We start from the raw sequence: 45,705 nt of genomic DNA, 5'->3' as shown, positions 1-45,705 counted from the left end.
ATAATTAAAGCAGGAACCTACTACAGCAGTAGAGGTAAAGAATTTTGGTACGTGACGAAAGACCAAGATTATTTAACTCTAGAACTCAAAGATGAATCTTGCCAACGAATTATTCTCACAATTGATGAAAATCAAGCTTGGCTGGAACGCATTCATCAGTCTATAGCAGGTAACTAAATATTAGAGGTGGGGAAAAAATAGAGAAGTATAAACTCTATCAATCACTATGACTTGAATCCATAATCTGAGCTAAAAGCCCATTTTTTCATTCAAGTCACAATCACTGACTTCAACTGAATAGCAGAATTAAAGGCATTTTCAACCAAAAAATGTAACTTAACGATCATATCTTGTATCGAAATATGACACATAATTACAAGTTTCAAGCATTACAGGTATTAAGTATTTTCGGGTTAATGACTACTACTAGTATCATGGCATCGACCTCAGCGTTAGCTCAAAGCTTTGACAAACCAAGTGCCAAAGTCAATGTAGAAAGGAAATCAGGAAATTGTCCAAATAACGTAGGTTTATGGTGGATGCCATTTGGTTTTGAAGGAGGAGCAGATCATATTGTGGTAGCTGACATTAAACCTATTGCTGATAATGCCAAAGTTATCAAATCTCATCAGAAATTAGTCGAGTACGAAGCCCCTTTACTACCTAAGTATGCCTCCTGTGTCGGTCAAGGTAGCTTGTATATGTATAGTTTTCAATTTCGCAATAGTAAAGTTTATTTTCGCGTTAATTTAGAGGGGAGAGATGGATATTTTAAAATCATTAATAAGCAATTAGCAGGTGGTAGACCTTATGTATTTTGGCAAGCAGCCGAGTAGAAATCATCTGCCACTATCAATTATGCTGGTATAAATTAATTGTTCCTGGTAATGAATATAAATACCCCTGATAAAATTATCTCATTTACCAGTTCAATATGGCATTGATTGACAGCACACATCTAAGAGGTAAGAAACATTATTTTCATACCTCTTAATCTATTCACTTTGTTTTATCTTCTGAATGTACAAATTATGAAATTATTTTGGACTCCTTTATCTGTGGTAACAATACTAATTGTTTACCCAGTAGCTTTGTTGGCGAATGATGTACTAACGCCAACATTAACTAACATATCCCACTATCATCAAAATTTTAAATCTTGGTCAAATGCTAAACTGATTCATACTTTAGATTTAAAACAGGTTTATCCTGATACTTCTTGCCCGATTTATACAAAGGTGATGGCAATTAGTCCTCATCGTCCAATTGTAGCCATTTCTAGTTACAGTTACGAGCGAGCTTGTGGCGGTACTGGCGACAGTAAGAATAGTAGTATAACTTTGTGGAATTTACAAACTGGCCAGCTAGTCACTACTTTATTTAAAGGGCTGGCTGGAGAAGCTTTTTCCTTTAAAGAGAACTTTGAACCATAAGCAGGTTCTTCATCTATGTCAGGTGATTTTGCCCACGCGATCGCCTGGAGTTATGATGATAAAACAATTGCCGCAGCTTTAGCAAATAAAACTATTAAACTGTGGGATGGGAACAATGGTAAGGAAATTCTCACCCTCAAGGGACATAAATATGCAGTCCGTACCCTCGCCTTTAGTCCTGATGGTAAAATCTTAGCTAGTGGTAGTTCAGATTACACAATCAAGTTATGGAATCTGCCAACAGGACAATTGAGAACTACGCTTTCAGGGCATAAGAGTATAGTGACATCGGTGCAAATTAGTCCGGATAACCAAACTCTAGCTAGCCAAACTGAAACCAAAAATATTAAGCTATGGAATTTGAAAACTGGAAAACTAATTACCACTCTTAACCCTGGTAATTATCCTGATAATCCATTACCAATTACTTATAGTCCAGATGGCAAAACTTTAGCGACAGTTGCTGATAACAGCGTAGTAAAAATTTGGAATAGTCACACAGGTAAATTAATTCGGCAATTAACTGGACATCAAGGTAAAGTGCGTTCTTTAGCTTTTAGTCCCAATGCTCAAGTATTAGCTAGTAGCAGCGATGATAATACAATTAAAATTTGGGATGTCGCGACAGGTAAAGCATATCGTACTTTAGCAAATGTGGGTGTAGCTAAATTTAACCAATCAGCGATCGCAGATGGTGTATTAAAGTTTAGTCCAGATGGCAAAACTTTAGCAACTAGCGCCTTATTAGCCTCAGATGATAATACATATCCTATTGCCAGTGTCAAGCTGTGGGATTTACAAACTGGCAAAGCAATTCAAAGTTTTCCAATTATTTCTCCTTTTAGTTTTAGTTCTGATGGCAACGCATTCATTGGTGTAGGTTCTGGCGGTATCAAAGTTTGGCAATGACTGTTTTGTTTTACCAGATTGGATGATTCACTCAGGTTCTCTAATTAGCTACATTCTGAATTTTTAGACTAAAATAAGGTTAGCAATATCAAGTTTTAACCTAGTATTACATAGAAAGTTTAAATGATTAAAAGTCACTCGATTTTGGATTTGCGATAGCGTAGCGTAAAGCCTTTGGCATAGCTTCGCTTAGAGCGACTGTGCGTAGCGTCTTTTGGATTAACTGCTCCTTATAAAGAAGAGGCTTAAATATTGAAAATTTTATTTTTCATTTCCGTAAACAGAGAGGCTTGAAACCTTTTTTAGATTCTAGATTTAGATTAAAATCTAAATCTAGAATCTAAAATTGTCTCGGTCAATTTATTTCTTTGCGAAAAATAACAGTCATTGCTCTGCTGCTGACTTTATTAATAGATAGTAGTCCATTAAAAAACTATTTCATTACCATAAACAGTGATAAATTATGGTAATGAAAAATCTAGATTTTAGCCTTGCTACGCTGACGATGAAATAAACAATATAAACTAAATATACCCAGTAATTCCGCAGGTAAAGTTGGTTCTGGTACTGATTTGGGTTGGGGAGTAAAATCAACCAATTTATCTGATACTCTATTTCTTAGCAAAGGTGCATCCACATTTTTTAGATATTTATTAAAGAATGCCAGAGTATAGCCATTAATGATTTCGTTATTAATATTTGGGTCAATTATGCCAATTTCATTAAACAAATAATCAGGAAACCCATATTGTGAAATTAGTAAAGATTTGTCAGAAAAATTTTGGTGATCAGCGTCTTTAATAACTAGATGATATTTGTCACCGTTGAGATTTTTATAAAATGTTTCCATTGTTGGATCTGAGTCATAAGAATTGCCACCATTCATCAACATAAACGGTTGATTTAAACCAGTATTAACTACATCAGTCCACAATGTACCATCCATATTGATGCCAGCTTTAAAGCGGTTATCAAGACGCATTGCTTCTGCCGCCGTAGCACCACCTTTTGAGTGTCCAAAAATGCCAACTTGCTCCAAATCTAACTTACCTGTGAGGAGATTATTGGGATCGTTGACATTAAGTTTATTTAATTCATTAAGTACAAACTGAGCATCAGCTGCCCGTACTTGAGTTGCTTGAACAGAAAGCTGCTGTTGGATATCAAAATTAACATCTGGATTACCAATCGCCGATAAAGGAGAGTTGTTTATGGTTGCGAATCTGCCATCTGGAAATACAGTAGCTAGCGCATCATAACTATGGGAAACAGTGGTAACAACATAACCATGACTAACTAGCTGCTCCGCGAAAGAGGTGTAAAACGCAGGTAGCTCACGTAAACCATGTGAAAACAACAAAACAGGATATTTAGATTGAGTAAGAGCCACACTGGCTTCGGGAATAGCGTTAATCTTGACTGATTTGAGTAATTCCCCTACACCAGGAATAGGAATGATTTCTTCTTCTAGCTTTTGCACAACATTATCTTCGATGTAAGGCGCAGATACTCCACTTGCAACGGTTTTGGTGGGATAAAAAACCTGCACCATCAATTCTCGATAGTCGTTTTTATCAGGTGTAAAAATTTCTTTACGGTTGTAATCAGTGAAGTGATAAGCAGTTCTACCCACGTTGTAAGTACCAGTCAAAGGCCTACCCAACACTACTGCGTGTGCTTTGTCTGCTATACTTAAAACTACAGTTGTAGCAAAGGCAACTGATATAGCAGTTTGACCAAATTTTTTCATGTGATTTGTTGACAGGATAGGAAATTAGTTAGGGTTCAACTAGTAATCTTGATGGCAGGCGATCGCTTCAATTAATACGACGATAAGTTGACAAAATATACAATCCCACGCTATTCAGTATTTAGGCGTGCTATTACACAAAATCTTAAGATTCTCTATATTAGATGTCGTTTATTGGTTTATATAGTCTATATTCGACTATATGCAATGTCTTTCCGCCCAAATTGGTTTTGTCATACTCTCCTGCAATTACCCCTCCCAAAGATTCAGGAATTTTTTGACTAGGGATATTGCGCTTGTCTACTGGATAGCGCAAGTATTCATAATCTAAGTTGTTCTCTGCCCATGCTTTGAGAGCAGATATTGCTTCTCTGCCATAATGATTACCATGAGCAGATTTCTTTGTCCAAATTCCAAGTTCTGGCGTATTTGTATTGAGATCATGTAAACCAATACAACCAATAAATTCTTTAGTTTCTTTTAGCAAAATCACTAATTCTAAATTAGTGCCATCTTTTAGTTCTTGGATTGATTGCTGAATAAAAACATCAGTTTTGGCAATATCTGGATCGGGAACGACATGGGTATAATCAGTTATTTCTTCTGTAAATTCTTGAAATACACTTTCTCTATATCTATGTGAAATTGGTACTAATAGTAAACGTTGGCTGTCAATTTGAATATTAGCAATATTATTCATGAGTTTTGCCTGATGTTAATGTGATATCACGATGGGTTACATATTTAAACAATAAGACAGTATCATATTTAATTGATTACCGCAGTCGATTCACCTGATTGGATGAATAATACTTTGTTAGGCAAAGCCAAGCATTATATATTGAATGATGAGCCAAATATTTAAGTTTGGCAGAACCGCTTGAACTCCCTTAATAAAGTCATTGGTGACGGTTGCAATATCAACCGTGATATCAAACAGCAAGTTTTAGACCAGTTTGAAAAATTGACTGTTGAGCAGTTCTATGCACCCAAACTACCAAAAATAGGTGGTTATTTATACAAAGGTATTGCCACTAAATGTGAGCGCTCGCTTCACTCAATCAATGAAGATGCAGAGATGATGGGGAGCAGAGGAGAAACCCCATAGATAAATTATATTTTTGTTTTTCTTTCTAGTTCAACCATATTTGTCCTGATATTATGTAAATCAATATACCGATAAATTCAGCTATCAAATAACTGTGCAGTTACAACAAATCATCAAAAATTTCAGTCAAGAACGTGATTTTGTTGCCACAATTCTTGATACGATTGCTGCTTTAATTATAATCCTTGATAAACAAGGGCGAATTGTCTGTTTTAATAGTGCTTGTGAGGCAATAACTCAATATTCATTTGCCGAAGTAGAAAATAAATTGTTCTGGGATATATTTTCACTTCCAAAAGAAATAGAGTTAGCTAAATTAGAATTTAATCAGATAAATACTGAACAACTTCCCAAAACATCCGAAAGATATTTATTAACTAAAGATGGAAAACAGCGATTAATTGCTTGGACAGTAAATACTCTTGTAGATGAGAGCGGAAAACTTAGTTATGTTATTGCTACTGGTCAAGATATAACAGAAAGTAGAAAAGCAGAAATCTCTCTCCAACATAGTGAAGAAAGATTTCGGATGATGGTTGAAGGTAGTGAACAAGTATTTTTTTATGTTCATGATAACAATCATATATTTGAATATATTTCTCCCTCAGTTCAGACAGTATTAGGATATACACCAGAAGAATTAGTCGGGAAAGAATGTGAATATTTTTTGATAGATGATGCTGCTAAAGCAGAAGCTATTGAATTAACTGATAAAGCTTTACTAACAGGGGAACGCAATAAACCATTTGTAGTAATTTCACGCCACAAAGATGGGAATTCCTTATTCACTGAAGTTGTAGAAACACCTGTGATAATTGATGGTAATGTTGTGGGGATGCAAGGATTCGTCCGTGACATTACCAAACGTAAAATTGCTGAAATCGAGTTATGTCAGCAAAGAGATTTTAATACTACAATCGTGCAAACTTCCCCGGCTTTTTTTGTAGCTATCAATCCAGATGGTACAGTGAGGATGATGAACCAAGCAATGCTGAATGCCCTGGATTATACTCTTGAGGAAGTTGTTGGTACTAATTATCTTGCTAATTTTGTCCCGACAGAGCAACAAGAAATGCTGGCGCAAGTTTTCCAGTCAGCAAATGTACAAGAATTATTACCCAACCAAGAAAACTATGTATTAACTAAAAGTGGTAATAAATTACTTATAGATTGGCACGGCAGAGCAGTTTTTAAAGAAAATGGGGAGCTTAACTTCTTCTTTGGGTTTGGAATTGATATTACTGAACGCAGACAAGGGGAAATTCAATTACGTGCAGCCACCCAACGAGAGCGATTAATTGCAGAAATTGCGCTGAGAGTTTTACAAAGTTTAAATTTAGAGGAGATTATCAACACTACAGTAACAGAAGTTCGTCAATTTCTTCAAGCCGACAGAGTATTTATTAGCAACTTTAATGATATTGTACAAAGTAAGATTTTCGCTGAATCTGTAGCTATAAATTGCCAAGCAATTTCAGAGGTATTTTTAAAAGATAATGATTATATTCAAGAAATAAAAAGTTTATTCTCTCAAGGAAATATACAAATAATTGAGGATGTTAACCAAATCCAACTTTCTCCCAAGCGTGCTTACTATTTCGCTAAATATCAAGTAAAAGCTTGTTTAGCAGTACCAATCATGGTGGGGGAAAAGTTTTTTGGTACATTGGTTGTTCATCAATGTTCGAGAGTGCGTCATTGGCAGCAGGTAGAAATTGACTTACTGCAACAATTAGCAACACAAGTAGCAATTGCTATTCAAAAAGCTCAACTCTTTCAACAAATCCAATCGCTCAATCTCGGTTTAGAACACAAAGTGCATGAAAGAACTGCTCAATTGCAGCAAAGAATGGTAGAAATACAAGATTTATATAAACGCCAAGATGAGTTTTTACACGCTGTCTCTCATGATTTACGCACACCCATTGCAGGGACTTTGATGTTATTAAAACACTGGCAACAATCACCTGTAGAAAATATCTCTTTATCTCGGAATATTTTAGATAGAATGATTGAGAGTGGTGAACGCCAACTGCATCTAATTAACTCATTGTTGGAAACACATATTAGTGAGATTCAAGGAATTTCATTACATTGTGAACCTGTAAAAATCAGTGAATTAGTGAAATCTATTACTGAAGATTTAGAATCATTATTTGTAAAAAATCGTGCAACTATTCATAATTTGTTTTTGGATGATTTGCCTCTTGTGAATGCAGATTCTTTGCAATTAAGGCGTGTATTTGAAAACTTAATCAGTAATGCACTAAATCATAACCTTCCAGGGTTACAAATTACTTTGCAAGCAAGCTTAGAAGGAGAAATGATCCGTTGTCTAGTGCAGGATAATGGTGTGGGTATGAACGAGGAACAATGCTCAGAAATATTTGAACGCTATTCTAGAGGCGATCGCCTCCGGGGGGGCGTAGCCCATCGCTCTCGTTCTACTGGTATTGGGTTAGGATTATACCTCTGTCGCCAAATTATCACAGCACATGGTGGAGAAATTGGAGTTCATAGTAGTCCGGGAAAAGGTGCAACTTTCTGGTTTACCTTACCTATCGCTTAAACGTGGATATGCACGTAACCCATAGCTCAAAAATGTAATCTTGCCTGTTTTATCCCGCAGGAAAGCAGCATTTCCTATCTGTGTGTTCCCTAAAAATACCCCAAATGTGTCTGGGCGGAGCGATCGCAATTCGAGATCCGGTTGTCCGGCAAATTTAGTCTTAAGCTTGCCTTGTTCTAGAACAATTGCCAGAGTACCTAGCTTCCCTGTAATTCCAGAAACAGCATAGTTTCCGGTATAGGCTTTGAGTGCGTTATCCTCTAACTTAATTGGAGGTGCAGGATTCGGTTTTGGCAGTTTCAGCAAAGATTGTGTAGCTGCTTCCAGAATTGGGGTAGAGTTAAAACCTACTTTATTAGCCAAAATTACAATACCAAATTTCTGGGATGGGATGGTCTGTAGTGCAGCACTATAACCATTAATTGAGCCGTCATGCCCAATATTTGTAATGTTGTCATTTTTCGGCTCGACAATTAACCCTAAGCCATAGCCCACATTCAATGAGGCAATGTTTAACACAGGCGTTTTCATTGCTTGCATAGAACTTGCACTCAATACGGTTTTGCCATTGAGTTTGCCATCTTGTAGGAGAAATAATACCAAGCGGCTAAGGTCTTTTACCGATGAAAAGACAAACCCTGCGGGGTATTCAGCGACGTTATCAGGATTAGGGCGCACAGTTTCCAGTCCTGCTTTGCCTGGTTGATAACCCACTGCTAGGGGATAGGTCAAAGCAACATTAGGTAATAAAGTTGTACGCGCCATTCCCAAAGCTGGAAAGACATTTTTGTCCATGTAATCAGCATAATTCATCCCGCTTACCCGTTCGATTAAGCGTCCGGCAACTGAGAAAGCCGGATTGGAGTAACTTAATACTGTTCCCGGTGGTGCAAACGCGCTTTTTGGTGTCAGGCTGGTAACGTAATCTTTGAGCGCAGCCGCATCGATACGTCCGTAAGGCTCACCCCCATCAGCAAGTCCTGAGCTATGGGAAATAATTTGTCGGACTGTAATTTTGGGATTTACTTTAAACTCTGGCACATAGTGAACAACTGGTTCATCAAGCTTGACTTTGCCAGCTTCTACTAATTGCATGATACCAATTACTGTTAATGGTTTGGTGGTTGAGCCAATTCGGAATAGGGTTGCAGGTATAACTGGGTCTTTAGTTTCAGTGTTGCGAACACCGAAACCTCTTTGAAAAGTCACCTTGCCATTTTGCACGATCGCTACAGCTAATCCAGGGACATCTTGCGCTTTCATCTGCGCTTCAATGGCTTTAATCAGGGGTTGAAATTTTGCATCAGTGCTTGGTTGAGAAATCCCAGGTGCGGCGATCGCCATTGTATGAATATTGAATAATCCCAAAATGGGAGTGCAGGCAAGCAATACGCCGAGCGAACGACGAATAGTGGACATTAAATCTTCCTCCATAGCGAATGGTAAATCAAAATAATTCGTAATTCGTAATGACGCTCCTGCGGACGCTCGTACCTCTCTACGAGACGCTCCGCGTAGCTTGGCTTGCTTCCCCGTAGGGGTACGCTACCGCTTCGCTATCGCTCTAAGCGCAGCTATGCCGCAGGCTCTACGTAATTCGTAATTCTTTTAATTACGAATTAGTAGTTATTTGGTCAATTGCTGATTTCATAATCGCTCTTTGAGTTGATTTTGCACTTCGCCTGATTGTGCCAACTTGCACCTCTGGCTGATTCACCCGATCAGATGAATCGATCTACTGAGACTCATCTGGGGAAGTTGCGATTTAATCACCGCTTTACTATGCAGTCAATGGTGAATTTAACAGGAGGCAGTGATGAATACACAATCGCAAGACTACAAAAAACCTGAACTTCTTGGTGATGAGGTTCCTGTTCCTCAATCCAACTTGCAAAAATTGACCCAGCAACTAAGACGATTCGGGCAATGGATTTGGAATGTACTCACCACCGAACCTGAGTTGAAAATTTGGCAACGCAAAGATCGTGCAGGGAATGTTTGGTATGAAGTTTACAATCCCAAAACAGGCCGCACCGCTTGTCTAGCTTCTGAAGAAGAAGTGCGGATGTGGATCGAGGAGTCTTTTTACCGCCGGAATATTTAGAGCGACGATGCTCCGCCCCGCCGGAGGAGATCGCCTGGGAAATGGTTTGGACTGGTATCAATAACAACGATTTTGGTGAACCAATCCCAACTGATCACAATACTTAAGAGATGTGTATTTATGAACCGTATTCCACTATCTACTCAATTCACTCGTAGATTGTTCAGTAAAGGTTTGACCATAACCGCGATCGCCATTTCTCTTCTAGCCAGTTATTCCCCAATGGCGCAAGCTAGATTTTGTCGAACGATTGCCAAGGACTGGGATGGCTATGTCGATGTGAGATCATCACCCAAAGTTCGCTTTAACAACATTAATACCATGCTTCCTAACGGCACAGTATTAGATGTTATCGGACAGCAAGGCAATTGGCTGGAAATTTATACACCGGATAACAAATTGGGCCCAAACTATGAAACCGGATGGGTAGCAGCAGAGCAAACCCGGCGGATCTGTTCTAGGGATGGCAGACCCCACCGATATAACCAAAATTACGACGATTACCGGGATTACGAGCCTCGGCGAAATTAGCTAGTAAGCGAGCGCTCATGTATCACTACCTTTGCGAAGTTCTACAACAGAGCGTGGATTTCATCTAAAAACTTTTCTCAGTATAAATAAGTGATTATTATTACAATTTTACTCTGAGGGACAAAAAAGGGGAGTAAGTAGGGATTAAATGGGGTAAAATTCCCACTCATTCCCCTTAAAAGTGGATAATTATCTCTACAAATAAAAATTATTATTTTTTCCAGCAAAAGAATTGTCCATATTTTTGGTAAGAACTGGGTGAGAACTGGGGGAAAGTAGGGGAAGAATGGGAGGAAGCGAACACCTGCCTCTAATTCCAGCCCTCGCGCTCAAACCCCCACTGTACAAGACTTCCCGTGTTTGCTATACTTTTCGTATACCGTAGTCGCATTTTGGGTAGCGAGCAATGGCGGCGTATTACATTTCTTCATATAAATCCTAGTTTTTCGCGCCGCCAAGCTCGCCAAAGTGGGTCTCACCCCCTTTGGAAACCCCCAAAACTCGATAATAAAACAGTTGATTTTATTACCGAACCGGCTCGCAATGAATGCCTCTGGCTTCTAGCAGTGGGGCTGCTTATCAATATTAAGCGTGATGATTATTAATTTCTGATAAGTTTATCAATTTATCGTAGATTCAAAGAATTCTTTAAAAAACCTCATTTATATAGATGAATAGTAAGACCACTACAGCCAAAAAAGTTTTTCAAGCTGGACGCAAGTCAAAACCCAAACCAAAACGCACTTCACTTGTCAGCCTCAGACTAACCGAATCAGAAAAAGAAGATTGGGAAGCCAAAGCCGAAGCTGCTGGTATGGGGAAGAATCTCTCCAAATTTATCCGCTACTGTGTTGAGCGAGATCGTATCTATATCACTCCCCCAGTACCCGCCATCAACGAAGCGACATACGTAGAACTGGGTCGAATTGGCAATAACATCAACCAAATTGCCTACGCCATCAACCGCGCCGTTAAGTTAGAAGAGGCGATCGCAGTTGACCCTCGCCCTGAAATTGAAGCCCTCAAACCATTACTGCTAGAAATAAAGCAGATATTACTGGGAATGCCGGAAAACCCTGAACTACCCGACTCAGAACAATCTGCACCTGTGGCTAACCAACCCGAACAACCGGAACAACCCGACCAAGTAGTTGCTTTCCCCCTGGAGAAGAAGTGATTGGCAACATCACCAAGGGAAATGGCTTTTACGGTTGTGTAGCCTACGTCCTCGGCAAAACTTCGGCGCGGCTGATCAATACTAATATGGCAGGAGAAACACCCGCCCAACTTGCTTGGGAGTTTCGCTCCTTTGCCAATAAAAACCCCAGAGTCCAAAAACCCGTACTGCACCTATCGTTTAGTCCGGCCCCTGGTGATAGAAGCCTGGACGAGTGGGAATTATGCCAAATAGCGGAAGATTTACGAGAGGGGTTGAAACTGTCGAACAACCAATTTATTTTGGTGCAGCATAACGATGCGGAATATGACGGGCAAGTTCGACCCCACGCACATATGGTAATTAACCGGGTATCCTACGATGGCGAGTGCAATGACGATTATTTAGACTATTACCGTACAGAAAAAATCTTACGTCAAATAGAAAAAAATTACGATTTAATTATTCAACCGTCCAGTTGGGAAGTCGATAAGAAAAAGGCTTACCCTAAACACGTACAACAAGCAGAAGAATCTGGAAACCAAAATATAGTTGAATGGTTGCAAAAGCAGATTGAACAAGCCGCAGTAGATAATCCTGCAATGCCAGTATTTGTGGCCCGATTGTTAAAAGAAAATATCCAAGTTGATTGCAAGTTTACCCGTACTGGTAAGCTCAAGGGGATAAGCTACTGCTTGGATGGACAGCCGTTTAAAGGTGGGGATTTGGGTAAATTATATACTCATGTTGGCATCCGGGAACATTTAAAAGTTAGCTATCAAGAAGAATATCGATATCCAACTGAGTCACTAATTGAGAGTTTTAAGCGAGGGCGAACAATTGACGATAAGCGGATTAATTATCTGGAAAGTTGGATTGAGTGGAATTTTAAACAAGATTCTTCATCCGATGGAGCATTAGAAAAAACAGCAATTATCGAAGTATTAAGTACACAAGATAATTCAACAGCAAACTTAGAGCCAGCACTTGAAGAAGTTCCCACAATAGCAAATGAACCGTTCGCTAAAAAACAAACTGTGGTAGTGTCGCCACCCTCATCCCCTACAACAGTTGAAACGATGCAAAACCAAGAATTTAATGAATTACCAGCACTTATAACTGTTACGGACGATAACAAAATTCTTCTTGGCGTTGCAGCAGAACCATCCGCACTATCACAGGAGAAACCAACTGAGCAACAGCCCGATATCGCAGAACAAATTGCTCGGATGCGAGAAATTGCCCCCATCGTTGCGGAATATCTCTTAGTACTTAATAGTACAGCATTTAAAGGTAATAGATACTCGGCGACAATTGAAAATAACCAACTAACTCTGATACGTAACAGTGATGGTATTCAGGTGATGAAAGCTTCCTATACCTCAGAAGAATGGCAACCCATAGAACCACCACAATTGGGTGATGAAGATATAACACAGTTACAAAAACTCATACCTGTAATTCAACAATTGAAAAATAAACATCAGGAAGTCTCTTTATCAGAGATATAGGAATCCTACTTGAATCTTGCTAAGTATTTTGAGAAATAAACCTTTGTATAGCAAGCTTACAGTCACCTTGAATTTTTTCAAATCAAATAGGAGTTTTCTAGAACTGGACTATATATTTAAACACTCCTGAATGCTAATTTTTTAATTAAAAAATAGAGCCAAAAATCACAATATAAATCCGCTATAATCTGTAAATTTTGTATTATTTATTTGCTTCAGTGGTATGCTTTTAAAATCAGTAGAATTGGTGCTATTTATTAAGAATGATTCCTGAGTTTGATGAAAACGGTAATCTACCACCAGGGGTACATTTTGGCGAGTGGCAGGAGTTTAAAGAGAGGTTTGGGTACACACCTAAAAGAGCCAAAATGATTTCAGGTTTAGAAGAGTTAATGAAACAACTAAAAGCAGCAGAATGCCGTACAATTTACATCAATGGCAGTTTTGTGACAAATAAAATAGACCCAGGAGATTTTGATTGTTGCTGGGACAGAGACGATGTAAATATAGATTACCTCAGACAAAATGCACCACTAATATTAAAATATTATGACAGTGCAGCACAGAAAGCTAAGTATAAAGGGGAAATTTATCCATCCGACCAACCCGTGGATGAGTCTACAATATCAATAGAGTTTTTTCAGCGCGATAGAAAACAAAATCGTAAGGGTATTGTAGCTATTAACTTATTGGAGTGGGAGCCATGATTAAAGATGATAAACAACTGGCATATTCCCAGGAATGGGCAGAAAAGTTTGCTGAAGCCAACCGGAAATTAAGGGCGAATGAAGAAAAGCGATTAAAAGACCCGGATGGCTGGCAGTTAATTCAAGATTCTAACGATGCGTTGCGGCAGAAACTTGTGGATGAAATTGTTGAGTATGAAATGTTAGCCGCCCATAATCCCAACGAACCTATCACTCTACAAGTGGAGTGCATGAATAAAATATCCGACTTATTAATTAAAGCCAGAATTGCTTTTAAAATCACGCCAAAAGAACTGGCAGCGTTATGCGGACACACGGAAGAACAAATTAAATTATTTGAAGATAAAGACTATCAAAATGCAACATTCTTGGATTTTTTAGCAGTTTCTGATGCCTTGGGTGTTGAAATTCTTGATGGTAAATTTATTGCCAAAATGGATGAATTTTACCTCAAACGTTTAGAGGGAATACGGCAAGCAGCAAGTATTAATGCTGAATTACAAACTGCATCTTAAATATTGAAGCAACTCTATACCTGCTACAAAGAAGATTTACCTAACCGTTTGTACATCCACTCAGTATCCGTATCACTCAATGCTGGTGGGGGTGGAGATTGGGTGTAGTCTATCGATAAATCATACCCAGCTTCGTCATAGATAGCATTCAGCACGGCTTGCAACTCCAGTACAGCATCGGGGTCGCCTTCGCGCAGGGGAACGGGTATCGTCGGGAGAGTATCTTGTAACGTCACAGGCCACAGATCAATTACTCCAGACCCAGCCCGCGTTAAGGTGATCAAGTAGGGAACATCTGGAAGGCGGGGGTGGTTAAATGGTCGATTTCCCCGGCGCAGCAAGTCTATTTCAATTAGATGGACGTTGGCATTATATAAACGCTGGCGTTTTTTACGGTAGTCGGCTAAACCGGGTTCGCGTTTGTTTACGGGGGAGAGAATTTCGATACAGCTTACTAGTACATTGTTGGCTGTATCCCGAATTTCGACTGTGGGGATGCGGACTTCGACTGGTTGGATAACTGGAAGCGTTAGTGGTGCGGGGGTTGTGGCAATATTCGATGTGGGGGTAGTCGGAGTTACGTCGCGGCGTTGTCTTATCTGCAATACCTCGACATCTGGGTACAAAATGCCAATTTCACTTGAAGGGGAAATATCTTCCACAACATATACTTCCAGTCGTGCGGCATATTTGGGACGCAGCTGTGGGACGAGGAAGGTACGAATTTTACTAGCAAGGGCATTGTGTACGTCACTCCACAGGTAGCCTTCAAGATATGGGTCCATACCGGGGAACGGGGAAGGCATTTTACAAGCTCGCTTGACTGCACTTTTATCTTAGATCACCAGAAGACTCCAAGTTCCGCTTCGCTACCTACTCTAAGGCTGTAGGAGTAGGCTTTTAGCACTCGCAATCGACTTTCGCTACGAGTTGCTAAACAATGGGGATGGGAAAGACTCAAAAATTATATATTAGAACTATCGGGCATAATGAACTATTTTTAATTGAGATAATGAGTCAAAATTTTTAACATGAATACAATTAAAAAGATTCTTTCAATATCTGTAATAGGAAGACAATTTATCTAATTAAGGTATGATTTATGAGTAGGAAAAGACCTTTAGCCGAAGTCATTCAACTAAACTCAAAACGTCAAACTCATTCCAAGCAAAATAAGTCAATTTACTATCGAGAAGGAATATTTGAGTTAAGCGACCATTGGGAAGCTTGGGTATTAGTCGATGCCAAAGAATCTGATGATGATTTTCTAGAAGAAGGAACATTGGATGAGTGCCTATTCGCACTCACTAATTTCATCAGTTTTGAAGTCACAAGTAAGTTTTTAAGACATAATCTAGGACCAGAGGAAATGAGTAGAAAACAACAGGAGCGGCGAGAAGAAATTAAGCAAGAATGCTACCGTCAGGGAAGATATGAAGGTATGGGATGGGTAATCGAATCCGTAGTAGATAAACTTACTCTCGAATCAATGATTAAGGAAGGGTTTTTTGAACCAATTCAATAAGTTTTTACATGAGGATGTTGTAAACGATTTTTGACACAACTATCACTCATTGGCAGGTTCTGCAAAAGCTGACTCTAAGCTAAACGGCAGACAACCTGGATTCACGGCTGCCCACGTTTCGGCTTCTGCTACCAGCACAGAGCATCCCGAATCGAGGTAAAATTGCATTTTGGCACGTTGCTCTAAGCGATCGCGTTCCTGAGTGCTGAGAATATGTCTCGTGATTACGCAGTATTGGCGCACCTTAGCCCTAGCTTGGGTTAAAGCCATTAGCCGTAGTTTTGTCACTCGCTTGAGTTCCTCGATGCGGTAGGAAACATCAGCAGTCTCGTCACCAACAGATACGGTCTGCAACCCGTTATTGGCACTTTGGAGTGATGATTCTGCTGTCACGCTAGCAGGTGTTGAATTACCCTCGGATGCATTCTGCAACCCGTTGTTAGCAATTTCCTGTGGTGGTTCTGGTGCAACCGCAGCAGGTATCGAAACTACACCCAGCCCGTTATCCTCCCTGATAGATAAGTTTTGATTATCAACTTTTGACAACGTGCCGGAGCTACAGGGGTATATAAAATCCTGATGAGAACTGAATTGATTTGATTGTAAAATATTTGTATGAACTGAATTCTCTAATTGATTGCTGGTTTTATTTGAATTAATTTCAGCAGTATTAGAAGAATTTATGAATTCAAGATTTTCCACAGGCTGGATTAGAGCTGACTCTTCCTGAGAAACATCGGGCTGTTCAACTACCTCTGCTGACTCCAGCCCTTGGGGGACTGTAGCAGCAGGAGGTAAACACACAACCTTCATATAGGGAGAATGCCCGTTGATGTCCATCTGGTAAGGATTTTGGGCATTTTGATTTTTTTCCGGGCTATATATTTTATCAAAATGCCCGTCTTTGCTTATCTGACAAGGGTTTGAGCTATTTTCTGCCCAAGGGTCAGTTATGTACCATTTGGGATGCCACAGGTGTAGATGTTTCCGCAAGGTATCTTGAGAGAGGGTTTTGTGAAAACGTTGCTTATATTCGTTGCTGATCGCTTTTGTACGGTCGGTTATGCCCTCTGGTAAGCCTGTACCCCATTCCAAGGCTTTTACTGCCCACCGAATCCTTCTTTGGGCTTCTAGGCTGCGTTGCTGGTTTAAAGCTTGGCGACGATCAAAGGGGATGATGTTGTCTTTGGGTTTGATTATGCCGTTTATGAGAGCGTAGCTTACTTCTTTGCCGGATATCGCTTCGGCAAAGGTGTTGGCAAATGTCCCCAACAGGCGTTCTGGATAGCTGGCATAGGGGGTATACCACTGGTGTCGAATTGTACATTCTATCCAATGCCGCACTCTGGCTTCGATTTCGTGTTGGTGTCGGCAATATTGCGTGTATCCAGGGGCGGCTGTGGCGGTCTCTACGGCGTATTTAACTAATGCTTCGCCCTTTAAGTCCAAAAAGACGATTCCGTAGCCTACAAGGATTTGTAGCAGGGTGTTTGTTTGTCCTTGTCCCGTCCAGCCTGTGGTGATGATTTCTTCCCAGTTGGCACGCCATTCCTCTACGTTGGCGGATGCTTTTTTGCGATACAGTTCTCGGTTGTGACGCTTTCTGGCTTTTTTGATGGCGCGTTTGAGTCGGGTTAAATCTTGACGGACTGCGGCGCGATCGCAATAATCCAAAAAGACACAAACCGAGTCACTCATTGGTTGCAAGTCATCATCTAGCAATAGCGCACCGCTACCCAGTTGCATGGGGCAACGGATGGCATTGTAGTTGATTATGCAGTTTTCGCCGTAGGGTTTGACGTTAGGGAAGATTTCTAAATGCCCTTTGCGGGGGATAAATCCTGCGTCTCTTAGGGTGTATTCTAGGGCGCAGGCTAGGTTGAAGGTGGGCTGGAGGGTGGTAAAGGTTATTATCAGGTGATAGCCACCGCTATGACTGGACTGGATGGGGATGATATCGACTATGCCGATGTCTTCGAGGGCGGACTTGATGCGGTTGATAGATTCTAGGTTATGGTAATCGCCGCCTGCATCGAGGTCGATTATGGCATAACGGGTATTGGAACCAAAACGAACGCCAACTAGCTGCTGGCTGTTTTGATGCAATTTCCACAACTGGGATGGCTGGAGGTAATAGTCGATGGTACGCCACGCTGGTTTGGAGACGAAGGCGGGTACGGAGGCGACTATCGCACCAAATGGATGCCAGAAATATTTTACGTAGCACTTGCCCACACTGTCGGCTGGCAGGTGGGGTTTGATTGTGGTTTTGGAAAAATGCGTCCGATTTGATTTAGCAAAATCGTCTGAGTTTTGTGGCAGATACATAAATGGCGTTCCCTCGATGTACCAATAAAGGTCATCGGGTAGCCGCTAATCGGCATCAAGCCTCTGTGTATGTAAAAAACTGCTGTTGGGCTTAAAAAAGCCTAATTTTTCTTTGTTTGCGGTTCTTGAAAAAGTTAGCTTTCTTCTCAAAATGAAAGTAGCACAAGGGTTTCAGACCCAAATTGCAGGTTTTTACATCTATCTCGGTTTAATGCCTAGTTGGTCAACAAGAGGCTTATAGCCTAGAATGAAATCAAATTTAAAAATCTAACTTTTTTTAGGTAGGAGTTGGATAGCTCCCCAGTGTGCTGAGATGATTACCAGTCATCTCGCGGTCTTCACTCTACTAGGCTTAGGCTATAAGTCTTTAGTTGAAACCAAGCACCTAGCGGACTACCCAGCTTTTTTTTGCAATTGACATAACTGTTGATTGAGTAAATCCGGCAATTTAATCTTTAAATCCATAGACAAAATTCCTTGGTAAATGCAGTCTTTTGCTTGTGACCATCTGACGCTGTAACCCACTCAAGCCAAACACGGAGCATTTGGCAAGTACCCAAAAAAGCACTTCTTTTGCGTGATTTACCCCCTCAGCAGACAGTCGTATAAGTACTATTGCAAGATCATGCCATATCCGCAAGAACAATGTTTGAAAACTGATCTATCTTCTCCGAAGAAAAAAACCCTTATTTAGCAAGGGTTATAGCGACAGTTCATCCGGGGATACTAGAGTTTTTATCCGGGGATACTAGAGTTTTTGTTCTAAAGCTCAAAGCTATACAGGGCAAAGCTTTGAAGCCATTTTTTTCAATTTTTTTCCCTAGAACTAAATTTTTTCTAGAACTAAACTAGAACAAAAACCACTAGAGTTTTTGTTCTAAAGCTCAAAGCTATACGGGACAAGGCTTAAAAGCAAATTTTTTCCTATAACTAAACTAGAACAAGAACCTGCCGCTTGAAGTTGATAGCCGACTGGTGTCAAGACCTTTTAAGTATTAATACTTAAATTTTGATATCTAAGAGGATGCGGACAAAGGCGGCTTGTTGTAGGCTGAGGGGGCGATCGCCTCGTTCAACTAGTGAGATAAACTTTTGGGATACACCAAGAACGCTAGCCAGCTTTGTCTGTGGCCACCCCTTGGCAATACGCGCTTCCCTCACTTGGCTGCCAGTCAATTTAATGTCTTCTGGCGTTGTATCCTTCGCTTTAGGCTGTAATTGTTGTACCTTTGGCTTAACTTTGGATGCTATTAGTTCAGGAATAGGATGTGGGGGTTTGATGGTCAGCTTGGCATCCAGTAGTTTTTTAAAGTAGCCTCTAGGCTTTTTCTGCGTGTATTCTGGTCTTAGCCATTCGGGGTATGTTTCTGGGTCAAACACAATTTGCCAGTCCAAATTAAGCAGATGCTTCAGAGCGTTATCCCAGCGCTGTTTTAGGTCGTAAGCTCTACGGAAGTCTGATAAAGCTTTATCTATTTCTGTTTTGGGCAATACAATTTCTATTAGCTCCTGTACCTTGTAGCTTCCATCAAGACGTACCCGACTATCCAATGTCAAATATATAGCCAACCTTAGCGTGAGTTCTTCATGATATGGGTCAATTTTTAAGACATTCTGGGCTAAGTAGCCAAACTGATATAAAGCTTCCCGCGATTCGGCTCCCGCTTTGTTTAAAAAGTATTTAGTCCAAGTACCAGGTTGAACAATTATTTGAACTTCATCAGGCTCTTCTATTTTTCCAGATGTATTTACCTGACCATATGGCACAATCGTGATGTTCCACATACGACCAACAGGGGTACTAGCATTTATACCACCTTTTCTATTTCTCCCTTCTATCCATACTGTTTTAACTAATAAACAATCCAATGCAAATGCGGTTTTTGCTATTTCTAAAAGCTTTTGACATTTAGGTAAATCAGTTCGCTTATCCCAACCAATTTTTTCTATCAAATCACTGCCTTTTACAGTAAATAAACTCTCCCAAGGTTTTTCCTGCTCCATTGTATAGGCAGCCAATATTAAATGCAGTTTGGCACTAGTAAACCCAAATTTATCGATAATCTGTTGGGCTTCATTCCAAGGAAGTAATGTTATATCACCAGGGGTACTAATATAATGCTCAATATAATTTTGGGGATTGCCTTTAGCTTTGTGTTGTGCAACTGCTATCCCTTCTTCATTTTTTTGCCACGACTCTTCTTTCTTGATTTGAGAGTTAATGCTTGAAAGCATAAGTGCTGCTGTAGGAATAGCCTCAAATGGCTGTGATTTAAATAATGAGTTTTGGTGGCTGTCTCTATAGCCTTGAAGATTGTTATTTACTATATTATAGGAATTTTGCAGATTATTTTCATCAATTTTATGTTTTCCTGAAACTATTGAAGAAATAGTTCTATGCAATACTTCATTAAAAATAGCTTCAAACAAGTCAGAATTATCTGTCGCCTCTGACGCTTCTGATGCAGATAATGTCTTTTCACCTTGTAAATGTTGCGGTAATTTATCGCTTATAACTTGTCTAACATTATCTTGTATTTCCAGCAAAATAGAGGGACTTAGTTCATCTATATCATTAGGATTAACGGATTCAAAGCTATTTTGATTCATGAGATTATCATTTACAAAAAAGTGGCGAACATTTCTACCCGTTGTTTGAGCGATAGTTGGCGCAATCGGGCAAACAGGTAGATATCAGCTTCGATGCTGGTGTCAGATGCTTGGGGGCGGTAGTTCGGTTTTGCGTTCGCCAGGATGCGCCGGAGGCATTTTTCATAGCGACAACTCCTAGAAAATAATAAACCCAAGCATATAATTGAGCTAGATGTTTTTATTTATTACCTAATATCAATTCTATGTGAGGCTGCGCTTTATTCACGTAGGGGTAATTCATGTAGCCGAAGGCTTCCCGTTCGCGCTAGCGTTGCGTAAAGCCTACGGCATAGCTACGCTTAGGGCGCAGCCTCTCGTAAAGAAGCAAAGGGTATTGCCCCAGAACCTATGTAGTTTTGGGTAAGTCCTATAGGCGCATCTTCACAAATAAATGGTATAACTTAAATCAAGTTCAAATTCTACTCAATTTATATACAAATTTTGTAGTAATTATACAAAGATGATTGTGAATTGAAAAATAATTAATAAGCCCTAGAGCAACAGTTGAGTTGAAAGTACATTTCCTTAGAGTTTGATTTGAGTGTCTCAATAACTCAACTTAGTGCTTTCATTTAATTCCTTTTCGCAGCCGTTGCTTCCAGTCAAAAAGCCTCACTACTCTTACGCCTTGTAAGTAGACGACCAGCCAAACAACTTACGCAACCGTTGGGAGGGATTAAATTTAAAAACCCAACTTTCTCGTTCTACTCTTACGTAAAAAGTTCCAAAGTTACGTAAGGAAACACTGTCTCCCTGTTTGAGCGATTCATAAATTTCTTCAAGCGTTGCATCAATAACTTCTTCCACAATGCCAGTTTCTTTGCACACTCGTTGGGACACGCGGCGTACCAGTTCTTTCTTGTCGATAGACATCTTTACACTAATTCACTTTTTACAATCACCAATAATGCTGATTAGATATTACAGCATAAGAACAAATTATCATTATTAGAGTTGTAAAAATAGATAAAATATTATTAATTATTTCCAATCAATTCCCAATAAATAAAATTGAATGACTCGATTTATTCATGACCAATTCGCCAAGGATTATCTGGAAGAATTACTAAAACCTTATGGAGAATTACAAGAGCAGGCAATTAATGAGTTAAAAGCACTACCATCAAATCATCCATTCCAGAAAGCGACGCTAGAATTAGTTTACAACCTGCGCCAGAATTTGAGAGTAAATCAAAATTTAGAAGAAGATGATAGGGAGTTAATCATGCGGCTAGAACCACTTTACCAGCAAGACCGGGAACAAGCCAAACTGGAAGGAGAACGCCTTGTAGTGGAAAACTTATTACAAGTTCGTTTTGGTTCATTAGATAACAATCTTCAAGCAATTATTGAACCATTATTAGCCTTACCACCACAAGAGTTTACTCCATTACTCATGCAGTTGTCACGAGAGGAATTAATTGCTAGGTTTGGTAGGCAATCTTGATATTTTATTTATCAGTTATATCCCATTGTCAATTCATAAAAATAGCCATATCGGGGATAATATTTCCGGCTTTTTATGCTAGAAATTAAAGGTTAATTCAACTCCAGCTACATGATGATTGGGAGTTAATTATGCGGCTATAACCACTGTATCAACAAGACCGAGAACAAGCCAAACAAGAAGGGATTCAACAAGGTGAACGTCTTGTAGTGGAAAACTTACTACAAGTTCGTTTTGGTTCATTAAATAAAGAATTAAGCGCAATTATTGAACCAGTATTAGCATTATCACCTGAAGAATTTACGCCATTACTCATGCAGTTGTCACGGGAGGAATTAATTGCTAGATTTGGTGGACAATCTTGATATTTATTCGCCGATATTTTCCAGAGCCGAGGCTTGGTGCATAATTTGCACTTTCAATGAATCTGCCGCAACTGCTGCTATAGTTTCCCAATCTTCTTGTGTCAGCATTACAAGAATTAGTTCGCGCAGCACCTGTCGGTTGGAAATAAACTCTTCGCCATAAAGTTCATCCCTCAGTAAAATAGCCTCGATGCGTTCTCGTACTTGAGGGGTGGGCATTCTCAACTTTTGGAGCAGGCGTTCCCGTGCTGTAGAAGTTGCAACAGAAGTCGCAGTTCCCAAATTCCAATCGTTGAGTAGCAAGCGCACTTCCCGGTTGAGCGAAACCCGTAAAGTAGTTAGGCGACTAAACAATCCGGGGTTAAGCATTAGTTGACCGATGGCAGAACCCCAGTCTAAACCAGCACTGATGTTACCTCCTACCGCATCCTCAGCTTCGATACCCAAAAGCAACGATTCTTCATCAAACAGCAAATCCATCGGACTGGCAAATTGTTCGCTCATGAACTTACTCTGCTATTGCGTTATCTTGACCTCGAATTAGCCGAACTTACAATCGCACTTTTTATTCCAACTAAGGCAATTTAATAAGTATTTATTAAAATAAAATACCTGGTTGATAAATTTCAACCAGGTTTAACATCATGTCACACGATTAGTTGAATACCTGTTGACTGATATCAACTCTATGCCGTAGCTTCCCCAAGGTTAATTTTGACGACTTTATTTTTTTCTTGCTCGGTTTTAGGTAGAGTCAAATTCAAAATACCGTCTTTATATTCTGCCTTGACGTTGGTATTTTGAATGCGAGCAGTCAGGGGAATTACTCGTTGGAACTTGCCGTAGTAAAATTCACTTCTTGTTTTACCATTATTGTCGGTTTTAGTTTCTTCTTTACGTTCGGCAACCACTTTCACTGCATTCTCGGTGACTTCGATATCTACATCCTTAGCCTCGATTCCAGGCAGTTCCAGCTTCAAGTGTACGGCTTCTTCGGTTTCGTGTAGTTCTGCTGCTATAGCTCTAGCCAAAGTGGGTGCTTGAAAATCTTCAAATAAGGAGTCGATTTGACGTTGCAGTGCGTTCAATTCTTGCCAGGGGTTGTAGCGTACTAATACCATAACTCTCTCCGATTTGTAATTTTTTATTTACTTACTTCAGGATTTATCATTGCTTTGATTATTAGAATATGGCGAAATACAATGACTGAAAATACGGTTAATCTCACTTATAAAATTCAGGATTACCGCACCTAAAATTTGACTAAATAAAAGGTAGTAACAATACGAATTTATTGGGTACGGCTTTCCCGAAAATGTCTAGCTTAAAAAGTGGGGTGATGCAGGCAGCGTGAAGCGCGATCGCCTAAAGACAACTGGTACGTTGTAGACTTAAATCCCACAAAGGTACGAAGATTTATCACAACTGTCGTCTACTCAATCTCCATATACCTCCAAATCTGAGACAATAACAGTACAATCCCGCAACTATGTCCAACAATTGAGAATCTTCTCAATCACTAGCTGGCAGTATTAATTATTTTGGATGAGTACAGGTAACGCCTAATGATTTCCATGACCGATTCTGAGGCTGATCACCAAAAACTACAAACGCAACTCACCCAAGCATACCGTCAGCTACCACCCCTAGAAGAAAAGATTGTCCAACTGTTCTCAGTAATTTACGAACCGATCAACAGAACTTCGTTCTTGGAATGTTTCAATTACATCGGTGCGCGCGATAAAAATTATAAGTATTTCACTAACCCTACATTAAAGCCCTATATCGATGGATTGCTAGCAGCAGGCTTGCTGGTTCAAGAACACGGTCAAGGGCCTCAATGCCATCCGTTATTGGTAGAGATTGCTACTCGCTCGGCAGTAAAAGCTGGATGTTTTGAAGTCATGGCAAAAACCGTGCATGACAAGTTAGGAGTAAAAGCTCGTTGGCAAGATGGGCCACTGTATTTCCAAAGGGAAAGCCAATTTATCAGGGAAGTCCGCATTGGTCTTTACAGCCACAACCTGAGTTTCATTAACAAACAGATTGAAGATTACAACAGATACAATAACAGCAAAGACAAGATATCTATAGAAAATATCTTCGAGCAGATTTGCACTAACCCATTCGATGCCGATTGGTTTCGCACCCTGCCATCAGAATTGTATGACAACTGCATATCGATCATCCTCATCAATGCCGCACTCTTATGTTCTCCCGCAGATGAAGCCTTTACCCTACTACAAGAAGAATGCGCTACAAGAGGTGAACATTCCTCAGATTACCTGCACCTGATTTTGACAGAACAACTGTTGCTGCGGGGTTGTATCCAAGAAGCACAACAGAGTTTGGATTGCATATCCGATGATTATCAAGATAATGCCTTTGTATACAAGGGTTGGTTGAGTTTTTTACGTGGCGATAATCAGCAAGCGATCGCTGATTACACTGCTGGTCTCAAAGCCATCAAAAAAGCCACAGGCAAGCGCCAGGTGTATTTTAGCACTATGGGCGGCTTGTTTTTTATTTTGGCACTAATCAAAGATGGTTCGCGCGACAGTCTCCAAGAAGCACTCGATTACACCAGTCTGCTTGCACGTCAATCAGACCATTGGCTGAGGTCGATTTATGCACAGTTGAAAATCTTGCTGCAAGTTCAATTAGGCGACATCGCTCAAAAAGAATTCATCATCAGCAACCGCATTCTATTCCCTGAAGAACACAACAGCCTAGAAACCCTGTTTTTCGCCCTCTGCCATTACTGGGTAGATGCCGACAGAGCCAAAAAGCACCTGCCCAGGTTGTTAGAGGAATTCTACCAACAAGCTGTAGCATCTGGTTATCACTGGTTGGCGATGGAGAGTGCAGAACTCTTGTCCCGACTCAAACCGAATAGTAGCTATGAAACCCAAGCAGAAATCCTGGGCGAAGATATCGGTATAGACAGCATCGTTGACGTGATGCAGCCACAAGAACCTTGGGAGATGTGCTTAAACGCACTGGCAAATCTCCAGAAGGAACCGCCAGCACCAGTAAAAGCTCAGACAGAACTGCGCTTGGCATGGTTTCTTACTTTCTATCCCAGCAAATGTATCTTGCAACCACGGGAGCAAAAAGTAAACGCCAAAGGTGAGTGGAGTAAAGGTCGCCCGATAGCCATCAAACGTTTAAGCGGGAATCTGGGTGAGTTTGATTATCTCACACCCCAGGATATGCGGGTATGTGGCTGCATTGAAACATTTACTTCCTACGACTACGGTTATCACGGCAAAACCGAGTACACGTTCAGCGCCAAGGCAATCTCTGCATTAATTGGACACCCCTTGGTATTTTGGGAAGATGCACCAACCACCCGCGTAGAAATTGTCAAGGGAGAACCAGAACTAATTGTTAAAAAAGGCAGACGAGATCGCCTATCTTTAGAATTTTCTCCCAAACTAGAGCCATCACAGAATATCCTCACTATTAAAGAAACCCCAACCCGCATTAAGGTAATTGAAATTACTGCCGAACACCGACGCATCGCTGAGATTATCGGCAAGGAAAATCGGCTCAACGTCCCCGCTACTGCCGAAAAGCAAGTCTTAGCCGCCATCAATGCCGTCTCTGGCATCGTCACCGTGCATTCTGACATCGGTGGTGGATTAGAAGGCGCAGAAGAAGTACCAGCCCAGACTATACCCCACATTCACCTATTACCTGCCAATACTGGATTGAAAGTATCCTTGCTGTCTCGCCCCTTTGCCCAAGGTGGCCCCTATTACCGTCCTGGCACAGGGGGTGAAACTGTAATTGCAGAAATAGAAGGTAAACGGCTGCAAACCAGACGTAATTTGCAGGAAGAAAAGCAACTTGCCAATGCCGCCATAAAAGCCTGTCCCACCTTAACTCGTGCTGAAGAACAAGATAGGGAATGGCTCATAGAAGACCCAGAAGACTGTTTAGAACTGCTACTAGAACTGCAAGCATTAGGGGATACTGTGGTGCTGGAATGGCCGGAAGGAGAAAAACTGCGTGTCAAGCACCAAGCAGATCTCAAAGATTTTCAGATGTCCATTCAACGCCAGCAAGATTGGTTTGCTGCTACTGGCGAGTTGAAACTGGATAAAGACCTCGTGCTGGATATGCAGCAACTTTTAGAACTCTTGGATAAAACCCCCAGTCGTTTTATCCCCCTGGGAGATGGTCAATTTTTGGCTTTAACCCAAGCCTTTCGCAAACGTCTTGATGAATTGCGATCGTTTTCAGAAAAGCACAGTAAAGGTATTCGCTTTCACCCCTTAGCAACATTAGGCTTAGAGGATTTTGTTGATGAGGTAGGCAAGGTAAAAGCAGATAAACACTGGAAGGCACATATCCAGCGGTTGAAGGAAGTACAAAGCCTGCAACCGGAACTCCCTTCTACCTTCCAAGCAGAACTGCGCGACTACCAAATGGAAGGATTCAATTGGCTGGCGCGGTTGGCACATTGGGGTGTGGGAGCCTGCTTGGCAGACCAAATGGGACTCGGTAAGACCGTGCAGGCGTTGGCTGTTATCTTGATGCGTGCCCATGAGGGGCCAACCCTAATTGTTGCCCCAACTTCCGTGTGCATGAATTGGGTGAGTGAAGCGCAGAAATTTGCTCCTACTCTGAATATTGTGCAATTTGCAGGCGCAAACCGCCAAAATCTCCTCTCTACCTTACAACCTTTTGATATGCTGGTGTGCAGCTATGGTCTGTTGCAGCAGGAAGAAGTATCCCAAATGCTCTCTCAGGTGCAGTGGCAAACGATTGTCCTGGATGAAGCCCAGGCAATCAAAAATATGACTACCAAACGTTCCCAGGCTGCAATGAATCTCAAAGGTAGTTTTAAACTAATTACCACTGGGACTCCGATTGAGAACCACCTTGGCGAATTGTGGAATTTATTCCGCTTTATCAATCCTGGGCTCCTGGGTTCCTTTGAAAGCTTCAATCAACGTTTTGCTATCCCCATTGAGAAATTTCAGGATAAACTTGTACGCAACAAACTCAAAAAACTAATTCAACCATTCCTGTTACGTCGCCTCAAAAATCAAGTGCTGGAAGAATTACCCTCCCGTACTGAAATTCTGTTACACGTAGAGTTGAGTCGGGAGGAAATGGCGTTCTATGAAGCGTTGCGCCGTGAGGCAATATCTAAACTGACCGAAACTGATGCAACTGCTGGTCAGAAACATCTGCAAGTGCTGGCAGAAATTATGAAACTGCGCCGCGCTTGTTGTAATCCCAGTCTCGTGATGCCTGACACTCAACTATCCAGCGCGAAATTGCAACTTTTTGCTGAGGTGCTGGGAGATTTACTGGAGAATCGTCATAAGGCTTTGGTGTTTAGTCAGTTTGTTGACCATTTGCAGATTATCCGCAATTATCTGGATAAGCAAGGTATTAATTATCAGTATTTAGATGGCAGTACCCCAGCCGCTGAAAGGAAAAAACGGGTGGATGCTTTTCAGGCTGGGTCAGGTGATGTATTTTTGATTAGCCTCAAGGCGGGGGGTACGGGACTTAATCTCACCGCTGCCGATTACGTCATCCACATGGACCCCTGGTGGAATCCCGCCGTAGAAGACCAAGCCTCAGACCGCGCCCATCGTATCGGTCAACAACGCCCGGTGACTATTTATCGCTTAGTCGCGAAAGATACTATTGAAGATAAGATTGTGGATTTGCATCATCACAAACGAGATTTAGCAGACAGTCTGCTAGAAGGTACTGATATCAGTGGCAAGATATCGACAGAGGCGTTACTAGAGTTGATTGGGGTATAATAGAGAGTTTGGTTATAGGAGAAGACAACAGATTATTCGATCAAGTGCGACGATGCTCCGCCTTGCCGGAGGCGATCGCATGAAGGCATGGGCGCGAGAGTGCGTAGACGCGTTCGCTAGTGCGTCTCGTAAAGCCTACGGCATAGCTACGCTTAGGGCGCAGCCTCTCGTTCGCTGAAAGCGTCTCGTAGAGAAGACATCGCTTCTTCCCCCTTCAAACCCAAAATTGACCCGATCGCCTGACTAAGATATGTCGATATGTAACAATATTACAACAGTTGGATATGATTAATACTCAGTAAATTCCGGTGACACGCCATAACTTTTAAAATCAGCTTGTCGATATCGAAATTGATATCAAATGGCTGAACAAAAGTCCCCACCCAGCGAGATGATCCGCGTGCCTGTCCCACTAATTGGGATAGTTCGGCAACTATCCAAGCTACATCGGCAAGGGCATACAATTGCCTTGCTGCAAGCCCTAGAGGAGTTAGTAGCAACATTTGATAGCAATATTGATATCGATGCTGTAGTAGGTAGCAAACAAGTTTTGCAATTGCAGGAGAAGCTGGAGGAATTGGAATCCTATCTTGCTGATAGAGATAAGTTGGTGGAAACCAAACTCGAAGCAATAACCAAAAAACTGGAGTTAATCGAACGGGCTATTTCATCAACTCGATACAACAGTCAACCTAAACAAAGAAGACAATCATACCCATACCAACAAACACAAGTTGAATTACAACCCAGGACAAACTCTAGTCTTGCCCCAAGACTTGGTGTTACCCCCCAAAGCTTAATTGCAGAAAGAGAAAACAAGAGCGCCAAAGAATTTTTGAGTTGGTCTCGTAACCGCGATCCAATGAGCGTGGGTTGGGAATGGAATCCTTCGGACGGACTATACCACCCCCAACGGTAGAGAATATATCTACTCAATAATTATAAAGAAATGCAAACAAACACTTGACTTTAAGTAGAAGCGATGGGTATTACGTGGGATGATTGTTTACTAGAAGTCTAGTTCTGATAAATTAATGCGTCCAGGGGTAGTCAAGACACTGGTTTTAACGGAGCCATTACCGCTGACTGCTCATCCAGCAGCGGTGTACTTGGATAGTCTTGCACCTGGGTCGAGACCAACTATGGAACAAGCCCTCAATGCGATCGCGGCTTTGTTGACTAACGACTCCGGTGATTACATGACTCTCAACTGGGCATCGCTGCGTTATCAACATACTGCTGCTGTCAGGTCTGCTTTGATGAAAAAACACGCCCCGGCAACGGCAAATAAGATGTTGTGTGCTTTAAGGAGGGTACTCACTGAAGCGTTTAAGTTAGATTTGATGGCTGCAACTGACTACCAGAAAGCAGTAGATTTACCGTCTATAAAGGCAAAAAAAAGACTTAAGGGTAGGGCGCTAAAACTTGATGAAATTACGACGCTAATGGGGATTTGTCAAGCTGACAAGTCGCCTGTGGGGGTAAGGGATGCGGCGTTAATTGCGATCCTGCGGTGTGGGTTGCGACGGGCTGAGGTAGTTGCCCTGCATTTGAAAGATGTAGATTTAGCTACCGGGGCGTTGGAGATTATTGGTAGTAAGAATGAAACCGACCGTACGGTGTATATGCCGGCCCGTGCTATTGCAGCGGTGGAAGAGTGGTTGAAACTCCGCACACGCAAACCGGGACCTCTGTTATTACCCATCCGCAAGGGGGGAGAGTTGCAATGGCGAAGGATGACTCCCCAGGCAATATTGATGATTGTGCGAAAACGGGCGGAGTCGGCTGGGGTTGAGAGGTTTAGCCCCCATGATTTTAGAAGGACGTTTTGTTCTGACTTGTTGGATGCGGGGGTTGATATCGTTACGGTGCAGAAATTAGCCGGACACGCTTCTCCTGTAACCACAGGGAAGTATGACCGACGGGGTGAGGAGACTAAGCGTAAGGCGATGGAGAAATTGGATATTGGTTACACGCAGCCGCGCTCTCCAGACTGAAAGTGGCATAGAGCCGAGATCCCGATACTGTTGGCGAATTCCCCAAATAGCTAAACTGAACCGATTAGTTCAGTAATGAAAGGATTGAGAGCTTTGTGAGCAATTTTATACCCAGATGCTTACTGACCAAGTAGTGCCAATGGTCGATTATTGCTGGGACTCAAAGGACAAATCTCAGAAGTAGAGTTGCATACGATTCGTTCGCGGTTAAATGCCGGGATTCTAAGCAAAGCCCAGCGTGGTGAACTGGCACTGACCTTACCCGTGGGTTTAGTTCGTAATGAATTCGGAGTGGTAAACAAGCACCCAAATCGTGAAGTGATTGACCGAATTAACTTAGTGTTTGAGATTTTTAGACAACGCAACTCAGCATCCAAAGTGTTGGAGACGTTCAACCGTGAAGGGCTGTTGCTGCCGCGAAGAAATCGCTTCGGCGATATTGTCTGGCGTAAGCCGAGCATGGCTTGTATCATCTCAATCCTCAAAAACCCTGCTTACGCTGGTGCCTTTGTATTAAGTATAAGCTTTTGAAGATCAAAGATTTCTGCTCCCGGCTGTACCCCTTACTGACTCTTCGCCTTAGTCTTTCGCACATTAATAACCACTTCACGCACCGCTTTAATGACAACGTCTGGGCGATCAAACTGGATATAGTGGGATGCGTCGGGAACAATCTCGTGCCGACTGCGCGTTGACCAAGTGGCTTGATCTGCTTGGAGTTGCTTCCAGAGGGCTTGGATCTGCATTTCTTGCGCCTGGCTTATACCCATCTTCTGGAGTTCATCGGACGAGAGTTTTTTCATAGCGGTCAATACGACTAAAGGGCGATCGCCCAGTTGGCGGAAGTGTCCGGCAGCAGCGATCGCCGTACCACTGGACTGAACTTCCTTCAAAAGCGAGCCAATGTTCTGAGCAAAATAGGCTTGCTCCACTTGATTGACTAAGGGTGGCAGATTCGGGGGTGTGTTAGCCATAGATCCCAGTCGCACTAAACCAATTTTCGCCAATGCTTCTGCCAGGAGAATGCGGCTAGATGGTACGGCATTTAGGGACTTACCTATTATTTTTCGCAGGGGCGCAACTTGATCGGGATGGGAGGCATCAACAAAGACAAGTCCGGCAACCTCGGATTGGTAGAGGCTCGTAAACATCATAATGTATGGGCCGCCTAATGAATGACCAACCATAACCCAAGGAGCAGTTTCACCACCTTTGGTGAGCGCGGTATGCAAGTCCTGAGCAACATTTTTGCTATCAAAAGTATCCGTGCTTGGGTCGCTCCACAGGATACCAGCCCGACTATACGCACACACACGGGTCGTCTGCGCTATTTCATCATGTACGGTCGCCCAACTGAGTGAGCCGAAAGCATCAAGCCCAGATTCCAGCACAACGGTGGGAGATCCCTTTCCTCGGCAGTCTATCTGAATCTTTCGTCCACCAATGTCCACCAGCTTCCCTGAAACTGGATACTGGCGGCTTGCCTGCCATCGCATAAAGGTCTCAAATCCGGCTCCAGCGAGAACTGTGAGTACGATAAAACATCCTATGCCCAGCAAAAATCGCTTTGTCCACCGTAATATTAGAGATCGATCCATGTAGTTATGGGGTTGATACAGGATAAACGTAAAAATCTGCAAGATAATACTGAAACCTTTAGCGATCGCCTCCTAATACAACTATGGTGGCGTAGTATCAGTCAAAAGCCAGTTGCACAGAGGCAGCACCTTTACAGTTAAACTACCTCCATACAACTTAAAAACTAAGCATTAGCAGTTGTGTTCTTGCTAGTGCAGCAGCATTCATTCTGATTTGCTGTACCGCACAGGCAAACTGTGCAGGTGCATGGAGAACAGGTACATGGAGAACAGGTACATGGAGAACAGGTGCATGGAGAACAGTTACAGCCGATTGATTGAGTGGTCATAATATAACTCCTAGAGTTGAAATATTGATGTTAATGACAACTTACAATCTCCATCTGAGTGGAGAGTCAAGGAGTCAAATGAGCAATTGAGCAGAAAGTTACTATATGGCATCAATATACCGAAGTCACCAGGGGCAAGATAGCCTGAAAGTACTGCTATGAATGACTTTCAGACTAAAAGATTAAGAGACATACTAACAAAGCGTATTTTTAAACACATTCACACCGTCTCAATTGGCAACCTGACATTGAGATCCAAACGAAAAGTACCAGAGGGATTAACGCAACTCATTGGATAGAAGATTGTAGTGAACTACACTAAAGCTATCTTTGAGGAACATTCATGAAAGCGATCGTATGTACAGAGTACGGATCACCTGAGGTTATGCAGCTAAGGGAAGTAGAGAAACCTACTCCCAAGGAAAACGAAGTCCTGATTAGGATATATGCAACAACAATAACGTCAGGCGACATACGCATACGAAAGGCTGACCCCTTCCCCATAAGATTTTTCTATGGTTTCATAAGACCCAAAAACAACACAATACTAGGATCTGAGCTAGCCGGAGACATTGAGGCAGTCGGTAAAAACGTAAAACAATTCAAAGTGGATGACCAGGTGTTTGCCGGAACAGGAACCAGTCTCAGCACTAATGCCGAATACATCTGTCTACCTGAAGAAGGAGCGGTTGCCATCAAGCCTGCCAATATGACCTATGAGGAAGCTGCCGCCATTCCTTTTGGGGCAACCTCATTGATTTTCTTGAAAGACAAGGGAAATATTCAGAGTGGACAAAACGTTCTGATCTATGGGGCTTCTGGAGCGTTAGGCACGGCTGCCGTGCAGCTTGCCAAGTCCTTTGGGGCAAAAGTTACCGGAGTCTGTAGTACGATGAATTTGGACTTGGTGAAATCTCTGGGAGCAGATGAAGTAATTGATTATACTAAAGAAGATTTTACCAAACTCGGTAAGACCTACGATATTGTGTTTGATACAGTCGGCAAAAGTCCATTTTCAGGTTGTCTGGAATCGCTAAAGCCAAACGGAATCTATCTCAGGGCTGTTCATATGGATCTGTCCTCAATCCTTCGAGGGCTATGGGTTTCCATGACAAGCAGCAAGAAAGTCATCGGTGGGGTAGCAGTCGGCAGTAAAGAAGACCTAATTTTCCTCAAAGAGCTAATTGAGGAAGGAAAGATGAAATCTGTGATCGATAGGCGTTATCGTTTGGAACAGGCTGCCGAGGCTCACAGGTATGTTGAACAAGGACACAAGAAGGGAAGTGTAGTCATCACTGTGCAGCATAACAACAAAACCTAACAATCTTGCTGCACCGGAACGTTATAATATGGTTGAGTTGCAAAGGTTGTCTGCATCCGGTGAGCGCGAACGTTAGACCGCAATCATATACAGCAGTCTAGACATGACATTGAATTTTTTATACACGTAAAAAGGGGATGAGCGCGATCGCTTACAGCGGGGCGTAGCCCATCGCTCGTTTAAACAACTGAGAAAAGCATCTTTATACTCAAAACCAGCGAGAGAACCGCGAATATCTTTTTCAAATGAGTCTCAGGTAAACGATGAGAGCAGCGAGCACCATAGGGAGCTGCAATAGAACTCGCGATCGCGATTACCAAAAATGCTGGCACATAAATGAATCCAAGCGTATAGGGAGCGCCCAATGTTTGAGACCAACCACTGATCATGTACCCAATAGTACCTGCGATCGCAATAGGAAATCCAATTGCAGATGAAGTACCAATCGCCTTTTTCATCTCCACATTCTGATAACTGAGGTAAGTGACTGTTAAAAAACCACCACCAACCGCAGCAAGAGCAGATACCGATCCAATGCCTGTCCCCGCTAGAAATAAGCCACGAAATTTAGCTGGCTTTCGGCTAGCTTTCGGTCGCCAATTCAGAAACATCTGACCCGCGACCAGAGCCATAAACAGCGCAAAAAATATGGCGATGTAGGCTGAGTTGACATTGGCGGCAATGCGGGTAATTACAAGGACACCCACCATAATGCCGGGTGTCATCCCGTAAACCACTTTCCAGACTACAGTTCCTTGAGCAGCATGGGCGCGAATACTTGCGATCGAAGAAATGATCATGCAAGCCATTGTCGTTCCTAACGCCAAATAAACGACGTTATCTGCACTTACACCTTGGTTACTGAAAATGGACACCAGCAAAGGAACGAGGATTCCACCGCCACCAACACCCAGTAAACCTGCCATAAAACCGACAAACAAACCCAACAGGATGTATAACAACACCCATTCAATACTCGGCATATAAACTTAATCCTTTAAATTTTTTGGAGCAACCAAACCGTCTCAGTTGATGCAACTTTCCCCTTTAATCCGCCAGCGACTTCCTTACTTTCAACACAGTTCAATTGATAAGCAGACGCATAATGGTGTTTTACTTCTGCTGCACTGACTGAGAATGGAGGGCCATCTATGAGTTGTTGATTGTATTCGTAACAAATCAGTAACTGCGGTGCTGCGTGGGTGATTTTCATCAGGTGTGACGTATATTGATGACGCACGTTTTCAGGCATTGCCACCAACGCTGCTCGGTCATATACCGCGTCAACCAGCCCAAGAACTTCAGCAGAGACATCAAAAATATCACCAACGAATATGTCGATATCCTTGGCGCAGTAGCGGGTTAATTCACCAACTCTAGAGATTTTTGGCTCTACTCCAAGATCGTTAAACAGCTCGTTAATCGCGAGTTCGCTCAATTCTGCACCAACCACTCGATAACCACAGGCAAGCAACCATGCAAAATCACGAGTCTTGCCACACAACGGTAGAAATACACGAGCGCCCTTCGCCAGATTTAATTTTTCAAAATGTTCGATGAGAAGTGCGTTTGTCTCACTTCGGTGAAAACCGATATCTCCTTTTTCCCATTTTTGATGCCAAAAACTTGCTTCCATATCAACACCTTCACTGCTCAAGATATCCATTACCTGGCACAAACTTAATAACGTCAGTCTTGCCTTAAGTTGTCTTTGAAGATACGATACAACTTCAAGTCAACTTGAAGTCAAGCAGTTGTTGCACCAAAAAAAATAATGGATATCACTGAGGTCTCAAAGGCTTGTGGGTTGCCCACCTCAACACTACGATTTTATGAGGAAAAAGGACTCATCCAGTCGAATGGCAGAAATGGTTTACGGAGGCTTTTTGATGCCAACGTCCTAGAACGGCTCGCTTTGATTTCCTTGGGGCGTAGTGCCGGTTTCTCGCTGGATGAGATTCGTGAAATGTTTACGCCAAAAGGACTTGAAATCAATAGAACGCTGCTCTTAGCCAAGGCAGATGAGTTAGACAAAAAAATCAAAGAACTGACCGCGATGCGCGATGGACTCCGGCACGCAGCAGCCTGCACTGCGCCTAACCATTTTGAATGTCCAAAATTTCTGCGCCTCCTGCGTGTTGCTGGTAAAAATCGTGTTAGGCAACCCAATAAATTGAAGGACAATAAGCTTTAAGCGAAGATCTCAGAAAAAGTCAGGCAAACGAGATTAAATGCTTTTAGCTCTGTACAGGGTAATTCTCCGCGTTCGAACACCGCCAGACCAGCAATTCTCATTTTGAAATCTATTTTTCATGGACAGATTTTTAAAAAGAAAGTCTATCTCCAGCATCGGATGATAAATGTCTGTCAGAAAATGATGCTTCGACACAAGCTCTCTATTGAAATCAGAGAATTTTGTCTGATTTTTTTCAAAATGAGAATTGCTGCCCATTTTGTCAGCCTCCAAGGGCGACTTCTCTTGCTTTTATTGTTAGATGCTGTTTCCAAATTAGACATGGTTAAAGCATTTTCTCCTTCTTGGTTACGCATCTTACGTTATGATTTCCTCTGTTATTCATTTAATATTTGGGAATTTGACTCGACGCAAATCAGTCTAAATCCTGTACTCGAAGGACACATCCTACAGTTGGGTAGCCTAGTGGGGTGACTCCAAGCGAGATGAGCGAGAATAGAAAAGGCATTGAGTTAGGTCGATAAGATGCCAGAAAATTTTGTATTGATCCCCCCTCGTCGCTACAATCACCTGTATATGGGACTTCATTAAATCCTCTCGCTCTGCGGATAACGTTATCCGCCAAATCTGACTCATTCCCAAATAACAAAGAAATTCTCAACCAACTATCGTGACTAAAACTCGCATCATTACGTTATTCAACCAGTCAGGGGGCGTTGCCAAAACAACTTTGACCCACAATCTGGGCTACCATCTCGCAGCCAACAAGCATCGTGTCCTACTCGTGGACATGGACCCACAGGCATCTTTAACCAACTTCTTGGGTGTAGACCCTGAAGAACTAGAAAAAACTGTCTATAACGCGATAATTGATGAAGAACCATTATTTGTCTACCCTGAAAAAATCCAGGGTATGGCACTGGCACCCACCAATATCAATTTAAGTGCCGCCGAACTCCTCCTACCAGCTGCCACCGCACGCGAATATCGCCTCCATGAAGCCCTTGCCCCCATCCGCGATGATTACGACTTTATCCTCATTGATTGTCCCCCGTCCCTTGGCATTTTAAGTATCCTCAGTTTGACTGCTGCTACTCATATTCTCGTACCTATTCAGTGTCAATTTAAATCTTTCCTGGGTACAGACCTACTACTTGATACTGTCGCCAGGGTTAAGAAAAAGCTCAACAAAGGTCTACAAATTGCTGGGTTTATTCCCACAATGCTCGATAGCCGCACCGCACAAGAAACCCGCACTCTCCAGGCTGTGGAAGAACAACTTTCCCAAATTGGTACGATATATCCTCCTATCCCCAAATCTATCGCCTTTGCGGATGCCTCCGAGCGCAGAATGCCGTTGGGAATGTATGATAAGAAACACCCCGCAGTCAAAATCCTAAATAAGATTGCCAAAGAGTTAGACAAATTAAAAGTGGAGTCGTCGGGCTAAACCCACAGGTCTGCCACACTTACTAGGAGGTTCTGTGAGTAAAAAAGACGCAGCGTACACCGCAAAACTCAAACACGCTAACCCAATAGATTTAATGTTTGGCGGTAGCGAAGATGAACCCGCAACGCCATCTAACAAATCAACCAACACAATTCCCATCCAGGAAATTAAATTACCGCCCACCCAACCCAGGCGTTATTTTGACCCCAAAAAGTTGGAAGAACTTTCGCTATCTATTAAAGAGCTAGGCATCCTCGAACCATTAATCGTGCGCTCTCAACCAGATGGAAGTTATGAACTCATTGCGGGCGAGCGTCGTTTCAAAGCAGCTATTATGGCTGGGTTGGAGTTCGTGCCTGTCGTCATCAAGGAAATGGACGACGACACGGTTAAGCAGGTGCAATTAATTGAAAACCTCCAGCGTGAAGATTTGAATGCGTATGAGGAAACAATCGGAATTTTGGAGTTACTGGCACTGCGCCTCAATTCAACCCAGGATGAGGTAATTAGCCTGCTCAACCGTATGGAAAAAGCCAACCGAAAACAAGCGGATAACGTTATCCGCCAAAAAGAAAAGAAGGAAATCTTTACCCTTGATGATGTTATCCATCCTTCAGATGATAAAAAAGCGGATAACGTTATCCGCCAACAAGAAAAGAAGGAAGGAGAGAACGCGGATAATGTTATCCGCCAAAACAGAAATAAAAAAGCGGATAACCTAATCGCAAGAGAAGATATTGCCATAATCGAGGGCGTATTTTCTTCTGTTGGCAGGCTTTCAGCCGAATCCTTCCGTACTAATCGCCTGCCATTACTCAATCTCCCTGAAGATATTAAAGAGGCACTGCAAAAGGGGTCAATTGAGTACACCAAAGCGCGTGCGATCGCCAAAGTGAAGGAGGATGTAAAACGCGCTCCTTTACTGCAAGCAGCAATCAAAGAGAATTTATCACTTACAGAAATCCAACAGAGGATAGGAGATATCTTCGCTCAGGAGAAAGCAGACACTACCCCATCACTTAAAACCCAGTACAAGGAATTAAGCAAACAACTCGGTTCATCCAAAGTCTGGGATAACCCAAAGAAAAAGAAAGCGTTGGAAAAATTGCTCAATCAAATTAAAGTACTCTTGGATGAAGAACAAGCCATGACAAAAACTTAAATTTCCGACTCCCATAACTTGTAGTCTTGTCATCTGTATGACAAAGTTCGATTAAGGCAGGATTGACACTCCCCCGTTTATAAAACGGGGGATTCTTGGGTCAAAAGGGAGCTATTGCTTAACCCCTCGCCAAGCATCTTGACCGTATGCCCTACGGCTGCAAGCCCACGCTGCATCACCACCATAGCGGCGGCAATGTCTCTATCTGTTTCAAATCCACATTCATGACAACGATGCACTCGCTCAGATAAATCTTTCTTGCCTGTATAGTGGTTGCAGTTGGGACAAGTTTGGCTAGTACCGTCAGGATTAACCTTGGTAAAATAAACCCCACGTTTCCAACACACCCATTCCAAGATCGAAAGAAACTCACCAAATCCAGCATCTAAGGTATGTTTTGAAAACATTCCCTTAGCCCATGCTTTCAAATTCAAATCTTCAGCAAATATCATTTCGCCTTGGTCACATAAATGATGCGCCAACTTAAAGTGAAAGTCTTTACGAGTGTTGTGAATGTGTTCATGTAGTCGTGACACTTTCTGTTGAGCTTTTCGCCAATTATTTGACCCCAATTTCTTGTGGCTTGCTCTTTGTTGCAGCAATCGCAGCTTGCGTTGGAGATCCACAAAAAATCTAGGTCTAGCGATTTGTTCACCAGTAGAGGTGGCTAAAAAACTTTTCAATCCCAAGTCAATCCCAATTGGATAGCCATGTGGCGCAAAACTTGGAACATTAACATCTGCTTGCAGTGTGAGCATCACATACCATCCCGAAGCCTTCTTCACTACTTGAGCTTGTTTTGCAACAAACCCATCTGGAATGGGTCGGGATAACTGCATTTTCACCCAGCCAATACCCGGAAGCTTGACTTTGCTTCCCTGAATTGGATTAACCCCTAATTGGGGAAACAGTAAAGAGCGCATTCTTAAGAGTTTTTTAAATCGGGGAAAGCCTCTGCCTGATTCCCACATCCCAATAAACGCTTTTTCTAATCGCCTCAATACTTGTTGCAACATCTGAGAATGTGTCGCGTTTAGGTCAGGGTTAGTTTTTCTTGCTTGAGTTAAAGCTTTGCATTGAGATGCGAATGTTGGTCGGGGTGCATCGACCGGAATGATGTACTCGCTCTTGATACTGCAAGCGTCAATTCTGCATGACCTTGAGTTATACCAATCTTTCCTTTGTGCTAACGCAAAATTCCAAACCCTGCGAGATGTTTCTAGCCATGCTTCGTAGGTTTGGGACTGCTGCTGATTTAGTTTTAGGCGATAGGTATAAGTTAGGTTTAGCATATACGCATTATATCTTAAAAACGAGTAAACTGTTTTTAAAGCCGAATAAATTCTGCGAGTTCGCCTTCGGCATAATCATCTGTATGCTCACTGCAAGCATTTGGTTTGAGTGTGATGGGCTTACGTCCCGCCGTAGGTAATCGCGCAACCGTTTTGAGAGGTCGCAGCTAGATGTAGCAAACTGGGTATTCGGTAGATGTTATCGTCACAATCTGGCATGATCGCTAATAAAATCAACAGAATCATTTATGAGTGAAAAACTGAAGCGATTAATGCTGCGAATTTTAATTGTCGAAGATGACCCAATGATGCGGATTGGGCTAAAACATACACTCTCCACTTATGCTCACCTTGAGATTGTGGATATAGCAGAGGATGGATATTTAGGTGTAGAGGCAGCGATCGCACTCCAGCCTGATGTAGTGGTGATGGATGTGGGAATGCCACACAAAGATGGCATTGCAGCTACACAAGAAATTAAGAAGGTTCTACCTAATGTAAAAATTGTCATGCTCACCTCCCATACCTCGCAAACGGAGGTAGTAGCTGCACTTTCTAGCGGTGCTGATGGCTACTGTGTCAAAGGAACAAGTGCAGAGCAATTGGTCAAAGCAATTGATGTGGTTCATCAAGGAGCTACTTATTTGGATGCTCAAGTAGCAAAAACCGTGGTTGATCAACTCAAACCCGTTACAGCCGCATCTAAAACTACTCAGTCTATTCCCCCTGGAACATTATCAGACAGAGAACTAGAAGTGTTGCGTTTCATCGTTGAAGGCTACAGTAATCCAGAAATTGCTAAAGCGTTATATCTGAGTGAGCATACAGTCAAAACCTATGTTCGCGGAATTATGAATAAGTTGCTAGTGAATGACCGAGTACAAGCAGCTGTAGTAGCATTGCGATCGGGCTTGATGTCGTGATTAGACTGAGAACTGCTATATAGGTAGAGTAAACCAGAAGGTAGCACCATTACCCGGACTACTGATCGCTCCAATCTTGCCGCCATGAGCCGTGATAATTTGCCGACAGATGTAGAGTCCTAAGCCTAAACCGAGTGATTGACGATTATTAGGGCCACGGGTATAGAGTTCAAATAAGCGATCGCACTGCTGTTGTGTCATCCCTACACCATCATCTTGAACAGTGCAACGGATTTGGTTGTTGAGATGTTCTTCTACAACAGCATCCAAGGTCAACTTTACCCCCGGTCGATTATAACGCAGTGCATTTAAAAGTAAATTTTCATACACTCGGCGCAGATGGAGTGCATCGGCATTCACAGGGGGTAAATCAGTGGGAATCGTATATGTTACTGTGGCGTTTGCTTGCTGGATAAAGGGTTGTAAGTCGGTAATCACAGATTTCACTAAATCATGCAGTTTCACTCTTTGGTGATGTAGTACAATTCCATGTACTTCGGTTTCGTGTGCTTCTAACAGTGAGTTAATTAAAGCAACCTGTCTATCGCCACTGTCAATTATTTGTTGGAGTAATTCTTGGGGAATCTGTGCAGTGTGTTGTTCAGGATGCCAAAAAGTTTTTAAAGTCATCACCATACCGATTACAGGATTGCGTAAATCATGAGATACCGCATGGAGAAAAACCCGTAGTTGTTGACGTAATTCAAATTCCCGTTGTAGCGATCGCTCATATAAAAATACACCAACATCGGCGACCAAACAAATCAACATTGTATAAAATATGCCCAAGACATAGCTAGCAGGGACAATCACATTTGGATCGCGCCAACCAAAGAGTAGGGCGATCGCAAAATAGCCAATCACAGTTACTTGCGATAGCAGATGCGATCGCCAATTTACAGGAATCAAAATGGCTTGAATCGCATAAAACAAAATCCACGTACCTCCATCAAAACTAGCTTGTCCTCGCACAGTAGCGATGATTTGAGACGGCATCAGCACCAATCCACTCAACAACAGAAACATTCTTTCTGGAGACTGGGAGAATACACGAGATTTAGCTAATAACAAGCCCATACCAACACTGAAAATTTGAGTAACAGCAACTTCCAAATACTCACGTATCCGGACTGTATCAAATGCTAGTTTGGGATCACCTGAAGCATTCAAGCTAGGAATTATCAGGGTGAGATTCAAAGTTGTCGCCATTACCGAAATAATGAGAACAACCCAAGCAAGTAAACGAATTCGACTAGAAAGAAATTGCTGTTTCCACCCCAAAAATTCTGACGAAACAATTGCATGATTAGGTTGAACTTTGCTTCTGGTCCGATTAATAAATCGAATGACAAATATTTTTCTTGGTAACAATGTCAGGATACTTTTCATTATGCAGTTGAATGTAACTGGAGTTATTAAAATTCTGAAAATTAATTTAATGCACTATTACAAGATGTTTTTAGATTGTTTTTTATAAGAGATATAACAAACTTGATTGTATAAATTACAAAGCCTTATTCGCTCCACCCAAATGGACTAACAGGTTAACTCACCCAACCGATTCATCCAATCGGGTGAGTTAAGCGAGTGAATCAATCGTGGGAAGTTTTAATTAGATGCCTGAATTTATGATTCGGTCATGACATGAAAACAGGCGTTGAGAGCTTTATGAATATTCTATTTATTCATCGCCAATTCAAGCTAGACCTTTCTTGGCTGAAGCAGAATACTGTTCCTAGATTGGATGACACAAATCTTCATCAGTATGAGACTTGGGTTGAACAAAATCAAGTCCTAAAGTATTTGCGTCAGGTTGAAGCTAATTATTTTCTGGAACGTAAAACTTTTTGGTAAGGGATGAATAAACATACATCGCTTGGGTTTAGGACATTGGTTGGCACTGGATAATCCCTAAAAAAATAAAATTCCCCGGAGGTAAAGGAAGTGCGCCAGCAAACTAAGGCTCGCAAATTACTGAAATTAAGTGGTTGGTTGGCGATCGCAGGTTTAACTTTATATATAAGTGTCAAGTTCGTTATACCATCACTGTTCCCATACTGGGGCGTTGGACTTGTGGGTGTACTGGGTGCTTGGGCGGCAACCAGTACGTGGGTGCTACTCGCTAATAGGCCTAGGACTATCCGCCTGTTGGTAGTGATTGTATTCATCACAGCGAGTCTAGTAGGTGGGATTCTTCCTTGGGGTGGTTTAGCTGGGTTTGTGCTGATCCTCATGGCATTCTTAGTTCTTGTTGGCATAACCTTACTGCTTGTGTTTCTCAGCCTGGGACAAAAACAATCAATCATAGAGTTACTACTGTTAGGTTATGTACCCATGCTGGCAGGTGTAATCATGGTGGCGATCGCCAACTTAATTACATTTGCACCTCCAGCCCTATCAATTCAAGCTCATAGTCCGAGTGACGAACTACGCTATATGTTCGAGACAGATCAGCAGGATCGTCTAACGAGTCGTATGATTTTCGATTCCAGTCGGGATCAGGCAAGGCTCAAGCGGACACTCTCCCTAGATCGTCAAGGACTGATCGCCAAACCAGAGGCTCAATACTATGCGGCACTGATATTACAGCATGGTACTTGCCCTGAGCATTTCCGCCGCGCATATCAACTTGCTCATGGTGCTGCCAAAGCAGGGATTCCTCAAGCAGAGTGGCTGTCCCACGCCTCCTATGATCGTTGGATGATATCAGAAGGCCAGCCACAAAAGTACAATACGCAATTAATTTTGTTTCAAAAATCAACCTGCAATACGTAATTTTACTGCTAGATCAACACCCAATTGGAGTCAGTAGGTGTAGGAGTTTATCAGGCTGTTAAAAGGTAATTCTAGACAAGATAAGAAATTCATCGCACTGAACTTTAACTAGGAGAGAAATTATGCAAGTAAACCGCAGACATTACACTTATATATCTATGCTTGTTTTAGCTGTAGTGGGAAGTGCTGGAGCTTCAATGCAGTTATCACAACCAGCAATGGCGAGGGAAACAGTACGCCAATGTATGCAAGACCTCATAGATGATGGTATCTCGGAAACTAATGCAGCGATCGCTTGTCGTGGTCAGCGAGGCAATAATCGGGGTAACAATAGAAACAGAGATAGATACTTAGAGTTACAGGCAAGGTCAGGGCCAACAGTAGAAGGACGTTGGCGCTATTCAGCCCCTGGCGTACCTGATGATGCTATGCGCCGCGCCGGTTGTGAACATATTAAAGGAGATGATTGGCGCTGTCCAACTTCTAGATTGCAAGTTTATCTCCAGAATCATCAATCACGGTATCTGGAATTACAAGCAAGGTCAGGGCCAACAGTAGAAGGACGTTGGCGCTATTCAGCCCCTGGCGTACCTAATGATGCCATGCGCCGGGCTGGTTGTGAACATATTAAAGGAGATGATTGGCGCTGTCCAACTCCTAGATTGCAAGTTTATCTCCAAAATAACCGTAAGTCTTTTATCCAGTTACCCCAACCTCCCGCACCCCCACCAATATTTCCGTTTTAGGCAAAGTTAATTGGAACTAACATAAATTTTATTCTGTTGTTACTGGTAGTAAAAAAATTATGACGCAAATGAAATGGTACAACGAACCTGTTACCTGGAACGAGCAAGCAGAAGTTGTTTACGTTAACGCAGGTGCAAAGACAGATTTCTGGCAAAAGACTCATTATAATTTCATGCGTGATAATGGCAACTTTTACTATCAGGAAGTAACGGGTAATTTCACAATTGAGGTAAAAATTATAGGACAATATCAGGCTTTATATGACCAAGCAGGGTTGATGATTCGGGAGAACGAAAATACCTGGCTCAAATGCGGAATTGAGTATGTTGAAGGCGTGCATAATGTTAGTGCTGTAGTAACCAGAGATTATTCAGATTGGTCTGTAGTCCCCCTATCACAACCACCAGTTGCTCTATGGATGCGGGTACAGCGTCGCTCAGAAACAGTAGAAGTAAAATATTCTCTAGATGGTGAGAATTATCAAATGTTGCGACTGGCATATCTTACCCATACTGAAACATTACAAGTGGGGGTAATGTGCGCCTCACCACAAGGTGAAGGTTTCTCAGTTATCTTTGAAGATTTTAACATTACTCAACCATAGCGTCACTAAGTCACTGTGTTTATCTACCTAGCAAATATCTGTAATCAAAAGCTAGTAAATATATGATTAGAGCTTATCAAGACACAGATTTGGATGACGTAGTTAGCATTTGGTATGAAGCATCTAAAATTGCCCACAGCTTTATCTCGGAAGAAAATTTAATTGTGCAAAGAGATGCTGTAATCAATACTTATATCCCAAGGGCAAAAATGTGGGTTGCCTATGAAGATGGATGTATAGTCGGTTTCATTGCTTTATTAGATAACTTAATTGGTGGTTTATTTGTATCGCCAAAAAGTCAAAGGAAAGGTTACGGAACTCAGTTAATCGAATACGCTAAATCAATAATCGAAGAAACTCTGTTGGTAGATGTTTATCAAGAGAATCATCAAGCCCAACATTTTTACAAAAAGTGTGGATTTATTTTGATAGATAAACGGTTAGATGAAAATACTAATTTTCTCCTATTAACTATGAGCTTCAATGTCAACTAAATCAACAAATAGCATCAATCCTATACAGTAATAATGAAGTGATCATTTACTCTATTAGTCAAGAAACATTAGTATTTGAGTTGCGAACTAAGGAAACAAATCTCATTTAGTAATTTCTGGAAAAGTTACATTATTTAGCTACCAACAGATTAAGGAATAAAACAAATGAATCTCACTCTCGTTAATGACAACTTACAAATTGAATGGGAATGGCATGAGCAATTACTAGCATTTAATCTCTGCAAAAATTTGGTAATTCCCCTCAATCATATTGCAGCAGTTTCGACTGCTCAACCAGTAAGTAGTTGGTCAGAAATCCGTAATCCCGGTCTTGTTATTCCAGGGATAATTAAAGCAGGAACCTACTACAGCAGTAGAGGTAAAGAATTTTGGTACGTGACGAAAGACCAAGATTAT

The 45,705-nt window shown here is 41.9% G+C and carries 46 protein-coding genes and 2 pseudogenes; 32 read left to right on the top strand and 16 right to left on the bottom strand.

Annotated elements, in window-relative coordinates; all coding sequences use genetic code 11:
• Positions 1-362: 362 nt before the first annotated feature.
• The 3 genes from H6G96_RS33505 (at position 363) to H6G96_RS33495 (ending at position 2,342) form a co-directional block, all read left to right on the top strand.
• The gene (locus H6G96_RS33505; RefSeq protein ID WP_190917720.1) at positions 363-836 is read left to right on the top strand and encodes a hypothetical protein; all 474 of its coding nucleotides are present in this window, start codon (positions 363-365) and stop codon (positions 834-836) included.
• 195 nt (positions 837-1,031) lie between these two features.
• Positions 1,032-1,433: a hypothetical protein gene (locus tag H6G96_RS33500; RefSeq protein ID WP_190917718.1), complete on the top strand. Its 402-nt coding sequence runs from the start codon at positions 1,032-1,034 to the stop codon at positions 1,431-1,433.
• Between the two features lie 15 nt (positions 1,434-1,448).
• Entirely contained in the window at positions 1,449-2,342 is an 894-nt protein-coding gene (locus tag H6G96_RS33495; RefSeq protein WP_190917716.1) for a WD40 repeat domain-containing protein, read from the top strand.
• A 478-nt stretch (positions 2,343-2,820) separates the two neighbouring features.
• On the opposite strand, the gene H6G96_RS33490 is transcribed toward H6G96_RS33495, so the two are convergent.
• Together H6G96_RS33490 and H6G96_RS33485 are read right to left on the bottom strand one after the other, a co-directional pair.
• The gene (locus tag H6G96_RS33490; RefSeq protein WP_190917714.1) at positions 2,821-4,092 is read right to left on the bottom strand and encodes a hypothetical protein; all 1,272 of its coding nucleotides are present in this window, start codon (positions 4,090-4,092) and stop codon (positions 2,821-2,823) included.
• 160 nt (positions 4,093-4,252) lie between these two features.
• Complete coding sequence (locus tag H6G96_RS33485; RefSeq protein ID WP_190917712.1) at positions 4,253-4,792, bottom strand: GNAT family N-acetyltransferase; 540 nt, start codon at positions 4,790-4,792, stop codon at positions 4,253-4,255.
• 180 nt (positions 4,793-4,972) lie between these two features.
• On the opposite strand from H6G96_RS33485, the gene H6G96_RS33480 reads away from it, so the two are divergent.
• Positions 4,973-5,200 (top strand): hypothetical protein, encoded by a 228-nt coding sequence (locus H6G96_RS33480; RefSeq protein WP_190917710.1) that lies wholly within the window; start codon positions 4,973-4,975, stop codon positions 5,198-5,200.
• Between the two features lie 94 nt (positions 5,201-5,294).
• The gene (locus H6G96_RS42970; protein WP_190917708.1) at positions 5,295-7,769 is read left to right on the top strand and encodes a PAS domain S-box protein; all 2,475 of its coding nucleotides are present in this window, start codon (positions 5,295-5,297) and stop codon (positions 7,767-7,769) included.
• Here H6G96_RS42970 and H6G96_RS33470 read toward each other — a convergent pair.
• A complete protein-coding gene (locus H6G96_RS33470; RefSeq protein ID WP_190917706.1) occupies positions 7,755-9,188 on the bottom strand; it encodes a serine hydrolase in 1,434 nt (477 codons plus the stop codon). The two genes, H6G96_RS42970 and H6G96_RS33470, sit on opposite strands and share 15 nt — an antisense overlap.
• A gap of 397 nt (positions 9,189-9,585) precedes the next feature.
• Between H6G96_RS33470 and H6G96_RS33465 the strand changes: the two genes are divergently transcribed.
• The 6 genes from H6G96_RS33465 to H6G96_RS33440 all read left to right on the top strand — a co-directional run bounded on the left by H6G96_RS33465 (position 9,586) and on the right by H6G96_RS33440 (position 14,293).
• Positions 9,586-9,873, top strand: a complete 288-nt coding sequence (locus H6G96_RS33465) for a hypothetical protein (protein WP_190917704.1) — start codon at positions 9,586-9,588, stop codon at positions 9,871-9,873.
• 120 nt (positions 9,874-9,993) lie between these two features.
• Positions 9,994-10,404 (top strand): SH3 domain-containing protein, encoded by a 411-nt coding sequence (locus H6G96_RS33460; RefSeq protein WP_190917702.1) that lies wholly within the window; start codon positions 9,994-9,996, stop codon positions 10,402-10,404.
• A gap of 670 nt (positions 10,405-11,074) precedes the next feature.
• On the top strand, positions 11,075-11,581 hold the full coding sequence (mobC, locus tag H6G96_RS33455; protein WP_190917699.1) for a plasmid mobilization relaxosome protein MobC: 507 nt from the start codon (positions 11,075-11,077) through the stop codon (positions 11,579-11,581).
• A complete protein-coding gene (locus H6G96_RS33450) occupies positions 11,578-13,071 on the top strand; it encodes a relaxase/mobilization nuclease domain-containing protein (protein WP_190917697.1) in 1,494 nt (497 codons plus the stop codon). Before mobC ends, H6G96_RS33450 begins: the two co-directional genes overlap by 4 nt.
• A gap of 263 nt (positions 13,072-13,334) precedes the next feature.
• Positions 13,335-13,778, top strand: coding sequence for a hypothetical protein (locus H6G96_RS33445; RefSeq protein ID WP_015136541.1), 444 nt, complete (start codon positions 13,335-13,337; stop codon positions 13,776-13,778).
• Positions 13,775-14,293: a hypothetical protein gene (locus H6G96_RS33440; RefSeq protein ID WP_190917695.1), complete on the top strand. Its 519-nt coding sequence runs from the start codon at positions 13,775-13,777 to the stop codon at positions 14,291-14,293. The genes H6G96_RS33445 and H6G96_RS33440 overlap by 4 nt, the downstream gene beginning before the upstream one ends.
• Positions 14,294-14,316: 23 nt before the next feature.
• Here H6G96_RS33440 and H6G96_RS33435 read toward each other — a convergent pair whose 3' ends face one another.
• A complete protein-coding gene (locus H6G96_RS33435) occupies positions 14,317-15,099 on the bottom strand; it encodes a DUF4058 family protein (protein WP_190917693.1) in 783 nt (260 codons plus the stop codon).
• Positions 15,100-15,395: 296 nt separating this feature from the next.
• Between H6G96_RS33435 and H6G96_RS33430 the strand changes: the two genes are divergently transcribed.
• The gene (locus H6G96_RS33430) at positions 15,396-15,818 is read left to right on the top strand and encodes a hypothetical protein (protein ID WP_190917691.1); all 423 of its coding nucleotides are present in this window, start codon (positions 15,396-15,398) and stop codon (positions 15,816-15,818) included.
• A 42-nt stretch (positions 15,819-15,860) separates the two neighbouring features.
• Here the strand turns inward: H6G96_RS33430 and H6G96_RS33425 are convergent, their stop codons facing one another.
• The 4 genes from H6G96_RS33425 to H6G96_RS33410 form a co-directional block, all read right to left on the bottom strand.
• Complete coding sequence (locus H6G96_RS33425) at positions 15,861-18,146, bottom strand: hypothetical protein (RefSeq protein ID WP_190917688.1); 2,286 nt, start codon at positions 18,144-18,146, stop codon at positions 15,861-15,863.
• Positions 18,147-19,148: 1,002 nt separating this feature from the next.
• The gene (locus H6G96_RS33420; RefSeq protein WP_190917686.1) at positions 19,149-20,756 is read right to left on the bottom strand and encodes a helix-turn-helix transcriptional regulator; all 1,608 of its coding nucleotides are present in this window, start codon (positions 20,754-20,756) and stop codon (positions 19,149-19,151) included.
• An 11-nt stretch (positions 20,757-20,767) separates the two neighbouring features.
• Positions 20,768-20,953 carry a hypothetical protein gene (locus tag H6G96_RS33415; RefSeq protein ID WP_071989497.1) on the bottom strand — a complete coding sequence of 62 codons (186 nt, stop codon included), beginning with the start codon at positions 20,951-20,953 and terminating at the stop codon, positions 20,768-20,770.
• 466 nt (positions 20,954-21,419) lie between these two features.
• On the bottom strand, positions 21,420-21,671 hold the full coding sequence (locus H6G96_RS33410; protein ID WP_015136522.1) for an HU family DNA-binding protein: 252 nt from the start codon (positions 21,669-21,671) through the stop codon (positions 21,420-21,422).
• A gap of 211 nt (positions 21,672-21,882) precedes the next feature.
• On the opposite strand from H6G96_RS33410, the pseudogene H6G96_RS33405 reads away from it, so the two are divergent.
• Positions 21,883-22,245, top strand: a pseudogene (locus H6G96_RS33405) (hypothetical protein); the annotation flags it as partial.
• Positions 22,246-22,358: 113 nt separating this feature from the next.
• Positions 22,359-22,610 (top strand): annotated as a pseudogene (locus tag H6G96_RS33400) (hypothetical protein); the annotation flags it as partial.
• Between the two features lie 3 nt (positions 22,611-22,613).
• Here the strand turns inward: H6G96_RS33400 and H6G96_RS33395 are convergent.
• Together H6G96_RS33395 and H6G96_RS33390 are read right to left on the bottom strand one after the other, a co-directional pair.
• Positions 22,614-23,114 (bottom strand): hypothetical protein, encoded by a 501-nt coding sequence (locus tag H6G96_RS33395; RefSeq protein ID WP_086833256.1) that lies wholly within the window; start codon positions 23,112-23,114, stop codon positions 22,614-22,616.
• Positions 23,115-23,296: 182 nt separating this feature from the next.
• Complete coding sequence (locus tag H6G96_RS33390; RefSeq protein WP_190917684.1) at positions 23,297-23,731, bottom strand: Hsp20/alpha crystallin family protein; 435 nt, start codon at positions 23,729-23,731, stop codon at positions 23,297-23,299.
• 444 nt (positions 23,732-24,175) lie between these two features.
• On the opposite strand from H6G96_RS33390, the gene H6G96_RS33385 reads away from it, so the two are divergent.
• The 5 genes from H6G96_RS33385 to H6G96_RS33370 all read left to right on the top strand — a co-directional run bounded on the left by H6G96_RS33385 (position 24,176) and on the right by H6G96_RS33370 (position 30,930).
• Positions 24,176-28,402: a DEAD/DEAH box helicase gene (locus H6G96_RS33385; protein WP_190917681.1), complete on the top strand. Its 4,227-nt coding sequence runs from the start codon at positions 24,176-24,178 to the stop codon at positions 28,400-28,402.
• A 52-nt stretch (positions 28,403-28,454) separates the two neighbouring features.
• Positions 28,455-28,580, top strand: a complete 126-nt coding sequence (locus tag H6G96_RS42590; protein WP_277933016.1) for a hypothetical protein — start codon at positions 28,455-28,457, stop codon at positions 28,578-28,580.
• Positions 28,581-28,763: 183 nt separating this feature from the next.
• Entirely contained in the window at positions 28,764-29,321 is a 558-nt protein-coding gene (locus H6G96_RS33380) for a hypothetical protein (protein ID WP_190917679.1), read from the top strand.
• A 223-nt stretch (positions 29,322-29,544) separates the two neighbouring features.
• The gene (locus tag H6G96_RS33375) at positions 29,545-30,399 is read left to right on the top strand and encodes a site-specific integrase (protein WP_347242307.1); all 855 of its coding nucleotides are present in this window, start codon (positions 29,545-29,547) and stop codon (positions 30,397-30,399) included.
• Between the two features lie 150 nt (positions 30,400-30,549).
• Complete coding sequence (locus H6G96_RS33370; RefSeq protein WP_242063497.1) at positions 30,550-30,930, top strand: recombinase family protein; 381 nt, start codon at positions 30,550-30,552, stop codon at positions 30,928-30,930.
• Between the two features lie 32 nt (positions 30,931-30,962).
• On the opposite strand, the gene H6G96_RS33365 is transcribed toward H6G96_RS33370, so the two are convergent.
• The gene (locus H6G96_RS33365) at positions 30,963-31,997 is read right to left on the bottom strand and encodes an alpha/beta hydrolase (RefSeq protein WP_190917675.1); all 1,035 of its coding nucleotides are present in this window, start codon (positions 31,995-31,997) and stop codon (positions 30,963-30,965) included.
• A gap of 6 nt (positions 31,998-32,003) precedes the next feature.
• Here H6G96_RS33365 and H6G96_RS42585 point away from each other — a divergent pair, with 6 nt between their 5' ends.
• Positions 32,004-32,138 (top strand): hypothetical protein, encoded by a 135-nt coding sequence (locus H6G96_RS42585; RefSeq protein ID WP_277933015.1) that lies wholly within the window; start codon positions 32,004-32,006, stop codon positions 32,136-32,138.
• A 531-nt stretch (positions 32,139-32,669) separates the two neighbouring features.
• Positions 32,670-33,647: an NAD(P)-dependent alcohol dehydrogenase gene (locus tag H6G96_RS33360; protein WP_190917673.1), complete on the top strand. Its 978-nt coding sequence runs from the start codon at positions 32,670-32,672 to the stop codon at positions 33,645-33,647.
• 179 nt (positions 33,648-33,826) lie between these two features.
• Here H6G96_RS33360 and H6G96_RS33355 read toward each other — a convergent pair whose 3' ends face one another.
• Together H6G96_RS33355 and tmpT are read right to left on the bottom strand one after the other, a co-directional pair.
• On the bottom strand, positions 33,827-34,630 hold the full coding sequence (locus H6G96_RS33355; protein WP_190917671.1) for a sulfite exporter TauE/SafE family protein: 804 nt from the start codon (positions 34,628-34,630) through the stop codon (positions 33,827-33,829).
• Between the two features lie 14 nt (positions 34,631-34,644).
• Positions 34,645-35,283 carry a thiopurine S-methyltransferase gene (gene tmpT, locus H6G96_RS33350; RefSeq protein ID WP_190917669.1) on the bottom strand — a complete coding sequence of 213 codons (639 nt, stop codon included), beginning with the start codon at positions 35,281-35,283 and terminating at the stop codon, positions 34,645-34,647.
• Positions 35,284-35,421: 138 nt separating this feature from the next.
• On the opposite strand from tmpT, the gene H6G96_RS33345 reads away from it, so the two are divergent.
• The 4 genes from H6G96_RS33345 to H6G96_RS33330 all read left to right on the top strand — a co-directional run bounded on the left by H6G96_RS33345 (position 35,422) and on the right by H6G96_RS33330 (position 38,453).
• On the top strand, positions 35,422-35,841 hold the full coding sequence (locus tag H6G96_RS33345) for a helix-turn-helix domain-containing protein (protein WP_190917667.1): 420 nt from the start codon (positions 35,422-35,424) through the stop codon (positions 35,839-35,841).
• A gap of 102 nt (positions 35,842-35,943) precedes the next feature.
• Positions 35,944-36,315, top strand: a complete 372-nt coding sequence (locus H6G96_RS33340) for a hypothetical protein (protein WP_190917665.1) — start codon at positions 35,944-35,946, stop codon at positions 36,313-36,315.
• A 196-nt stretch (positions 36,316-36,511) separates the two neighbouring features.
• Positions 36,512-37,291, top strand: a complete 780-nt coding sequence (locus H6G96_RS33335) for a ParA family protein (RefSeq protein ID WP_045874780.1) — start codon at positions 36,512-36,514, stop codon at positions 37,289-37,291.
• Between the two features lie 34 nt (positions 37,292-37,325).
• Positions 37,326-38,453, top strand: coding sequence for a ParB/RepB/Spo0J family partition protein (locus H6G96_RS33330; protein WP_347242306.1), 1,128 nt, complete (start codon positions 37,326-37,328; stop codon positions 38,451-38,453).
• Positions 38,454-38,530: 77 nt separating this feature from the next.
• On the opposite strand, the gene H6G96_RS33325 is transcribed toward H6G96_RS33330, so the two are convergent.
• Positions 38,531-39,745, bottom strand: a complete 1,215-nt coding sequence (locus H6G96_RS33325) for an RNA-guided endonuclease TnpB family protein (protein WP_190917663.1) — start codon at positions 39,743-39,745, stop codon at positions 38,531-38,533.
• Positions 39,746-39,865: 120 nt separating this feature from the next.
• Positions 39,866-39,991, bottom strand: coding sequence for a hypothetical protein (locus tag H6G96_RS42580; RefSeq protein ID WP_277933014.1), 126 nt, complete (start codon positions 39,989-39,991; stop codon positions 39,866-39,868).
• Positions 39,992-39,993: 2 nt separating this feature from the next.
• On the opposite strand from H6G96_RS42580, the gene H6G96_RS33320 reads away from it, so the two are divergent.
• Positions 39,994-40,668 (top strand): response regulator transcription factor, encoded by a 675-nt coding sequence (locus H6G96_RS33320; RefSeq protein ID WP_190917661.1) that lies wholly within the window; start codon positions 39,994-39,996, stop codon positions 40,666-40,668.
• Positions 40,669-40,683: 15 nt separating this feature from the next.
• On the opposite strand, the gene H6G96_RS33315 is transcribed toward H6G96_RS33320, so the two are convergent.
• On the bottom strand, positions 40,684-42,057 hold the full coding sequence (locus H6G96_RS33315; protein ID WP_190917659.1) for a HAMP domain-containing sensor histidine kinase: 1,374 nt from the start codon (positions 42,055-42,057) through the stop codon (positions 40,684-40,686).
• Between the two features lie 279 nt (positions 42,058-42,336).
• Between H6G96_RS33315 and H6G96_RS33310 the strand changes: the two genes are divergently transcribed.
• The 6 genes from H6G96_RS33310 to H6G96_RS33285 all read left to right on the top strand — a co-directional run.
• Entirely contained in the window at positions 42,337-42,522 is a 186-nt protein-coding gene (locus H6G96_RS33310; protein WP_190917657.1) for a hypothetical protein, read from the top strand.
• A gap of 90 nt (positions 42,523-42,612) precedes the next feature.
• Positions 42,613-43,443, top strand: coding sequence for a hypothetical protein (locus H6G96_RS33305; protein WP_190917655.1), 831 nt, complete (start codon positions 42,613-42,615; stop codon positions 43,441-43,443).
• Between the two features lie 122 nt (positions 43,444-43,565).
• A complete protein-coding gene (locus H6G96_RS33300) occupies positions 43,566-44,189 on the top strand; it encodes a hypothetical protein (protein WP_190917653.1) in 624 nt (207 codons plus the stop codon).
• Positions 44,190-44,248: 59 nt separating this feature from the next.
• The gene (locus H6G96_RS33295) at positions 44,249-44,794 is read left to right on the top strand and encodes a DUF1349 domain-containing protein (RefSeq protein WP_190917650.1); all 546 of its coding nucleotides are present in this window, start codon (positions 44,249-44,251) and stop codon (positions 44,792-44,794) included.
• Positions 44,795-44,856: 62 nt separating this feature from the next.
• Positions 44,857-45,288, top strand: a complete 432-nt coding sequence (locus tag H6G96_RS33290) for a GNAT family N-acetyltransferase (protein ID WP_190917648.1) — start codon at positions 44,857-44,859, stop codon at positions 45,286-45,288.
• A 165-nt stretch (positions 45,289-45,453) separates the two neighbouring features.
• The coding region (locus H6G96_RS33285; RefSeq protein ID WP_190917646.1) for a hypothetical protein at positions 45,454-45,705 on the top strand (252 nt) is incomplete at its 3' end.

The organism is Nostoc sp. FACHB-892 (assembly GCF_014698795.1).
Taxonomy (GTDB): Bacteria; Cyanobacteriota; Cyanobacteriia; order Cyanobacteriales; family Nostocaceae; genus Nostoc.
The sequence above is the reverse complement of the archived record's forward strand: the minus strand, read 5'-3'. Positions and strand labels throughout refer to the sequence as shown.

Bases quoted from the DNA above. Each gene is read 5' to 3' on its own strand.
- H6G96_RS33505 (WP_190917720.1), top strand. From the start codon at position 363: ATGACACATAATTACAAGTTTCAAGCATTACAGGTATTAAGTATTTTC.
- H6G96_RS33500 (WP_190917718.1), top strand. From the start codon at position 1,032: ATGAAATTATTTTGGACTCCTTTATCTGTGGTAACAATACTAATTGTT.
- H6G96_RS33495 (WP_190917716.1), top strand. From the start codon at position 1,449: ATGTCAGGTGATTTTGCCCACGCGATCGCCTGGAGTTATGATGATAAA.
- H6G96_RS33490 (WP_190917714.1), bottom strand. From the start codon at position 4,092: ATGAAAAAATTTGGTCAAACTGCTATATCAGTTGCCTTTGCTACAACT.
- H6G96_RS33485 (WP_190917712.1), bottom strand. From the start codon at position 4,792: ATGAATAATATTGCTAATATTCAAATTGACAGCCAACGTTTACTATTA.
- H6G96_RS33470 (WP_190917706.1), bottom strand. From the start codon at position 9,188: ATGTCCACTATTCGTCGTTCGCTCGGCGTATTGCTTGCCTGCACTCCC.
- H6G96_RS33465 (WP_190917704.1), top strand. From the start codon at position 9,586: ATGAATACACAATCGCAAGACTACAAAAAACCTGAACTTCTTGGTGAT.
- H6G96_RS33460 (WP_190917702.1), top strand. From the start codon at position 9,994: ATGAACCGTATTCCACTATCTACTCAATTCACTCGTAGATTGTTCAGT.
- mobC (WP_190917699.1), top strand. From the start codon at position 11,075: ATGAATAGTAAGACCACTACAGCCAAAAAAGTTTTTCAAGCTGGACGC.
- H6G96_RS33445 (WP_015136541.1), top strand. From the start codon at position 13,335: ATGATTCCTGAGTTTGATGAAAACGGTAATCTACCACCAGGGGTACAT.
- H6G96_RS33440 (WP_190917695.1), top strand. From the start codon at position 13,775: ATGATTAAAGATGATAAACAACTGGCATATTCCCAGGAATGGGCAGAA.
- H6G96_RS33435 (WP_190917693.1), bottom strand. From the start codon at position 15,099: ATGCCTTCCCCGTTCCCCGGTATGGACCCATATCTTGAAGGCTACCTG.
- H6G96_RS33430 (WP_190917691.1), top strand. From the start codon at position 15,396: ATGAGTAGGAAAAGACCTTTAGCCGAAGTCATTCAACTAAACTCAAAA.
- H6G96_RS33425 (WP_190917688.1), bottom strand. From the start codon at position 18,146: ATGTATCTGCCACAAAACTCAGACGATTTTGCTAAATCAAATCGGACG.
- H6G96_RS33420 (WP_190917686.1), bottom strand. From the start codon at position 20,756: ATGAATCAAAATAGCTTTGAATCCGTTAATCCTAATGATATAGATGAA.
- H6G96_RS33410 (WP_015136522.1), bottom strand. From the start codon at position 21,671: ATGTCTATCGACAAGAAAGAACTGGTACGCCGCGTGTCCCAACGAGTG.
- H6G96_RS33395 (WP_086833256.1), bottom strand. From the start codon at position 23,114: ATGAGCGAACAATTTGCCAGTCCGATGGATTTGCTGTTTGATGAAGAA.
- H6G96_RS33390 (WP_190917684.1), bottom strand. From the start codon at position 23,731: ATGGTATTAGTACGCTACAACCCCTGGCAAGAATTGAACGCACTGCAA.
- H6G96_RS33385 (WP_190917681.1), top strand. From the start codon at position 24,176: ATGATTTCCATGACCGATTCTGAGGCTGATCACCAAAAACTACAAACG.
- H6G96_RS42590 (WP_277933016.1), top strand. From the start codon at position 28,455: ATGCTCCGCCTTGCCGGAGGCGATCGCATGAAGGCATGGGCGCGAGAG.
- H6G96_RS33380 (WP_190917679.1), top strand. From the start codon at position 28,764: ATGGCTGAACAAAAGTCCCCACCCAGCGAGATGATCCGCGTGCCTGTC.
- H6G96_RS33375 (WP_347242307.1), top strand. From the start codon at position 29,545: ATGGAACAAGCCCTCAATGCGATCGCGGCTTTGTTGACTAACGACTCC.
- H6G96_RS33365 (WP_190917675.1), bottom strand. From the start codon at position 31,997: ATGGATCGATCTCTAATATTACGGTGGACAAAGCGATTTTTGCTGGGC.
- H6G96_RS42585 (WP_277933015.1), top strand. From the start codon at position 32,004: ATGGGGTTGATACAGGATAAACGTAAAAATCTGCAAGATAATACTGAA.
- H6G96_RS33360 (WP_190917673.1), top strand. From the start codon at position 32,670: ATGAAAGCGATCGTATGTACAGAGTACGGATCACCTGAGGTTATGCAG.
- H6G96_RS33355 (WP_190917671.1), bottom strand. From the start codon at position 34,630: ATGCCGAGTATTGAATGGGTGTTGTTATACATCCTGTTGGGTTTGTTT.
- tmpT (WP_190917669.1), bottom strand. From the start codon at position 35,283: ATGGAAGCAAGTTTTTGGCATCAAAAATGGGAAAAAGGAGATATCGGT.
- H6G96_RS33345 (WP_190917667.1), top strand. From the start codon at position 35,422: ATGGATATCACTGAGGTCTCAAAGGCTTGTGGGTTGCCCACCTCAACA.
- H6G96_RS33325 (WP_190917663.1), bottom strand. From the start codon at position 39,745: ATGCTAAACCTAACTTATACCTATCGCCTAAAACTAAATCAGCAGCAG.
- H6G96_RS42580 (WP_277933014.1), bottom strand. From the start codon at position 39,991: ATGATTCTGTTGATTTTATTAGCGATCATGCCAGATTGTGACGATAAC.
- H6G96_RS33320 (WP_190917661.1), top strand. From the start codon at position 39,994: ATGAGTGAAAAACTGAAGCGATTAATGCTGCGAATTTTAATTGTCGAA.
- H6G96_RS33315 (WP_190917659.1), bottom strand. From the start codon at position 42,057: ATGAAAAGTATCCTGACATTGTTACCAAGAAAAATATTTGTCATTCGA.
- H6G96_RS33310 (WP_190917657.1), top strand. From the start codon at position 42,337: ATGAATATTCTATTTATTCATCGCCAATTCAAGCTAGACCTTTCTTGG.
- H6G96_RS33300 (WP_190917653.1), top strand. From the start codon at position 43,566: ATGCAAGTAAACCGCAGACATTACACTTATATATCTATGCTTGTTTTA.
- H6G96_RS33295 (WP_190917650.1), top strand. From the start codon at position 44,249: ATGACGCAAATGAAATGGTACAACGAACCTGTTACCTGGAACGAGCAA.
- H6G96_RS33290 (WP_190917648.1), top strand. From the start codon at position 44,857: ATGATTAGAGCTTATCAAGACACAGATTTGGATGACGTAGTTAGCATT.